General features: G+C 71.4%; 45 protein-coding genes, 1 tRNA gene and 1 rRNA gene. 26 read left to right on the forward strand and 21 right to left on the reverse strand.

Annotated features, from left to right (window positions below; all coding sequences use genetic code 11):
* From rrf to ACGFT2_RS25930, 3 genes are all read left to right on the forward strand, one after another.
* Positions 1 to 91: ribosomal RNA gene (rrf, locus tag ACGFT2_RS25920) — 5S ribosomal RNA — on the forward strand; the annotation flags it as partial.
* 113 nt (positions 92 to 204) lie between these two features.
* Positions 205 to 867 (forward strand): DegT/DnrJ/EryC1/StrS family aminotransferase, encoded by a 663-nt coding sequence (locus tag ACGFT2_RS25925; protein ID WP_393282838.1) that lies wholly within the window; start codon positions 205 to 207, stop codon positions 865 to 867.
* Positions 868 to 951: 84 nt separating this feature from the next.
* Positions 952 to 1,024, forward strand: a tRNA-Thr gene (locus ACGFT2_RS25930).
* 37 nt (positions 1,025 to 1,061) lie between these two features.
* Here the strand turns inward: ACGFT2_RS25930 and ACGFT2_RS25935 are convergent.
* The gene (locus ACGFT2_RS25935; protein ID WP_393282231.1) at positions 1,062 to 3,821 is read right to left on the reverse strand and encodes a SpoIIE family protein phosphatase; all 2,760 of its coding nucleotides are present in this window, start codon (positions 3,819 to 3,821) and stop codon (positions 1,062 to 1,064) included.
* Between the two features lie 411 nt (positions 3,822 to 4,232).
* On the opposite strand from ACGFT2_RS25935, the gene ACGFT2_RS25940 reads away from it, so the two are divergent.
* From ACGFT2_RS25940 to ACGFT2_RS25985, 10 genes are all read left to right on the forward strand, one after another.
* The gene (locus ACGFT2_RS25940) at positions 4,233 to 9,695 is read left to right on the forward strand and encodes a HAMP domain-containing protein (RefSeq protein ID WP_393282233.1); all 5,463 of its coding nucleotides are present in this window, start codon (positions 4,233 to 4,235) and stop codon (positions 9,693 to 9,695) included.
* 296 nt (positions 9,696 to 9,991) lie between these two features.
* Complete coding sequence (locus tag ACGFT2_RS25945) at positions 9,992 to 10,672, forward strand: two-component system response regulator (RefSeq protein WP_393282235.1); 681 nt, start codon at positions 9,992 to 9,994, stop codon at positions 10,670 to 10,672.
* 124 nt (positions 10,673 to 10,796) lie between these two features.
* The gene (locus tag ACGFT2_RS25950) at positions 10,797 to 13,598 is read left to right on the forward strand and encodes a DNA translocase FtsK (RefSeq protein ID WP_393282237.1); all 2,802 of its coding nucleotides are present in this window, start codon (positions 10,797 to 10,799) and stop codon (positions 13,596 to 13,598) included.
* Positions 13,599 to 13,875: 277 nt separating this feature from the next.
* A complete protein-coding gene (locus ACGFT2_RS25955; protein ID WP_393282239.1) occupies positions 13,876 to 14,721 on the forward strand; it encodes a helix-turn-helix domain-containing protein in 846 nt (281 codons plus the stop codon).
* 93 nt (positions 14,722 to 14,814) lie between these two features.
* Positions 14,815 to 16,284 carry a 30S ribosomal protein S12 methylthiotransferase RimO gene (rimO, locus tag ACGFT2_RS25960; protein WP_393282241.1) on the forward strand — a complete coding sequence of 490 codons (1,470 nt, stop codon included), beginning with the start codon at positions 14,815 to 14,817 and terminating at the stop codon, positions 16,282 to 16,284.
* On the forward strand, positions 16,281 to 17,072 hold the full coding sequence (pgsA, locus tag ACGFT2_RS25965; protein ID WP_393282242.1) for a CDP-diacylglycerol--glycerol-3-phosphate 3-phosphatidyltransferase: 792 nt from the start codon (positions 16,281 to 16,283) through the stop codon (positions 17,070 to 17,072). The genes rimO and pgsA overlap by 4 nt, the downstream gene beginning before the upstream one ends.
* Entirely contained in the window at positions 17,069 to 17,614 is a 546-nt protein-coding gene (locus tag ACGFT2_RS25970; protein ID WP_393282244.1) for a CinA family protein, read from the forward strand. The genes pgsA and ACGFT2_RS25970 overlap by 4 nt, the downstream gene beginning before the upstream one ends.
* Positions 17,615 to 17,723: 109 nt before the next feature.
* Positions 17,724 to 18,098 (forward strand): helix-turn-helix domain-containing protein, encoded by a 375-nt coding sequence (locus ACGFT2_RS25975; RefSeq protein WP_393282245.1) that lies wholly within the window; start codon positions 17,724 to 17,726, stop codon positions 18,096 to 18,098.
* Positions 18,099 to 18,256: 158 nt separating this feature from the next.
* A complete protein-coding gene (locus ACGFT2_RS25980; RefSeq protein ID WP_393282247.1) occupies positions 18,257 to 18,727 on the forward strand; it encodes a Dps family protein in 471 nt (156 codons plus the stop codon).
* A 163-nt stretch (positions 18,728 to 18,890) separates the two neighbouring features.
* Positions 18,891 to 19,193 (forward strand): hypothetical protein, encoded by a 303-nt coding sequence (locus tag ACGFT2_RS25985; RefSeq protein ID WP_393282841.1) that lies wholly within the window; start codon positions 18,891 to 18,893, stop codon positions 19,191 to 19,193.
* Here the strand turns inward: ACGFT2_RS25985 and ACGFT2_RS25990 are convergent.
* The 3 genes from ACGFT2_RS25990 to ACGFT2_RS26000 all read right to left on the reverse strand — a co-directional run bounded on the left by ACGFT2_RS25990 (position 19,141) and on the right by ACGFT2_RS26000 (position 26,360).
* Positions 19,141 to 19,905 carry an SDR family NAD(P)-dependent oxidoreductase gene (locus tag ACGFT2_RS25990; RefSeq protein ID WP_393282249.1) on the reverse strand — a complete coding sequence of 255 codons (765 nt, stop codon included), beginning with the start codon at positions 19,903 to 19,905 and terminating at the stop codon, positions 19,141 to 19,143. The genes ACGFT2_RS25985 and ACGFT2_RS25990 overlap by 53 nt on opposite strands.
* Positions 19,906 to 20,184: 279 nt before the next feature.
* On the reverse strand, positions 20,185 to 21,030 hold the full coding sequence (locus ACGFT2_RS25995) for a DNA-formamidopyrimidine glycosylase family protein (RefSeq protein ID WP_393282251.1): 846 nt from the start codon (positions 21,028 to 21,030) through the stop codon (positions 20,185 to 20,187).
* Positions 21,031 to 21,182: 152 nt separating this feature from the next.
* Complete coding sequence (locus ACGFT2_RS26000) at positions 21,183 to 26,360, reverse strand: ATP-dependent helicase (protein ID WP_393282254.1); 5,178 nt, start codon at positions 26,358 to 26,360, stop codon at positions 21,183 to 21,185.
* A 243-nt stretch (positions 26,361 to 26,603) separates the two neighbouring features.
* Here ACGFT2_RS26000 and ACGFT2_RS26005 point away from each other — a divergent pair, with 243 nt between their 5' ends.
* From ACGFT2_RS26005 to ACGFT2_RS26015, 3 genes are read left to right on the forward strand one after another with little or no spacing between them, the layout of a single operon-like run.
* Positions 26,604 to 27,533: an AraC family transcriptional regulator gene (locus ACGFT2_RS26005; RefSeq protein ID WP_393282257.1), complete on the forward strand. Its 930-nt coding sequence runs from the start codon at positions 26,604 to 26,606 to the stop codon at positions 27,531 to 27,533.
* A gap of 50 nt (positions 27,534 to 27,583) precedes the next feature.
* Entirely contained in the window at positions 27,584 to 28,444 is an 861-nt protein-coding gene (locus tag ACGFT2_RS26010) for an AzlC family ABC transporter permease (protein WP_393282844.1), read from the forward strand.
* Positions 28,441 to 28,749, forward strand: a complete 309-nt coding sequence (locus tag ACGFT2_RS26015) for an AzlD domain-containing protein (protein ID WP_393282260.1) — start codon at positions 28,441 to 28,443, stop codon at positions 28,747 to 28,749. Before ACGFT2_RS26010 ends, ACGFT2_RS26015 begins: the two co-directional genes overlap by 4 nt.
* Positions 28,750 to 28,884: 135 nt before the next feature.
* Here ACGFT2_RS26015 and ACGFT2_RS26020 read toward each other — a convergent pair whose 3' ends face one another.
* Positions 28,885 to 29,829, reverse strand: a complete 945-nt coding sequence (locus ACGFT2_RS26020) for a hypothetical protein (RefSeq protein ID WP_393282262.1) — start codon at positions 29,827 to 29,829, stop codon at positions 28,885 to 28,887.
* An 80-nt stretch (positions 29,830 to 29,909) separates the two neighbouring features.
* On the opposite strand from ACGFT2_RS26020, the gene ACGFT2_RS26025 reads away from it, so the two are divergent.
* The gene (locus ACGFT2_RS26025) at positions 29,910 to 30,104 is read left to right on the forward strand and encodes a DUF3046 domain-containing protein (RefSeq protein WP_393282265.1); all 195 of its coding nucleotides are present in this window, start codon (positions 29,910 to 29,912) and stop codon (positions 30,102 to 30,104) included.
* 130 nt (positions 30,105 to 30,234) lie between these two features.
* Positions 30,235 to 31,476, forward strand: coding sequence for an AI-2E family transporter (locus tag ACGFT2_RS26030; protein ID WP_393282267.1), 1,242 nt, complete (start codon positions 30,235 to 30,237; stop codon positions 31,474 to 31,476).
* A 211-nt stretch (positions 31,477 to 31,687) separates the two neighbouring features.
* Here ACGFT2_RS26030 and ACGFT2_RS26035 read toward each other — a convergent pair whose 3' ends face one another.
* The 4 genes from ACGFT2_RS26035 to ACGFT2_RS26050 all read right to left on the reverse strand — a co-directional run bounded on the left by ACGFT2_RS26035 (position 31,688) and on the right by ACGFT2_RS26050 (position 35,303).
* Complete coding sequence (locus tag ACGFT2_RS26035) at positions 31,688 to 32,431, reverse strand: hypothetical protein (protein ID WP_393282269.1); 744 nt, start codon at positions 32,429 to 32,431, stop codon at positions 31,688 to 31,690.
* A 123-nt stretch (positions 32,432 to 32,554) separates the two neighbouring features.
* The gene (locus ACGFT2_RS26040; protein ID WP_393282272.1) at positions 32,555 to 33,718 is read right to left on the reverse strand and encodes an oxygenase MpaB family protein; all 1,164 of its coding nucleotides are present in this window, start codon (positions 33,716 to 33,718) and stop codon (positions 32,555 to 32,557) included.
* Between the two features lie 261 nt (positions 33,719 to 33,979).
* Complete coding sequence (locus tag ACGFT2_RS26045) at positions 33,980 to 35,035, reverse strand: polyprenyl synthetase family protein (protein ID WP_393282274.1); 1,056 nt, start codon at positions 35,033 to 35,035, stop codon at positions 33,980 to 33,982.
* On the reverse strand, positions 35,025 to 35,303 hold the full coding sequence (locus tag ACGFT2_RS26050; RefSeq protein WP_393282277.1) for a polyprenyl synthetase: 279 nt from the start codon (positions 35,301 to 35,303) through the stop codon (positions 35,025 to 35,027). Before ACGFT2_RS26050 ends, ACGFT2_RS26045 begins: the two co-directional genes overlap by 11 nt.
* 572 nt (positions 35,304 to 35,875) lie before the next feature.
* On the opposite strand from ACGFT2_RS26050, the gene recA reads away from it, so the two are divergent.
* The 3 genes from recA (at position 35,876) to ACGFT2_RS26065 (ending at position 40,983) form a co-directional block, all read left to right on the forward strand.
* Positions 35,876 to 37,006: a recombinase RecA gene (recA, locus tag ACGFT2_RS26055; RefSeq protein WP_393282279.1), complete on the forward strand. Its 1,131-nt coding sequence runs from the start codon at positions 35,876 to 35,878 to the stop codon at positions 37,004 to 37,006.
* A gap of 3 nt (positions 37,007 to 37,009) precedes the next feature.
* Positions 37,010 to 37,843: a recombination regulator RecX gene (gene recX, locus ACGFT2_RS26060; RefSeq protein WP_393282282.1), complete on the forward strand. Its 834-nt coding sequence runs from the start codon at positions 37,010 to 37,012 to the stop codon at positions 37,841 to 37,843.
* A gap of 611 nt (positions 37,844 to 38,454) precedes the next feature.
* On the forward strand, positions 38,455 to 40,983 hold the full coding sequence (locus tag ACGFT2_RS26065) for an ABC transporter permease (RefSeq protein WP_393282285.1): 2,529 nt from the start codon (positions 38,455 to 38,457) through the stop codon (positions 40,981 to 40,983).
* Positions 40,984 to 41,103: 120 nt separating this feature from the next.
* Here the strand turns inward: ACGFT2_RS26065 and ACGFT2_RS26070 are convergent, their stop codons facing one another.
* From ACGFT2_RS26070 to ACGFT2_RS26105, 8 genes are all read right to left on the reverse strand, one after another.
* Positions 41,104 to 41,544: a rhodanese-like domain-containing protein gene (locus ACGFT2_RS26070; RefSeq protein WP_393282847.1), complete on the reverse strand. Its 441-nt coding sequence runs from the start codon at positions 41,542 to 41,544 to the stop codon at positions 41,104 to 41,106.
* Positions 41,545 to 41,558: 14 nt separating this feature from the next.
* The gene (locus ACGFT2_RS26075; RefSeq protein WP_393282288.1) at positions 41,559 to 42,071 is read right to left on the reverse strand and encodes a cysteine dioxygenase; all 513 of its coding nucleotides are present in this window, start codon (positions 42,069 to 42,071) and stop codon (positions 41,559 to 41,561) included.
* A gap of 92 nt (positions 42,072 to 42,163) precedes the next feature.
* Positions 42,164 to 42,211 carry a hypothetical protein gene (locus ACGFT2_RS26080; protein WP_309506048.1) on the reverse strand — a complete coding sequence of 16 codons (48 nt, stop codon included), beginning with the start codon at positions 42,209 to 42,211 and terminating at the stop codon, positions 42,164 to 42,166.
* 230 nt (positions 42,212 to 42,441) lie between these two features.
* On the reverse strand, positions 42,442 to 44,046 hold the full coding sequence (locus ACGFT2_RS26085) for an FAD-dependent monooxygenase (RefSeq protein WP_393282290.1): 1,605 nt from the start codon (positions 44,044 to 44,046) through the stop codon (positions 42,442 to 42,444).
* Positions 44,047 to 44,222: 176 nt separating this feature from the next.
* On the reverse strand, positions 44,223 to 45,158 hold the full coding sequence (locus ACGFT2_RS26090; protein ID WP_393282293.1) for an amino acid ABC transporter permease: 936 nt from the start codon (positions 45,156 to 45,158) through the stop codon (positions 44,223 to 44,225).
* Complete coding sequence (locus tag ACGFT2_RS26095; RefSeq protein WP_393282296.1) at positions 45,155 to 45,823, reverse strand: amino acid ABC transporter permease; 669 nt, start codon at positions 45,821 to 45,823, stop codon at positions 45,155 to 45,157. Before ACGFT2_RS26095 ends, ACGFT2_RS26090 begins: the two co-directional genes overlap by 4 nt.
* 75 nt (positions 45,824 to 45,898) lie before the next feature.
* Entirely contained in the window at positions 45,899 to 46,732 is an 834-nt protein-coding gene (locus tag ACGFT2_RS26100) for a glutamate ABC transporter substrate-binding protein (RefSeq protein WP_393282299.1), read from the reverse strand.
* A gap of 82 nt (positions 46,733 to 46,814) precedes the next feature.
* Positions 46,815 to 47,591: an amino acid ABC transporter ATP-binding protein gene (locus ACGFT2_RS26105; RefSeq protein WP_393282302.1), complete on the reverse strand. Its 777-nt coding sequence runs from the start codon at positions 47,589 to 47,591 to the stop codon at positions 46,815 to 46,817.
* Positions 47,592 to 47,886: 295 nt separating this feature from the next.
* On the opposite strand from ACGFT2_RS26105, the gene ACGFT2_RS26110 reads away from it, so the two are divergent.
* Both ACGFT2_RS26110 and ACGFT2_RS26115 read left to right on the forward strand, forming a co-directional pair.
* Positions 47,887 to 48,573 carry a response regulator transcription factor gene (locus tag ACGFT2_RS26110; RefSeq protein ID WP_393282850.1) on the forward strand — a complete coding sequence of 229 codons (687 nt, stop codon included), beginning with the start codon at positions 47,887 to 47,889 and terminating at the stop codon, positions 48,571 to 48,573.
* A gap of 9 nt (positions 48,574 to 48,582) precedes the next feature.
* Complete coding sequence (locus tag ACGFT2_RS26115; RefSeq protein WP_393282304.1) at positions 48,583 to 49,998, forward strand: sensor histidine kinase; 1,416 nt, start codon at positions 48,583 to 48,585, stop codon at positions 49,996 to 49,998.
* A 187-nt stretch (positions 49,999 to 50,185) separates the two neighbouring features.
* Here ACGFT2_RS26115 and ACGFT2_RS26120 read toward each other — a convergent pair whose 3' ends face one another.
* Entirely contained in the window at positions 50,186 to 51,181 is a 996-nt protein-coding gene (locus ACGFT2_RS26120; RefSeq protein ID WP_393282307.1) for a TAXI family TRAP transporter solute-binding subunit, read from the reverse strand.
* Positions 51,182 to 51,412: 231 nt separating this feature from the next.
* On the opposite strand from ACGFT2_RS26120, the gene ACGFT2_RS26125 reads away from it, so the two are divergent.
* A complete protein-coding gene (locus tag ACGFT2_RS26125; RefSeq protein ID WP_393282310.1) occupies positions 51,413 to 51,820 on the forward strand; it encodes a MazG nucleotide pyrophosphohydrolase domain-containing protein in 408 nt (135 codons plus the stop codon).
* 39 nt (positions 51,821 to 51,859) lie between these two features.
* On the opposite strand, the gene ACGFT2_RS26130 is transcribed toward ACGFT2_RS26125, so the two are convergent.
* From ACGFT2_RS26130 to ACGFT2_RS26140, 3 genes are all read right to left on the reverse strand, one after another.
* The gene (locus tag ACGFT2_RS26130) at positions 51,860 to 53,308 is read right to left on the reverse strand and encodes a hypothetical protein (RefSeq protein WP_393282312.1); all 1,449 of its coding nucleotides are present in this window, start codon (positions 53,306 to 53,308) and stop codon (positions 51,860 to 51,862) included.
* A gap of 339 nt (positions 53,309 to 53,647) precedes the next feature.
* Positions 53,648 to 54,109 carry a MarR family winged helix-turn-helix transcriptional regulator gene (locus ACGFT2_RS26135; RefSeq protein ID WP_393282315.1) on the reverse strand — a complete coding sequence of 154 codons (462 nt, stop codon included), beginning with the start codon at positions 54,107 to 54,109 and terminating at the stop codon, positions 53,648 to 53,650.
* Between the two features lie 63 nt (positions 54,110 to 54,172).
* On the reverse strand, positions 54,173 to 54,532 hold the full coding sequence (locus ACGFT2_RS26140; protein WP_393282317.1) for a DUF6204 family protein: 360 nt from the start codon (positions 54,530 to 54,532) through the stop codon (positions 54,173 to 54,175).
* A 277-nt stretch (positions 54,533 to 54,809) separates the two neighbouring features.
* On the opposite strand from ACGFT2_RS26140, the gene ACGFT2_RS26145 reads away from it, so the two are divergent.
* Positions 54,810 to 55,556 (forward strand): PP2C family protein-serine/threonine phosphatase, encoded by a 747-nt coding sequence (locus ACGFT2_RS26145; RefSeq protein WP_393282320.1) that lies wholly within the window; start codon positions 54,810 to 54,812, stop codon positions 55,554 to 55,556.
* Between the two features lie 137 nt (positions 55,557 to 55,693).
* Positions 55,694 to 57,223 carry a tRNA (N6-isopentenyl adenosine(37)-C2)-methylthiotransferase MiaB gene (miaB, locus tag ACGFT2_RS26150; RefSeq protein WP_393282323.1) on the forward strand — a complete coding sequence of 510 codons (1,530 nt, stop codon included), beginning with the start codon at positions 55,694 to 55,696 and terminating at the stop codon, positions 57,221 to 57,223.
* Positions 57,224 to 57,294 lie beyond the last annotated feature (71 nt).

A 57,294-nucleotide genomic window follows, 5' to 3' on the forward strand; every position in this document is an offset into this window, starting at 1 on the left:
GCCCGGTTACATTTCGAACCCGGAAGCTAAGCCTCACAGCGCCGATGGTACTGCAGGGGGGACCCTGTGGGAGAGTAGGACACCGCCGAACAATTCTTCAAAGGTCGGATCCTGAACTTCGGTTCAGGGTCCGGCCTTTTTTTGGTTCGCTTAACGTGTCGTTCACGTTCCGCGCCCAGCATCCAAGACATGGGAACTGCAGCAATGCTCAGGGCCGCCGGCGTCGGAGTCGGTGACGAGGTCGTCGTACCGGCCTTCGGAAACGTCGAGGTCGCCGAGGCCGTGACCCTGGCCGGAGCGCTCCCGGTCTTCGCCGACATAGATCCGCTCACCTACTGCCTCGACCCGGACGCGGTCGAGGCTGCCCTAACAGCGCGCACCGCCGCGATAGTTGTCGTGCACCGCTTCGGACGGCGGGCGGACATAGGACGGTTGCACGCGCTCGGACAGCGGCACGGACTGCTGGTGCTGGAGCAGGGCGAGTCCGAGGTGCCGTACAGCGAGATAGCGCAGCGCAGGGAACGGGCCGCGTATCTCGACGCCAAGCTCAAGGGCGTACGGACTCCGGACGGCGGCGACGGGCACTCCTACCAGCAGTACGTCGTGCGGGTCCCGGGCAACGGCCGGCCGGACCGCGACGCGTTCGCTCGAGCCGTGCGGGCCAGGGGAGTCGACTGCCGGGTGCCGGTGAAGACCCCCGTGCACCGGTTGCCGGAGTTCCGCCGGTGCGTGTCGCTGCCGCGGACCGAGCGGGCGGCCGACGAGACGCTCGCGCTGCCCGTGGACGCTTCGCTCACCAAACGGGAGATGCACCGCGTCGTGTCCGCGTGCAACGCCCTCGGTGGTTTGCTCCAACCCGCCTTCTGAACGGTCACCGAACGAATTTGGGAAGTCGGGTCTGTTCGGGGTACAGTTTCTTCGTCGCAGCGGGGGAGACCCCGAAAACGACAGGCCCCCATAGCTCAGTCGGCAGAGCGTCTCCATGGTAAGGAGAAGGTCAACGGTTCGATTCCGTTTGGGGGCTCAGACAAAAGGCCCCACCCTTTCGGGTGGGGCCTTTTTCATGCTTCCATGTGGATTCCCGGAACCCGCATCGCCAGAATGGCCATGTCGTCCGACGGTGCGTCCGACGCGAAGCGTTCCACCGCACGCATGATGCGCGCCGCCACCGCGCCCGCCGTCAGGCCCGTGCAGGTGGTGAGGACGTCGGCGAGCCCGTCGTCGCCCAGCATGCGCGTGCCCTCGCGGCGCTCGGTCACGCCGTCCGTGACGCAGAGCAGCACGTCACCCGGGTCGAGGGTGATCGTCTCCTCGTACAGCTCCAGATCCTCGATGACACCCAGCAGGGGCTGCGGTTCGGCCGCCGCCACCACCGTGCCGTCCTGGCGCAGGCGCAGCGGGAGCGGGTGGCCGGCGCACACGACCTTCAGGTCGGCGCTGCCGTCAGGCTGCGGGCGCAACTCGCCGTACAGGAGCGTCAGGAAGCGGCTGCGGTCGCCCTCGTCGAGGATCGCGGAGTTGAGGCGCTCCAGCACGGCCGGGCCGCTCAGACCCTCGCGGGCGAGGAGACGCAGGGCGTGCCGGGCGAGGCCGGTGACCGCCGCCGCGTTGGGGCCCGTACCGCAGACGTCGCCGATGGCGAAGCCGTACGCGTCGTCGCCGATGGGGAAGACGTCGTAGAAGTCGCCGCCGACCTCGTTGCCCTCGCCGGCCGCGCGGTAGATGACCTCGACCTCGATGCCTTCGATGTGCGGGGTGCCGGGCGGGAGCAGGCTGCGCTGGAGGGCCTGGCTGATGGCCGTGCGCTCGGAGTACAGGCGGGCGTTGTCCAGGGCGAGCGCCGCTCGGCGGCTCAGGTCCTCGGCGAGTTCCAGGATCTCCTGGCGGAAGTGCTCGTCCGTCGGCTTGCCGAGGGTCAGCATGCCGATGACGCGGTTGCGGGCCACGAGCGGGAGTACCACCGTCTCACCGCCGACCGCGCCGGCCGTCGCCAGGGTCGGGCCGATGCCCGAGGAGACCTGGCGGGTGGGGCCGCCGGAGAGGCCGAGGCTGCGCATGGAGGTGCGCAGGGCGGCCTGGTGGGCGACCTCGGCGGGGGCGGTCCAGACGCGGGCACCGGGGGTCGGCACCGGATCCGGCGGCGCGATCTTGGACAACAACGACTTGATGCCGTCGATGAGTTCCTCGTCCTCGTGCAGGACGTACGACAGATAGGGCTCCGAGGCCTGGTCGGCGATCGTGTACACCGCGCACCAGGTGGCCAGCGTCGGGACGGTCATCTGAGCCATCAGGGCCAGGGTCTGATCGCGGTCGAGGGTGCCGGCCAGCAGGTCGGAGGCCTCCACCAGGAAGCTGAGGGAGCCGCGGCGCAGTCGCTCCAGTTCGCCCAGCCGGGCCGACTCGACGGCCAGGGCGATCCGGTCGGCGGCGAACTGCAGGCGCAGCGCCTCCTCGTTGGAGTACCGCCCGGGGGCTTCGGCGGCGACGCCGAGGGAGCCGGTGAGCCGGCCTTCGACCTTGAGCGGGACCGTGACGACCGACCGCATACCGGTGCCGGCGAGCAGCGGGACGGCGCCGGGGACGGCGTTGAGGTCGTCGTGCACGGCGGGCATGCGGGCGGAGCCGTAGCGGCCCGGGCCGGCCTCGACGGGGACGCGGGCGAAGCGCTGGCGGGCGGAGGGCAGGCCGGTGGAGGCACGGACCTCCAGCTCGGTCTCGTCGTCCGTGGCGAGCAGCAGGAACGCGGAGTCGCCGTCGAGCATGTCGCGGGAGCGTTCCACGGTGCGCTGCAGCAGGCCGTCGAGGTCGTCCGGGGCGGGGGAGCCGATGAACACCTCGAAGGGGTCGGTGTTCTGCCCGTCGGCGGACTGCGGCTGGTCGCCGGCCGGCACGCGCGGCGGCGACTGCAGGACGGCGCGCTCGTGGTCGCGCACCAGCAGGCACACGGTGGAGGGCTCGCCTCCGGTGTCGCGGACCCTGAGGTGGGAGGCGTACACCTGGACCACGCGGCCGTCGGCGCCGCGGATGCCGTAGCTGCCCTCCCAGCGCGAGAACTGGAGTGCCTCGGCGATGCCGGTGCTGGTGCCGGGGGTGTGCGGCCAGGCGGCCAGTTCGGTGAGGGGTCTGCCGATGACCCCGGCCGCGGAGTGGCCGAAGATCTCCTCCGCGTCCTCGTTCCAGGCGCTGACGGAGCCCTTCCGGTCGATCTGGAGGACGGCGACGCGGACCCGGCCGTCGGCCAGCGGGAGGAGATCGGCGGGCAGCGAGGGGCCGGCGGTGCGCGTGCCGACCGCACGTTCGGGCAGGTTGAGCTGGAACCAGACCTTCTTGGCGGTGGGGGTGTAGTCGACGCCCCAGCGGGTGGCGAGGGCCGCGCACAACTGCAGGCCGCGGCCGCCCTCGCGGTCAGGGTTGCATGTGGTCGCGGCCGCGTTCTGGAGCGGGACCTCGCGCTCGGGGTAGCGGTCGGAGACCTCGACGCGCACGCCCTCGTCGGTACGCAGGCAGAGCACCTCCGCGTGCGTGCCCGCGTGGACGACCGCGTTGGTCACCAGTTCGCTGGTGAGGACGACCGCGTCGTCGACGATGTCGGAGAACCCCCAGCCCTGCAGGGTGTCGCGGACGAAGGAGCGGGCGGTCGCGACCGATCGCCCGACGGGCTCGAAACTGGCGGCCGCGCGCGCGGTGATCACAGAACTCCTCGGCCGGTTGTCGACATGCGGGTCCGGGGGGCCGGCCGGCTCGCGCCGCTGCTGCGGCACCGGCTCACCCGTCGGCTGTGGCTCCGGGGGCGGTCCCCCGGGGATCAGTCCGGTGGTCATGGTCTGCGGCCGCCCCTCCGATGCCCGCTCGTGCTCGTGCCACCGCCCAGGCCGGTCGGACCGGTGCGGCTGGACAGCCGCATGCAAGGTTACTTACCTTCGCCGTCCGAGCGGATGCCGGTCGCCGGTGTTTACCCCTCAGGGTGTGCGGACGATGTGCGAAGCTGCCGAACTGTTATGGCCTGGTTCGGCCGGGGTGAAACACTGGGCAAGCTTCCGATGAAGGTCGTGTCGCGCCGCTTGTGTTCCCTGCAGGGTGGGCAGCAGCCCCAGGTGCGGCCGGATCTCGTCTGGCGGAAATACGCAGCAGTAACCGGTACGCAGCAGTAACCGGTATGCCGATGACCGGCACGCCGGGGCCGCACGCGGCCGAGCACAGCAGTAACGGTCTACCCCTCCGGGAGGGACACAGTGGAGTCTGGCGCGGCGACGCGGAGTTCGAAGACGCGCGCGAAAGGCGGACAGTCCCTGGGCAGGAACGGTGGCACCACCACCGTGGACACAGCCGCCCTGAACCGGCTGCTGACCGCTCTGGTGGCGATGCGCGACGGGAACTTCCGCAAACGGCTCACGGTGTCCGGCGACGGCGTGATGTCGGAGATCATGGCCGTCTTCAACGAGGTGGCCGACCGGAATCTGCATCTGACCGGTGAGCTGTCGCGGGTGCGGCGCATGGTGGGGCGTGAGGGAAAACTCACGGAACGGCTGGAGACGGGGGCCAGCGAGGGTTCCTGGGCGACGGCCATCGACAACTCCAACGCGCTGGTGGACGATCTCGTCTGGCCGGTCTCGGAGGTCAGCCGGGTCCTCACGGCGGTCGCCGACGGTGATCTGTCACCGCGCATGGAGCTGCGGACGCAGGCACAGGACGGTGGTACGGGACACCCGCTGCGCGGTGAGTTCCTGAAGGTCGGCCGCACCGTCAACAACCTGGTCGACCAGTTGTCGACGTTCACCGACGAGGTCACGCGCGTGGCCAGCGAGGTGGGCACCGAGGGCAAGCTCGGCGGCCAGGCCCAGGTTCGCGGTATGTCGGGTTCGTGGAAGGACCTGACCGACTCCGTCAACACCATGGCGTACCGGCTGACGGCTCAGGTGCGGGACATCGCCCTGGTGACGACGGCGGTCGCCAAGGGTGACCTGTCGCGCAAGGTGACCGTGCACGTCGCCGGCGAGATGCTGGAGCTGAAGAACACCGTCAACACGATGGTGGACCAGCTGTCGTCCTTCTCCTCCGAGGTCACCCGGGTGGCCCGTGAGGTGGGCACCGAGGGCATCCTGGGTGGTCAGGCGCGGGTGCCCGGGGTCGCCGGTGTGTGGAAGGAGCTGACCGACTCCGTCAACACGATGGCGGGCAACCTGACCGCGCAGGTGCGGGGGATCTCGCAGGTCACGACGGCCGTCGCCAGCGGTGACCTGTCGCAGAAGGTGACCGTTCCGGCGCGTGGCGAGGTGGCGCAGCTCGCCGAGACGATCAACCAGATGACCGAGACGCTGCGGATCTTCGCCGACGAGGTCACGCGGGTGGCGAACGAGGTCGGTGCCGAGGGACGGCTCGGCGGCCAGGCGAACGTGCCGGGTGCGGCCGGTACGTGGAAGGACCTGACGGACTCCGTCAACACGGTCTTCCGGAACCTGACCACGCAGGTGCGCGACATCGCCGCGGTGACGACGGCCGTGGCCAGCGGTGATCTGTCGCAGAAGGTCACGGTGGACGTGGCCGGCGAGATGCTGGAGCTGAAGAACACCGTCAACGGCATGGTGGACCAGCTGTCCTCGTTCGGCGCCGAGGTGACGCGGGTCGCGCGCGAGATCGGTGTCGAGGGCGAGCTGGGCGGCCAGGCGCAGGTGCCGGGGGCGGCCGGTACGTGGAAGGACCTGACGGACTCCGTCAACACCGCGTTCCGCAACCTGACCGGGCAGGTGCGCAACATCGCCCAGGTGACCACGGCGGTGGCCAACGGCGACCTCTCGCAGAAGGTCACCGTCGACGTCTCCGGCGAGATGCTGCAGCTGAAGAACACCGTGAACACGATGGTGGACCAGCTGTCCTCGTTCGCCGACCAGGTGACGCGGATGGCGCGGGACGTGGGCACCGAGGGCCGGCTGGGCGGGCAGGCCCGGGTGGACGGGGTCTCGGGCACGTGGAAGGAGTTGACGGACTCCGTCAACTTCATGGCCGGGAACCTCACCTCCCAGGTGCGGCAGATCGCCCAGGTGACCACGGCCGTGGCGCGCGGTGACCTGTCGCAGAAGATCGACGTCGACGCGCGCGGCGAGATCCTCGAACTGAAGAACACGATCAACACGATGGTGGACCAGCTGTCCGCCTTCGCCGATCAGGTGACCCGGGTGGCCCGGGACGTGGGCACCGAGGGCCGCCTCGGCGGGCAGGCGCAGGTGCCCGGGGTCGCCGGCGTCTGGCGGGACCTCACCGATTCGGTGAACGGAATGGCCGGCAACCTCACCGCCCAGGTGCGCAACATCGCGCAGGTCGCCACCGCCGTGGCCCGCGGTGACCTCTCCCAGAAGATCACCGTGGACGCGCGCGGGGAGATCCTGGAGCTGAAGAACACCCTGAACACGATGGTCGACCAGCTGTCGTCGTTCGCCCAGGAGGTCACGCGGGTGGCCCGTGAGGTGGGCACCGAGGGCATGCTCGGCGGCCAGGCCGAGGTCCAGGGTGTCTCGGGCACCTGGAAGGACCTCACCCAGTCGGTGAACTTCATGGCGAACAACCTGACCATCCAGGTCCGCAACATCGCCGAGGTCACGACGGCGGTCGCCAAGGGCGACCTGTCGAAGAAGATCACCGTCGACGCGAAGGGCGAGATCCTCGAACTCGTCACGACGGTCAACACGATGGTCGACCAGCTGTCCAGCTTCGCCGAGCAGGTGACCCGGGTGGCCCGTGAGGTGGGTACCGAGGGCATCCTGGGCGGTCAGGCGCACGTGCCGGGTGTCACCGGTATCTGGAAGGACCTCAGCAACAACGTCAACCTGATGGCCAACAACCTGACCATGCAGGTGCGGAACATCTCGCAGGTGGCGGCGGCGGTCGCCAACGGCGATCTGACCCGGCAGGTGACGATCGAGGCGAGCGGTGAGGTCGCGCAGCTCGCCGACACCATCAACACCATGGTGAAGACGCTGAGTTCGTTCGCCGACCAGGTCACCAAGGTGGCCCGTGAGGTGGGTACGGACGGCATCCTGGGCGGTCAGGCGCACGTACCGGGTGTGGCCGGTACCTGGAAGGACCTCACCGAGTCCGTGAACCAGATGGCGTCCAACCTGACCGGTCAGGTGCGCAACATCGCCATGGTCACCACGGCCATCGCCAAGGGCGACCTGACCAAGAAGATCGACATCGACGCGCGCGGCGAGATCCTCGAGCTGAAGACGACGATCAACACGATGGTCGATCAGCTGTCCAGCTTCGCCGAGGAGGTCACGCGGGTGGCCCGCGAGGTGGGCACCGAAGGGCAGCTCGGCGGTCAGGCACGCGTGCGTGACGTCGACGGCACCTGGCGGGACCTGACCGAGTCGGTGAACGAGATGGCCGGGAACCTCACCCGGCAGGTGCGTGCCATCGCGCGTGTGGCGACCGCGGTGACCCGCGGAGACCTGAACCTGAAGATCGACGTCGACGCCTCCGGCGAGATCCAGGAACTGCAGGACTACATCAACAAGATGATCGCCAACCTGCGCGACACCACGATCGCCAACGAGGAGCAGGACTGGCTCAAGGGCAACCTCGCCCGCATCTCCGCACTGATGCAGGGCCGCCGGGACCTGGCGGACGTCGCCTCGCTGATCATGAGCGAGCTGACGCCGGTGGTGTCCGCGCAGCACGGCGCGTTCTTCGTGGCGATGCCCCTCATGGAGGGCCAGGAGCTCAGCGGCGACGCCGAGGACAAGTACGAGCTGCGCATGCTCGGTTCGTACGGCTACTCGATGGGCTCCATGCCGACGTCGTTCCGGCCCGGTGAGGCGCTGATCGGCACGGCCGCCCAGGAGCGGCGCACGGTGCTGGTGGAGAACGCCCCCAGCGGCTATCTGAAGATCTCCTCCGGGCTCGGCGAGGCCCCGCCCGCGCAGGTGATCGTGCTGCCGGTCCTGTTCGAGGGCACGGTGCTGGGTGTGATCGAGCTGGCCTCGTTCACGCCGTTCACGCAGATCCAGCGTGACTTCCTGAACCAGATCGCCGAGATGATCGCGACCAGCGTCAACACCATCTCGGTGAACACCAAGACCGAGTTGCTGCTGAAGCAGTCGCAGGAGCTGACCGAGCAGCTGCGGGAGCGGTCGGCCGAGCTGGAGAACCGGCAGAAGGCGCTGCAGGCCTCCAACGCCGAACTGGAGGAGAAGGCCGAGCTGCTGGCCCGGCAGAACCGGGACATCGAGGTGAAGAACACCGAGATCGAGGATGCCCGGCAGGTCCTGGAGGAGCGTGCCGAGCAACTCGCGGTGTCGATGCGCTACAAGAGCGAGTTCCTCGCCAACATGTCGCACGAGCTGCGCACGCCGCTCAACTCGCTGCTGATCCTGGCCAAGCTGCTCGCCGACAACGCCGAGGGCAACCTCTCCCCGAAGCAGGTCGAGTTCGCCGAGACCATCCACGGTGCCGGCTCCGACCTGCTGCAGCTGATCAACGACATCCTCGACCTGTCCAAGGTCGAGGCGGGCAAGATGGACGTCTCCCCGACGCGGATCGCGCTCGTCCAGCTCGTGGACTACGTGGAGGCCACCTTCCGGCCGCTGACCGCGGAGAAGGGCCTGGACCTGTCCGTACGGGTGTCCCCGGAGCTGCCGGCGACCCTGCACACCGACGAGCAGCGGCTGCTTCAGGTGCTGCGCAACCTGCTGTCCAACGCGGTGAAGTTCACCGACTCCGGGTCGGTGGAGCTGGTGATCCGGCCCGCCGGTTCGAATGTGCCGCAGAAGATCCGCGAGCAGCTGCTGGAGACCGGTTCGCTGACGGATCCGGACGGCGAGCTGATCGCGTTCTCGGTCACCGACACCGGTATCGGCATCGCGGCGAGCAAGATGCGGGTGATCTTCGAGGCGTTCAAGCAGGCGGACGGCACGACCAGCCGCAAGTACGGAGGCACCGGCCTCGGGCTGTCGATCTCGCGGGAGATCGCGCAGCTGCTCGGTGGTGAGATCCACGCGCAGAGCGAGCCGGGCCGCGGCTCGACGTTCACGCTGTACCTGCCGCTGCACCCGAGCGAGCTGCCGCCGCAGGGCTACCAGCAGTCCGTGCCCCAGCTGGAGGCCGGCGAGCTGCTCGCCTCGGAGGCGGAGCAGTCCTCGGAGCTGTCGGCGGTGGAGGTCGAGACCCCGGCCGAGGTGGAGTCGTACCGCGAGACGCAGCACGGTCCGGCGGCGCTCTTCCGGCGCCGCCGCCGGAGTCTGCCGCGGGGCGAGCACCGGACCGAGCAGTGGACGGTGGCTCCCGAGCAGGAGCGCAGGCCGCAGCCGGTGCGTTCGGTGCGGTTCGGCGGCGAGAAGGTGCTGATCGTCGACGACGACATCCGCAACGTGTTCGCGCTGACCAGCGTCCTGGAGCAGCACGGCCTCTCGGTGCTGTACGCCGAGAACGGCCGCGAGGGCATCGAGGTGCTGGAGCAGCACGACGACGTGGCGGTCGTCCTGATGGACATCATGATGCCGGAGATGGACGGCTACGCGACGACCACGGCGATCCGCCGGATGCCGCAGTTCGCGGGGCTGCCGATCATCGCGCTGACCGCCAAGGCGATGAAGGGCGACCGGGAGAAGGCGATCGAGTCGGGCGCCTCCGACTACGTCACCAAGCCGGTCGACCCCGATCACCTGCTGGCGGTGATGCAGCAGTGGATGGGCGGTCACTGATCCCGGGCCGGGCGCCGAGCGGACGGGGCCCGGCGAGCGGACGTGAACGTCGTGGGAACCTGGGGTGTGCGTGAGGAGTTGTCGGAACGAGGGGCCCGCGGACGTGTGGGAATTCCGGATTCCGGGAACTATCCGGGCTCCCGCCGCGTTTCCGTTGCGTGCACAGTGACATCGCGGTGACAGGGTGTGGCGACGGGCGGGGTGCGGCTACGATGACCGGCACAAGGACGGGCGGCGAAAGGGAGTCGTCCCCTGGGGCGGCGCCCGGTGTACCGCCGGGACGAGGAGGGCGGGCCATGGTGCAGAAGGCCAAGATCCTCCTGGTCGATGACCGGCCGGAGAATCTGCTGGCGCTGGAGGCCATCCTCTCTGCGCTCGATCAGACCCTGGTACGGGCATCGTCCGGGGAGGAAGCGCTCAAGGCACTGCTCACGGACGATTTCGCGGTCATTCTGCTGGACGTCCAGATGCCGGGCATGGACGGTTTCGAGACAGCGGCGCACATCAAGCGGCGGGAGCGGACCCGGGACATCCCGATCATCTTCCTCACGGCGATCAATCACGGCCCGCACCACACCTTCCGGGGGTACGCGGCGGGTGCGGTGGACTACATCTCCAAGCCGTTCGACCCGTGGGTGCTGCGCGCGAAGGTCTCGGTCTTCGTCGAGCTGTACATGAAGAACTGCCAGCTGCGCGAGCAGGCGGCGCTGCTGCGGCTGCAGTTGGAGGGCGGCGGCAAGGGCGCGGTCGGCGGCAAGGAGTCCGCGGGGCTGCTCGCCGAGCTGTCCGCACGGCTCGCGGCCGTCGAGGAGCAGGCAGAGGCGCTGTCCAAGCAACTGGACGACGACTCGGCGGACGCGGCCGCGGTGGCCACGGCGGCCCATCTGGAGCGCAAGCTCACCGGGTTGCGGCGCGCTCTCGACGCCCTGGAGCCGGGCACGGGCGCCGGCGGCGCCTCCCTGCCGGTGCAGAACTGACGCGAGCGCGGAGCGCAGTTGTCCATGACCGTGCGTCAGTTCCGCGCCCCGGCAGGGGCGACACGAACGGGTGAAGCAGTGGGCACACGTGTCCGCCGTCGTCTCCCCCGGTAACCTCACACCCATGGCCTCACGTCCGTCCGCAGCCAAGAAGCCGCCCGCCAAGAAGGCGGCCGCTCCCGCGAAGGCTCCGGCGCGGGGGGCCGCCGCGAAAAGGGTTCCGGCGAAGAAGGCGCCCGCCAGGAAGGCACCGGCCAGGAAGGCGGCGAAGAAGTCCGCGCCGCCCAGGCCGGCCCCCACTCCCACCGGGGGCGTGTACCGGCTCGTGCGCGCGGTCTGGCTGGGCCTCGCGCACGCCGTCGGCGCCGTCTTCCGGGGCATAGGGCAGGGAGCCAGGAATCTCGACCCGGCCCACCGCAAGGACGGCGTGGCGCTGCTCCTGTTCGGCATCGCGCTGATCGTCGCCGCCGGCACCTGGGCCGACCTCAGGGGTCCGGTCGGCGACCTGGTGGAGATCCTGGTCACCGGCGCCTTCGGCCGGCTCGACCTGCTGGTGCCGATACTGCTCGCGGTGATCGCCGTACGGTTCATCCGGCACCCCGAGAAGCCCGAGGCCAACGGCCGGATCGTGATCGGCCTGTCCGCGCTGGTCGTCGGTGTGCTGGGCCAGGTGCACGTCGCCTGCGGCTCGCCGGCCCGCAGCAACGGCATGCAGGCCATAAGGGACGCCGGCGGCCTCATCGGCTGGGCGGCGGCCACCCCGCTGACGTACACGATGACCGAGGTGCTCGCCGTACCCCTGCTGGTACTGCTGACGATCTTCGGTCTGCTCGTGGTGACCGCCACCCCGGTCAACGCGGTCCCGCAGCGGCTGCGCGGGCTCGGCGTGAGCCTGGGCGTGCTGCGCGACCACCGCGACTACGAGGAGGGCGACCTCACCGAGGACGAGGAGCGCTACGACGAGCAGTGGCGCGAAGCGCTGCCCGCGCGCCCCCGTAAGCGCTCGAGCGCCCCTCGGGACTACGACCCCGACAGCGCGGAGGAGGAGGCGCTCTCGCGGCGCCGTGGCCGCCCCCGGCGCTCCGCGGTGCCCCAGCCCGATCCACGGCGGCGGATGGACGCCGTGGACATCGCGGCCGCCGCCGCAGCGGCGCTCGACGGTGCCGTCCAGCACGGCATGCCGCCGTCGTCGCTCGTCGCCGACCTCACCCAGGGCGTCAGCGTCGGCGACCGCGAGGGCACCACACCCGTGCCCACGCCCACACCCGCGTCGGAGTCCGCGCCCGTGCCGCAGGCCGAGCCCGTGGCGGAGGCCGCGCCCGCGCCGGTGCCCGCCGCGCGCCCCAGGCGGGAGAAGCTGGACAGCGGAGCCGTCCCCGACCTCACCAAGAAGGCCCCCGAGACGCATCGGGAACTGCCGTCGCGCGCCGAGCAGCTCCAGCTCTCCGGCGACATCACCTACGCCCTGCCGTCGCTGGACCTGCTCACCCGCGGCGGTCCGGGCAAGTCGCGCAGCGCCGCCAACGACGCGGTCGTCGCCTCGCTCACCCAGGTCTTCACCGAGTTCAAGGTCGACGCGGCCGTCACCGGCTTCACCCGCGGCCCGACGGTCACCCGCTACGAGGTCGAGCTGGGCCCCGCGGTGAAGGTCGAGCGGATCACCGCGCTGACCAAGAACATCGCCTACGCCGTGGCCAGCCCCGACGTGCGGATCATCAGCCCGATCCCCGGCAAGTCCGCGGTGGGCATCGAGATCCCGAACACCGATCGGGAGATGGTCAACCTCGGCGACGTGCTGCGCCTCGCGGAGTCCGCCGAGGACGACGACCCGATGCTGGTGGCCTTCGGTAAGGACGTCGAGGGCGGGTACGTGATGCACTCGCTGGCGAAGATGCCGCACATGCTGGTCGCCGGCGCGACCGGCTCCGGCAAGTCGTCCTGCATCAACTGCCTGATCACCTCGGTCATGATGCGGGCGACCCCGGAGGACGTCCGCATGATCCTCGTCGACCCCAAGCGGGTCGAGCTGACCGCCTACGAGGGCATCCCGCACCTGATCACGCCGATCATCACCAACCCCAAGCGGGCCGCCGAGGCGCTGCAGTGGGTCGTACGCGAGATGGACCTGCGCTACGACGACCTCGCGGCCTACGGCTACCGGCACATCGACGACTTCAACCGCGCGGTGCGCGAGGGCAAGGCGAAGCCGCCCGAGGGCAGCGAGCGCGAGCTGCACCCGTACCCGTACCTGCTGGTCATCGTGGACGAGCTGGCCGACCTGATGATGGTCGCCCCGCGCGACGTCGAGGACGCCATCGTGCGCATCACACAGCTCGCGCGCGCGGCCGGCATCCACCTGGTGCTGGCCACCCAGCGCCCGTCGGTCGACGTGGTCACCGGCCTGATCAAGGCCAACGTGCCCTCCCGGCTGGCCTTCGCCACCTCCTCGCTGGCCGACTCCCGGGTCATCCTCGACCAGCCTGGCGCCGAGAAGCTGATCGGCAAGGGTGACGGTCTGTTCCTGCCGATGGGCGCGAACAAGCCGACCCGTATGCAGGGCGCGTTCGTGACCGAGGAGGAGGTCGCGGTCGTCGTCCAGCACTGCAAGGACCAGATGGCGCCGGTCTTCCGGGACGACGTCACCGTGGGCACCAAGCAGAAGAAGGAGATCGACGAGGACATCGGCGACGACCTCGACCTGCTGTGCCAGGCGGCCGAGCTGGTCGTCTCCACCCAGTTCGGCTCCACGTCCATGCTCCAGCGCAAGCTGCGGGTGGGCTTCGCGAAGGCCGGCAGGCTCATGGATCTCATGGAGTCCCGCAACATCGTGGGGCCAAGTGAGGGATCCAAGGCGCGTGACGTTCTGGTGAAGCCGGACGAGCTGGACGGGGTGCTCGCGGTGATCCGCGGGGAGTCGGAAGAGTGAGCTGAAGGACCGTTCGGCGCAGTGGGTACGCCCGAACGGCGGTACAACCGTGACGCACCTGTTAGAGACGGGCGGGCAACCGTTTCCCTTTGTCATACGTCCAGTTGAGCGAGAGGACAGGTAGGCGCCCCGTCCCGGGGTATCTGCTTGTCCAACGATCGGAATTTCGGGCGTTCCGATGACGTGCAAAGTTGGACCGCCCGGTTGCCCCACCCTTTCGTACCCCCCCTAGACTGAGCTTCCAGCACAGGTGGCTACACGCTCGAAAGGCGCCCCCGTGTCCATCGGCAACTCCCCTGAAGACGAGCGTCCGTCCCGAGACGAGTCCCAGGAAGCCCGTGTCTCCGTGGGCCGCGCCCTGCAGCAGGCGCGGATCGCGGCCGGGCTCACCGTGGACGAAGTCAGTAGCGCCACTCGTGTCCGCATCGCCATCGTGCACGCCATCGAGGCCGACGACTTCGCCCCCTGCGGTGGCGACGTGTACGCCCGCGGGCACCTCCGCACACTGGCCAGGGCCGTCCATCTCGACCCCGAGCCGCTGATCGCCCGGTACGACGCGGAGCACGGCGGCCGCCCCGCGCCCACGCCCGCCGCGCCCCTGTTCGAGGCGGAGCGGATCCGTCCCGAGCGGCGTGGGCCGAACTGGACCGCGGCGATGGTGGCCGCGATCGTCGTCGTGATCGGCTTCGTCGGGTTCACCGCGTTCAAGGGCGGCGGCGACGACAGCGACGCGAAGTCGCAGCTCGCCGACGGCGGTGCCGCCCCCGCCGCCAGCAGGTCCGCCTCGCCCACGACCAAGAAGGACAAGCCCGCCGCGCCGTCCGGCGAGCCGACCGACAGCGCCATCGCCGCCGCACCCCAGGACAAGGTCACCGTCCAGGTCGGCGCGCCGAACGGGCGCAGCTGGATCTCGGCCAAGGACCACAACGGCCGGATGCTCTTCGACGGGCTGCTGAAGAAGGGCGAGTCCAAGACCTTCCAGGACAGCTCCAAGATCAATCTGATCCTCGGTGACGCGGGCGCGATCCAGCTCTACGTCAACGGCAAGAAGATCGAGGACAACTTCCGGCAGGGCTCGGTGGAGCGCCTCACGTACACCAAGGGCGACCCCGAGGCCGGCTGAGGGCACCTCGGCGGAGCGGATGTGACGGGGTCGGCCACGATCGGCCAACCCCGTCGACGTGGGGTGTCGGCGAGACGAAGTAGTCTTGAGCCCATGCCTGAACGCCGTACCGTCGCACTCGTCACTCTCGGCTGCGCCCGTAACGAGGTGGATTCCGAGGAGCTCGCAGGCCGTTTGGAGGCGGACGGCTGGCAGCTCGTCGAGGACGCCGCGGACGCCGACGTCGCCGTGGTCAACACCTGTGGCTTCGTCGAAGCCGCCAAGAAGGACTCCGTCGACGCCCTGCTGGAGGCCAACGACCTCAAGGACCATGGAAGAACCCAGGCCGTCGTGGCGGTGGGCTGCATGGCCGAGCGGTACGGCAAGGAGCTGGCCGAGGCGCTGCCCGAGGCCGACGGCGTGCTCGGCTTCGACGACTACTCGGACATCTCCGACCGTCTGCAGACCATCCTGTCCGGCGGCGTCCACGCCGCCCACACCCCGCGCGACCGCCGCAAGCTCCTGCCGATCAGCCCGGCCGAGCGGCAGGAGTCGGCCGCCTCCGTCGCGCTGCCCGGCCACGGCCCGGTCGACCTCCCCGAGGGCCTGGCGCCCGCCTCCGGCCCCCGCGCGCCCCTGCGCCGGCGCCTGGGCGGCTCCCCGGTCGCCTCGGTCAAGCTCGCCTCCGGCTGCGACCGGCGCTGCTCCTTCTGCGCCATCCCGTCCTTCCGCGGCTCCTTCATCTCCCGCCGCCCCAGCGACGTGCTGAACGAGACCCGCTGGCTGGCCGAGCAGGGCGTGAAGGAGGTCATGCTGGTCTCGGAGAACAACACCTCCTACGGCAAGGACCTGGGCGACATCCGCCTGCTGGAGTCCCTGCTGCCGGAGCTGGCCGAGGTCGACGGCATCGAGCGGGTGCGGGTGAGCTACCTGCAGCCGGCCGAGATGCGCCCCGGCCTCATCGACGTACTGACCTCCACCCCGAAGGTCACCCCCTACTTCGACCTCTCCTTCCAGCACTCCGCGCCGGACGTGCTGCGCTCCATGCGCCGCTTCGGCGACACCGACCGCTTCCTGGAGCTGCTCGACACGATCCGCGGCAAGGCCCCCGAGGCCGGCGTGCGCTCCAACTTCATCGTCGGCTTCCCCGGCGAGAGCGAGTCGGACCTCGCCGAGCTGGAGCGCTTCCTGAACGGCGCCCGCCTGGACGCCATCGGTGTCTTCGGCTACTCCGACGAGGAGGGCACGGAGGCGGCGACGTACGACGGCAAGCTGGACGAGGACGTCGTCGCCGAGCGCCTGGCCCACATCTCCCGGCTGGCCGAGGAGCTGGTCTCGCAGCGCGCCGAGGAGCGCGTCGGCGAGACCGTGCACGTCCTGGTGGAGTCCGTGGACGAGGAGGGCGTGCACGGTCGCGCCGCGCACCAGGCGCCGGAGACGGACGGCCAAGTGCTGCTCACGAGCGGCGAGGCCCTGAGCGTCGGACGTATGGTCGAGGCGAAGGTGGTCGGTACGGAAGGTGTCGACCTGGTGGCCGAGCCGGTGACCGGCTCGCTCGGGTGTGGTGAGGAGGCGGGCAGATGACCGGAGTCCCGGCATCCGCCGCGGGCGGCTCACCCGGCGCGCACGGCGCCCGGAGTTCCACCGCCGCTGCCGACGGCGCCGCCTCCGAGGTCTCCGCTTCTGCTTCAGGTCCTGCCGGCCCGCTCCAGGCCTCCGCCACCGATCCCGGTGACGGGTCCAGGCCCCCCCGCGGCGCGAAGATCGCGGCCGCGGCCGTCAACCAGGCGAGCGTCTGGAACGTAGCCAATCTGCTGACCATGCTCCGGCTCCTGCTGGTGCCCGGCTTCGTCGCGCTGATGCTGGCCGACGGCGGCTACGACCCGGCCTGGCGCTCGCTGGCCTGGGCGGCCTTCGCCGTCGCCATGATCACCGACCTGTTCGACGGGCATCTGGCACGCACCTACAACCTGGTCACCGACTTCGGGAAGATCGCCGACCCCATCGCCGACAAGGCCATCATGGGGGCGGCGCTCATCTGTCTGTCCGCCCTTGGTGATCTGCCGTGGTGGGTGACGGCCGTGATCCTCGGCCGGGAACTCGGCATCACGCTGCTGCGTTTCCTGGTCATCCGCTACGGCGTGATTCCCGCCAGCCGCGGTGGCAAGCTCAAGACCCTCACCCAGGGCGTGGCCGTCGGGATGTACGTCCTGGCACTGACCGGGTGGCTGGCCACCCTGAGGTTCTGGGTGATGGCCGCGGCGGTCGTCCTCACCGTCGTCACCGGCCTCGACTACGTGCGACAGGCCGTCGTGCTGCGCAGGCGGGGAATCGCCGAGCGCGCGGCGGCGTTGGAGGAGAAGGAAGCGTGAGTTCCGTGGCCACCGAACTGGTGCGACTACTGACCGTGAGGGATCAGACCCTCGCCGTCGCCGAGTCGCTCACCGGTGGCCTGGTGGCGGCGGAGATCACGTCCGTGCCCGGTGCGTCCAAGGTGTTCCGGGGCTCGGTCACCGCCTACGCCACCGATCTCAAGTACGAGCTGCTGGGCGTCGACGCCGCCCTGCTGGCCCGGAGCGGCGCGGTGGACCCGCAGGTCGCAGCCCAGATGGCGGCCGGAGTCCGCAAGAACCTCGGAGCCGACTGGGGCATCGCCACCACCGGGGTGGCGGGCCCCGATCCGCAGGACGGCAAGCCCGTCGGGACGGTGTTCGTGGCCGTCGACGGGCCGCTCGCCGGCCTCCCCGGTTCTGCCGGTGGAGGAAAAGTCGAGGCCCTGCGGTTGAACGGCAGCCGCGCGGAAATTCGTATGGAGAGTGTACGGAGCGTACTCGCAGTGCTCCTGGAGCGGCTTGCGGGCGAACAGACCGGGAATGAGCGGGCACAGGATACGGAACGGAACGGGGGGTTTTGATGTTTGCAGCCCTGAGTGAACACGACATCGCTCCCCGCACGGCCGCGGCGCAAGGCGGTACGGTGGGGCGAGAAGGATGCGGCTACGCGGTCCGAGGAGGGAGCCACCGATGATTCTGCTCCGTCGCCTGCTGGGTGACGTGCTGCGTCGGCAGCGCCAACGCCAGGGCCGTACTCTGCGCGAAGTCTCCTCGTCCGCCCGAGTCTCACTCGGCTATCTCTCCGAGGTGGAGCGGGGGCAGAAGGAGGCTTCCTCCGAGCTGCTCTCCGCCATCTGCGACGCGCTGGACGTACGGATGTCGGAACTCATGCGTGAAGTGAGCGACGAGCTGGCGCTCGCCGAACTGGCCCAGTCCGCCGCGGCCACCGAGCCCGTGCCCACGCCGGTCCGTCCGATGCTGGGTACCGTGTCGGTGACCGGTGTGCCACCGGAACGGGTGACCATCAAGGCGCCCGCGGAGGCGGTGGACGTCGTCGCCGCGTGAGACACGCGTGCGCGGCCTAGCAACCCGATACGAATGAGGCCCCGGCCGGCTTCCCCAGGAAACGCCCTGGGAAGCCGGCCGGGGCTTCGCGTTGCCGCGGTCCGGTGGTGCGGTCATGGTGGAGGGACGTGGCGGGGCCCGAGCACCGGAGGAAGCGGATGTACGTCGTGAAGAGCCCGTTGGCCGACGTGGACCTGAAGACCGTGTCCGAGGCGCTGCAGGGCGCCCTCGTCGACCTCGTCGACCTGTCACTGGTCGCCAAGCAGATCCACTGGAACGTCGTGGGCCCCCGGTTCCGGTCCATCCACCTCCAGCTCGACGAGGTCGTCGCCTCCGCCCGCGCCCACTCCGACACCGTCGCCGAGCGGGCCTCGGCCCTGGGCGTGCCGCCCGACGGACGCGCCGCCACGGTGGCCTCGGGCAGCGGCCTCAAGACCGCTCCGGCCGGCTGGATCAAGGACACGGACGCCGTCGGGGCCATGGTGGACGCCCTCGGCGCGGTGATCACCCGGATGCGAGAGCGGGTGAACGGGACCGGAGCGGCGGACCCCGTGTCGCAGGACCTCCTGATCGGGATCACGGCGGATCTGGAGAAGCACCACTGGATGTTCCAGGCCGAGCACGCCTGACACCGCGACCGCCCCGGTGCACGCCTCATCCTCGGGACCGGCGCGTCTGCGTCCGTGTGCCCTCGATGCGCCCTCTCGGTGACCGAGGGCACCGCATAGCGTTCGGCAGGAGGTGGTGGCGCGCATGGTGGGGCGAATAGTGCGGACGGGACCGGCGACGGCCATGGTGGGGCGAATAGCGAGGACGGGACCGGCGACGGCGGTGCGCTGGGGAGCCGCCCTCGGGCTGGGCGCGGCGTGGTGGTGGGCCGTGCTGCGACTCACGCTGGGGGAGGGGGCGGGCGTGCTGGAGGGGGCCGTCGTGGCCGGCGGCTGGGGGCTGAGCCTGCTTCCCGTGCACTGCGCGCCCAAGGGGAACGCGACCGGGGACCTGCCGGCCGGGCGCTGGACCGGCCTGCGGCGCGCGGTGGACGTCACCAGGGCATCGCCACACCCCCGTTCGGGCGAAGGATCTGCCCCGTCGTGAACGCCGAAGCGTCCGACGCCAGGTGCAGCACCATGTGCGCGACGTCCTCCGGCTCACCGACCCGCCCCAGAGGTGTCATCCGCACCATCGCCGCCTCGGTGTGCTCCTGCGCCCTGCGGTCGTGGCGTTCGGTCATGGGGGTACGCACCCAGCCGGGCGCGATCGCGTTGACCCGGACACCGTGCCGGCCGATCTCCGTCGCCAGGGTCCTGGTCAGCTGCACCACGGCCGCCTTCGCCGCGCCGTAGCAGAGCAGTCCGGCCCCGCCGGTGTCGACCGCGCCGGAGGCCATGGTGACGATGCTGCCCCGGACCTCGTGGGCGATCATCAGCCGCGCCGCTTCCTGGCATGCGTACAGCACGCCCTTGAAATTGACGTCCAGCACCCGGTCGAGGTCCTCGTCCCGGGTCTCCAGCACGGGGCTGCTGTGCATGATCCCGGCGATCGCCGCCATTACGTCCAATCGCCCGCAGGACCGGACGGCCTCGGCGAGCCGGGCCCGGTCGGTGACGTCGAGAACGTGCACACGGGCCGTGCCGCCGCGGTCCTCGACCAGCGACGCCGTGCCGTACAGGCCGTCCGCGTCCCGGTCCGCGCAGTGCACCGTGGCACCCGCTTCGGCGAGCAGCACGGCCGAGGCCCGGCCGATACCACCCGCCGCCCCGGTGACGAACGCGGTGCGCCCGGTGAGGTCGTACGCCGTGAGGGCCATGAAGCGACCGTACGAGCACATCTGACGGCCCGTCAATTGTGCTGCCACCGCCGATCGTAGGGTGGCCGTCGAACGTCGGCTGGTCGCCGGTCGGTACGTCGTCGCCGATTGCCGTGCGGGGGACCGCCGTCGAGGAGAAGGTGGTCGGACCGGGGTGGTCGGACCGGTGAGGGTGGGGTGGCGGCACGCGCAGAGCGGCCCGGGGCGAGGTGGCCGGCCGGGTGGGACGGCGGTGCAGCCGGTGCAGCCGATGGGGTCGGGGCGCGCCCTGGAGGCGGGTCAGCCGGTGCGGCGGGGGTAGCGGTCTCGCCACCGCTGGGGGGCTCCCGGTCCGGGGGCGGGGCCCGTCTGGCAGGTGGGGCACCAGTACGTGGGCCGGTCCTGGGAGCCGTCGCCCTGGTCGGCCACCCGGACCGAGGTGCGACAGCGCAGGCAGGGGCGGGGCGCGCGGCCGTAGACGAACAGGTCGGGTCCGTGCAGTCCCGTGGTCTGCCGGACCGGGCGGTCGCGGTTGACCTCCAGCAGCCTCTGCGCCACGGCGGGCAGCTTCTCGGCGCGGTCCGCCGGGAGCGCACCGACCGGCAGCCAGGGCGTCACGCCGAGCAGGAAGCACAGCTCGCTCTTGTAGACGTTGCCGATCCCGGCCAGATTGCGCTGGTCGAGCAGGGCCTCGCCGAGCGGGCGGGCGGGGTCCGCGAGGAGGTTGGCCAGGGCGCGCCCGGGGTTCCAGTCCGGGCCGAGCAGGTCGGGACCGAGGTGGCCGACGACGCGCTCCTCCTCGCCCGTGCGCAGCAACTCCAGGACCTGCAGGCGGTAGCCGACGGCCGTGCGGTCGGCGGTGCCGAGAAGCACGCGGATCTGGTGCGCCGGTCCGCCACGCCAGCGCTCACCGCTGCCGTACACCTTCCACGCCCCCTCCATGCGCAGATGAGTATGCAGGGTCAGGCCGCCCTCGAACCGGGTGAGCAGGTGCTTTCCACGCGGAATCGTGCTGAGGACCTCGCGGCCCGTGAGATCGACCGTGGCGTACTTCGGCACCCGGAAGTCGCTGCGCGTCAGCGCCTTCCCCGCGAGGGCCCCGTGCAGCCGTTTCGCCGCCTGCCAGACCGTGTCACCTTCGGGCATGTGTCAAGGGTGCCAAACGACGGCACGGCTCGCCGAGGTGGTACCTCGCGCCGGTGGGGGCAGGCGGTGGCGGGGCGCAGGCGGTGGCGGGGCGGTCCGGCTCGCCCGGGTGGGCCGGCGCAGCGGTGGGGTGACGGCGGGCAGGCTCCGGGTCATGCTCTCAGCCGCAGGCCGCGCGGTGTGGCGACGAACCCCGCCGCCTCCAGCAGGGCGCCCACGGGGGACGTCAGGGCCTGGGCGCCGTTGATCCGCTCGACCGTGACCGTGCCGATGGAACCCGCGCGTGCGGCCGAGGCCAGGGCCTCGGCGGCCGTGCGGAGGCGCGGATCGTCGTCAGCGGCGGTGTCCGGGCTCGTGGGCCAGGCCAGCAGCGTCTTGCCGCCGCGTTCCATGTACAGCGTCAGCTCGCCCGCCACCAGGACGACCAGCGAGCCGGCCTTCCGGCCGGGTTTGTGACCGGCGCCGGTCGGTGGCTCCGGCCAGGGCAGGGCCGCGCCGTAGGCGTTCGCCGGGTCGGCCGCGGCGAGGACCGCGGCACCGGGGTCGGGCGAGGTCGCACGGCTGTTGCCGTAGCTCCGGTACCCGGCCGGGCCGTGACCGGTGGCTCCACCTCCCCGGGGGCCGCCGTATCCGGGGGAGGCGAAGGGGTCGGCGAGTTCGCGCGGGGAGACATGGTCACCGGGGGCGGGGGTGGTGGGGTCGTCCGTCGGTGGCCAGGTGAAGTCGTCGTCCAGGCCGGGGTGGGCGAATCCGTCGCCGTCGGCTCCGTCGATGGCGCCCGGGGGTGTGCGGCCGTGCGGGGCGCCGTCGCTCCCGGTGCCGCTTCGTGGGGTGACGCGGTTCGGGGAATCCGGCTCGGCGAAGCCGGTCGTCAGGTCTGCGCCGGGGAAGCCGTTCGGCCGAGCGGGATCGGAGAGGCCGTTGGGCTGAGCCGGGCCGTCGAAGCCCTGAGGCCGAACCGTGTCGTAGAAGTCGTGGCGCTGAGCCGTGCCGTAGAAGTCGTCGGGTTGAGCCGGGCCCATGAGGCCGTTCGGAAGGCCTGGGGCGGCGAAGCCGTTTCCGGGGGCCGGGGTGGGCAGGGACTCGCCCCGTTCGCGAGCGTTGGACACGGCGCGCAGCCGGTCCACCGCGCCGTCCATGGCGAACTGGGCCGCGCCCAGCCCCTCCACCACGTAACCGCGCCTCGCCTGCCCGCTGTCCTCGAAGGCGGACAGCACGCGGTACACCGCGGAGAAGCCGCCCTCGACCCCCTCCGCCGCCACCGCTCCCCGGGTGACCACGCCGTGCCGGTCGAGCAGGGTGCGGGCCAGCGCGTGGGCGCGCACGGTGGCGTCCGGTTCGATCACGGGCAGCAGCGACCAGCGTCCGGCGACCGTCGGCGGCCCCGTGCGGGAAGCGGTACGGGCGGCTGCCGTCAGCGAGCCATAACGGCCGCGCGGGACATTGCGCTTGGCCCGGTGGGCCGTCGAACCCGCCGTACGGCCCGAACCCAGCAGGGAACGCATCGGCGTGAGGGTGTCGTTGGTGAGCCTGCCCGACCAGGCCAGGTCCCAGAGCGCGTCCGCGAGTTGGGGATCGGTGGCCTCGGGGTGAGTGGTGGCACGGACCTGGTCGGCGATCTGCCGGAAGAACAGGCCGTAACCGCCGGCGAGGGCGTCGAGGACCGACTGGTGGAGTGCGGTCAGCTCCAGCGGATGGGGTGGCGGCAGCAGCAGCGGGGCCGCGTCGGCCAGATAGAGCGAGACCCAGCCGTCCTTCCCGGGCAGGGCGCCCGCGCCGGCCCACACCACCTCGCCCGCGGCGGTCAGCTCGTCGAGCATCGACGGCGTGTAGCTCGCCACGCGGGAGGGCAGGACCAGCTTCTCGAGCGCGGACGCGGGCACGGATGCGCCCTGCAACTGCTCCACGGCGCGCACCAGTCCGTCGACGCCCCGCAGCCCGTGGCCCTTGCCGATGTGCTGCCACTGCGGCAGGAACTGGGCGAGCGCGGCCGGTGCCACAGGCTCCAGTTCGTGCCGGAGCGCCGCGAGGGACCGGCGGCGCAGGCGGCGCAGGACGGTCGCGTCGCACCACTCCTGCCCGATGCCGGCGGGGTGGAACTCGCCCTGGACCACCCGGCCGTTCGCCGCGAGCCGGTGCAGGGCGCCCTCGGTGACCGCGACGCCCAGGCCGAAACGTGCCGCGGCGGTGGCCGAGGTGAACGGGCCGTGAGTACGGGCGTACCGGGCGAGGAGGTCGCCCAGCGGGTCCTTGACCGGCTCGGTGAAGGCCTCGGGGACACCCACCGGCAGCGCTGTGCCGAGCGCGTCGCGCAGTCGCCCCGCGTCCTCGATCGCCGCCCAGTGGTCGGTGCCGGCGATGCGGACCTTGATCGCCCGCCGGGCGGCGGCCAGGTCCCGTGCCCACTGCGCGTCCGCGCCCCGCTCGGTCAGTTCGGCCTCGGTCAGCGGACCGAGCAGCCGCAGGACGTCGGCGACCGACTCCACGTCCTTGACCCGGCGGTCCTCGGACAGCCACTGCAGCTCGCGCTCCAGCTCGGTCAGCACCTCCGCGTCGAGCAGTTCGCGCAGCTCCGCCTGGCCCAGCAGCTCGGCCAGCAGCCGGGAGTCCAGGGAGAGCGCGGCGGCGCGGCGCTCTGCGAGCGGGGAGTCGCCCTCGTACAGGAACTGGGCGACGTACCCGAACAGCAGGGAACGGGCGAACGGGGACGGCTCCGGCGTCGTGACCTCGACCAGGCGCACCTTGCGGGACTCGATGTCACCCATCAGCTCGACGAGGCCGGGGACGTCGAACACGTCCTGGAGGCACTCGCGGACCGCTTCCAGCACGATCGGGAACGAACCGAACTCGCTCGCCACCTGAAGCAGTTGAGCCGCCCGCTGACGCTGCTGCCACAGCGGGGTGCGCTTGCCGGGATTGCGGCGCGGCAGCAGCAGCGCGCGGGCCGCGCACTCGCGGAACCGGGAGGCGAACAGGGCTGAGCCGCCGACCTGGTCGGTGACTACCTGGTCGACCTCGCCCTTGTCGAAGACGACGTCGCCCGCACCCACCGGCGCCTGCTCGCCGTCGAACTCGGTGCCGGTCCTCGCCGGCTCCTGGTCGAGCAGGTCGAGACCCATCAGATCGGCGTCCGGCAGGCGCAGCACGATGCCGTCGTCGGCGTGCATGACCTGCGCGTCCATGCCGTACCGCTCGGACAGGCGGGCACCGAGCGCGAGGGCCCAGGGGGCGTGGACCTGGGCGCCGAACGGTGAGTGGACGACGACCCGCCAGTCGCCCAGTTCGTCCCGGAAGCGCTCCACGACGATCGTGCGGTCGTCCGGTACATGGCCGCAGGCCTCGCGCTGCTCGTCCAGGTACGCCAGCACGTTGTCCGAAGCCCACGTGTCCAGGCCCGCGGCGAGCAGGCGCAGCCGGGCGTCGTCCTTGGACAGCGAGCCGACCTCGCGCAGGAACGCCCCCACCGCGCGGCCCAGTTCCAGCGGGCGGCCCAGCTGGTCGCCCTTCCAGAACGGCAGCCGGCCGGGCACGCCCGGCGCGGGGGAGACCAGCACCCGGTCGCGGGTGATGTCCTCGATACGCCAGGAACTCGTGCCCAGTGTGAAGACGTCTCCCACCCGGGACTCGTAGACCATCTCCTCGTCCAGCTCGCCGACCCGGCCGCCGCCCTTCTTGGGGTCGGAACCGGCGAGGAAGACCCCGAACAGGCCGCGGTCCGGGATCGTGCCGCCGGAAGTGACCGCGAGTCGCTGGGCGCCCGGGCGGCCGGTGACGTTACCGGTCACGCGGTCCCACACCACGCGCGGGCGCAGCTCCGCGAACGCGTCGGACGGGTAGCGTCCCGCGAGCATGTCGAGGACCGCCGTGAAGGCCGACTCGGGCAGCGAGGCGAAAGGGGCCGCACGGCGGACCACGGCGAGCAGATCGTCGAACTGCCAGGTGTCCAGCGCGGTCATGGCGACCACTTGCTGCGCCAGCACGTCCAGCGGGTTCGCCGGCACCTTCAGTGACTCGATCGAGCCGGTGCGCATCCGCTCGGTGACGACGGCCGCCTGTACGAGGTCGCCCCGGTACTTGGGGAAGACCACACCGGTGGAGACGGCACCCACCTGGTGCCCCGCGCGGCCGACGCGCTGGAGCCCGGAGGCCACCGACGGTGGGGACTCGACCTGGACCACGAGGTCCACGGCGCCCATGTCGATGCCCAGCTCCAGGCTGGACGTGGCGACCACGGCCGGCAGCCTGCCCGCTTTCAGGTCCTCCTCCACCAGGGCGCGCTGCTCCTTGGAGACCGACCCGTGGTGCGCGCGGGCGATCACCGGTGGCGCACCCTGGGCCGCGCCCGAGCCGCCCATCAGCTCGGCGGGGGAATGGTGCTCGTCCAGGGTCTCGCCGGTCGCGCGCTCGTACGCGATCTCATTGAGCCGGTTGCACAGTCGCTCCGCCAGCCGCCGGGAGTTGGCGAACACGATCGTGGAGCGGTGGGACTGGACCAGATCGGCGATCCGCTCCTCCACATGCGGCCAGATCGACGGCCGCTCCCCGCCGTCGGCGGCCTCGGCCGCCGGGGAGCCACCCAGCTCGCCCATGTCCTCGACCGGGACGACCACGGAGAGGTCGAACTCCTTGCCGGACTCCGGCTGGACGATCTCCACCTTGCGGCGCGGGGACAGATACCGGGCGATCTCGTCCACCGGGCGCACGGTCGCCGACAGGCCGATCCGGCGGGCCGGCTTCGGCAGCAACTCGTCCAGCCGCTCCAGGGAGAGCGCGAGGTGGGCGCCGCGCTTGGTGCCGGCGACCGCGTGCACCTCGTCCAGGATCACCGTCTCCACGCCCGTCAGCGCGTCGCGCGTGGCCGAGGTCAGCATCAGGAACAGCGACTCGGGGGTGGTGATGAGGATGTCCGGTGGCCGCGTGGACAGGGCGCGCCGCTCGGCCGCCGGGGTGTCGCCGGACCGGATGCCGACCCGGATCTCGGGCTCCGGCTGACCCAGCCGGACGGACTCCTGGCGGATGCCGGTGAGCGGGCTGCGCAGGTTGCGCTCGACATCGACCGCCAGGGCCTTCAGCGGAGACACGTACAGCACCCGGCAGCGCTTCTTCGGGTCTGCCGGGGGCGGGGTGGAGGCCAGCTGATCGAGTGCGGCCAGGAACGCGGCCAGCGTCTTGCCGGAGCCGGTGGGGGCGACCACCAGCACGTCCGAGCCCTGTCCGATGGCCTGCCAGGCGCCCGCCTGGGCCGCGGTGGGCGCGTGGAACGCCCCCGTGAACCAGCCGCGGGTCGCGGGCGAGAAGCCGTCGAGGGCTCGATGTGCTGGGCTGACCATGCGTCCATCCTGCACCCGCCCACTGACAATCGCCCTGACCTGGGCAGACGCCGTGCGTCGGGTTCGGGTGGACGCTGCGTGCGACCGGGTGGGCAAAGGCTGATGCCGTGGGCGGAGGAAGATGCCGTGCGGCGGGGCAGACGCCGTGAGGCGGGCGCGGCGGACGCGATGTGTTCCCGGGGGCCGGTGGTCCGTCGTGGGGCCGGACGGCGGTCGCGGAGCAGGACGGCGGACAATGGGCCCATGCCGGGTGCAGCGGGGCGGCGCGAGGACCGGCCGAGCCGGGACCGGACCACTGAGGACCGGACCACTGGGGACCGGACCACCGGGGACCGGGACCGGCCGGTGGAGCGCGCACGGCACTGGCGGTACGAGGAACTGCCCGGTGTCGACCTGCTGCGGGCCCGGTACGTCAGCAAGACCTTCGTCCGTCACACCCATGAGCACTTCGTGATCGCGGCCATCGCCGACGGCGTCGAGGTCTTCCACCACCGAGGCTCCGACGTGTCCGCCGGCGCGGGTGCCCTCGCGCTGGTCAACCCGGACACTCCGCACACCGGCCGGGCCGGCGTCCCGGAGGGCTGGCGGTACGGCGCGCTCTACCCGTCACCCGAGGTCGTCGCCGCGATCGCCGCCGAGACCGGCACCGCCCGCGGCACCCCGGGCTTCGTCAGCCCGGTGCTCGACGATCCCCGCACCGTCCGCCTGGTCCACCAGGTGCTGCGCGCAGCCGAGGAGGGCAACGCGCTGGCCGCCGACACCCTGCTGAGGGTCGCCGTGACCCGGCTGCTGCGGCTGAACGGCGGACCGCTGCCGCAGCGGCGCACGCTGTCGGCCGGAGCCCGGACCGCCGCACGCGCGCGTGCGGTGCTCGAAGACCGGATGACCGGGCCGCCGACGCTGGAACGGCTGGCCACCGACCTCGGGACCAGTCCCTTCGCACTGCTGCGGGCGTTCCGCGACACCTACGGCATGCCGCCGCACGCCTGGCTGACCGACGCCCGCGTGCGCCGCGCACGGCTCCTGCTGGACGCCGGGACGGCACCCGCCGAGGCGGCCGTGGCCGTCGGCTTCACCGACCAGCCCCACCTCAACCGGCACTTCGCCCGCATCGTCGGCGTACCCCCGGGTGCCTACCAGCGCGAGCGCAAGAACGTACAAGACCTGGACTGAGACCCGCCCGTACGGTCCGAGGCGTGGCACAGCGGACAGCATGCACGGACATGACCGCCGGCGGCAGGGACAAACCCGACGCGGCCGTAGTACGGGACGCCCTCGCGGTGGGTGTCGCCGTCGGCCTGTCGGGTTTCGCCTTCGGTGTGACCTCGGCCGGCAGTGGACTCGGCCTGCTCCAGACCTGCGCGCTCAGCCTCCTGGTCTTCACGGGTGCTTCCCAGTTCGCCCTGGTCGGCGCGCTCGCCGCCGGCGGGAGCCCGTTCACCGCCGCGGCCGGAGCCCTCTTCCTAGGTGTGCGCAACGCCTTCTACGGGCTGCGGCTGTCCCAGATGCTCGCCCTTCCGCGCGCGGTGCGGCCCTTCGCCGCCCAGTGGGTGATCGACGAGACCACCGCCGTCACCCTGGCGCAGCCGGACCGCCGCGCCGCCCGGATCGGCTTCACCGTCACCGGGCTCAGCCTCTACCTGCTGTGGAACCTCACCACGCTGCTCGGCGCTCTGGGTGCCAAGGCCATCGGTGACACACGCGCGTGGGGTCTGGACGCCGCCGGGCCCGCCGTCTTCCTGGCCCTGCTCGCGCCGATGCTGAAGACGGCCACCGAGCGCGCGGTGGCCGGTCTCGCGGTCCTGCTGGGCCTCGTCCTGCTGCCCGTCCTGCCCGCCGGGGTGCCCGTCCTGGTGGCGGCGCTGGCCGCACCCGCCGCCCTGCTCGCCGAGGGCCGCCGCGACGGCCGTACCGGAGGGTCCGTGAAGGACGTGCCCGAGGTATCGGGCGGAGCGGACGAACTGGACGGGTCAGGTGGATCAAGTGGACCAAGTAGACCAAGTGGATCAACTGGATCAGGTGGACGGACTGGACCGGACCGACCGGACGTGGTGAAGCCGGACGTGGTGAAGGAGGACAGGTGAACATCTGGATCGCGATCGGCGTGACCGCTGTCGGCTGCTATGCCGTCAAGCTCGCCGGGCTTCTCGTGCCCGCGGGGGCGATGGAACGGCCGTTCGTCCGGCGGCTGGCCGCCCTGTTGCCGGTCGCCCTCCTCGCCGCGCTCACGGCCCAGCAGACGTTCGCCGACGGGCACGCACTCGTGCTGGATGCCAGGGCCGCGGGGCTGGGTGCGGCCGCCGTGGCGTTGCTGCTGCGTGCGCCGTTTCTGCTGGTCGTCGCGGCGGCCGTGGTCGTGACGGCGGGAGTGCGTGCCGTGAGCGGGTGAGGAGGGGCCGGTTCGGCCGGCGAGGAATCCGGTCGAGGTCGGGTCGCGGCCGGGCTCGTGGCCGGCTCGGATGCGAGCGGAGTCGCCGCGCCGGCTCCGGACAAGGTGCGGCTCGGCCGGGCCGGCGGGATCGGCTCAATCCACGAAGCGGCCGTACGCCCTCAGCGTGCGCAACGCCTCGATCGTCACCAGGGGGCGGGCCTCCAGCGCGGGTGCCGCGGCCCACTGGCGCCAGCGGACGGGCCAGCCTCCGTCCTCCTGCTGCTCGGCGGCCAGACCGTCGAGCGAGCGGTCCATCTCGTCGTCCGTGAACCACGCGCGTGCGAGCGATTCCGGGCTCCTGGCGAAGTCGTGCGGAAAGTGATGTTCCTCCGGGGCGTAGCCCGGGGCGACCGGGTAGGCGCCGAGATCGTCCGGGTCCAGCGCGGCGAGTCGCTGTTCCCGTACCAGGCGGCCGAGCCGGTCGGCGGCGGCCTGCGCGCGTGGCCGGTCGGGAACGGAGTCCAGGAAGGCCACGGCGGCCTCCACCTCGTAGGGGTGCGACTTCTCCAGGGACTCCACGGCCTGCCAGCAGAAGTCGGTGGCCCGGAAGAGCCAGGCATGCCACACCTCGTTGCGGTGCAGCAGTCCGACGACCGGGCCGGTGGCCAGCAGCTCGCTGGGCGGATCGTCGACGACCGGGACGAACGGCGCCGTCGGATACCCGCGCCGGCCGGGACGGAACGCCGGCAGCGCACCGTCGGCGGTGGAGGCGGCGGTCAGATAACGGCACACGCGCTCCACCCGCTGCCCGCCGCAGCGCCCGATGGCGTCCAGTACGCGCAGCGCGTGGGCGGTGTGCAGGGGCTGGCTCAGGGGGCCGCGCAGATCGGGCTCCAGCGCGAGCCCGTAGCCGCCGTCCTCGTTGCGATAGGCGTCCAGCGCCGCCTCCACCGCGTCCGGGGTGCCGTGCAGGAAGTGGTACGCGAAAAGGCGCTGCTCCAGCACGCGCGCGGTGAGCCACACGAACTGTTCCGCGCGGAGGATCGGGGAGCGCGCCGGGGGCGCAGGGGGGAGCGGGGAGACTCCTGATTCGGACATGCGTCAGACCGTAGGGCGGAAAGCGGTCTCGGTAAGCGGCCCCGGGCGGGTCCCACCCCCAGGGGCGGGATACTGAAGTCATGCGGTTGACGGTCTTCTGGCAGCGAATGACGGAACACTTCGGTCCTGGGTACGCGGAAACCTTCGCGCGTGATCACGTCATGGCGGAGCTGGGTGGGCACACGGTGAACGAGGCACTGGACGCGGGCTGGGCGGCCAAGGACGTCTGGCGTGTGGTCTGCACGGTCATGGACGTGCCGGGTGAGCGGCGCTGACACCGACGGTGTCGATGCGTTGATCGAAACGCCCCGGTCGATCCGTGAAGATGTTGACGGTACGGCACCGATCGGTCACGAAGACCGCTGGTGGGCGCAGGTTGCCGGCGGAGTCGGCGAGACTTGCTCCGTGGCACCCACTGACGAGGACGACCAGCACCCCATCCGGCACACCGCACCGACCGGCGCGACGCCGCCCGACCGGCCCCCAGCCTTCGGCGGCGTCGCTCCGGGCGGCCGCATGCCCCGCTGGCTGCCGCGGGCCATGGTGCTCGCGCTCGCACTGGTCGCCTCGTTCCAGCTCGGCAGCTGGGCCTTCCATCAGCTGACCGCGCTGTTGATCAACATCTTGATCGCGTTCTTCCTGGCCCTCGCCATAGAGCCCGCGGTGAGCCGGATGGCCGCCCGCGGCATGCGCAGAGGACTCGCCACCTTCCTGGTCTTCCTCGGGTTGACGGTCGTCGTCGCCGGGTTCGTCACGTTGCTCGGCTCCATGCTGGCCGGCCAGATCATCAAGATGGTCGAGGGTTTCCCCGGCTACCTTGACTCGTTGATCAACTGGATCAATGCGAGCTTCCACACAGAGCTGAGGCGGGTGGACGTACAGGAAGGCCTGCTCCACTCCGACTGGCTACGCAAGTACGCGCAGAACAGCGCTGCCGGCGTCCTCGACGTCTCCGCGCAGGTGCTTGGCGGCCTCTTCCGGCTGCTGACCATCGGGCTGTTCTCGTTCTACTTCGCCGCCGACGGTCCCCGGCTGCGGCGTGCCCTGTGCTCGGTGCTGCCGCCCGCGCGCCAGGCGGAGGTGTTGCGCGCCTGGGAGATCGCCGTCGACAAGACGGGCGGCTACCTCTACTCGCGCGGTCTCATGGCGCTCATCTCCGGAGTCGCGCACTACATCCTGCTGCAGGCCCTCGGCGTGCCCTACGCGCCCGTGCTCGGTGTCTGGGTGGGGCTGGTCTCGCAGTTCATCCCCACCATCGGCACGTATCTCGCCGGGGCGCTGCCGATGCTGATCGCGTTCACCGTCGACCCCTGGTACGCGGTGTGGGTGCTGGCCTTCGTCCTGGTCTACCAGCAGTTCGAGAACTACGTGCTTCAGCCCAAGCTGACCGCGAAGACGGTCGACATCCACCCGGCCGTCGCCTTCGGCTCGGTCATCGCGGGCACCGCGCTGCTGGGTGCCGTGGGCGCGCTGATCGCCATCCCCGCGGTGGCCACTCTGCAGGCTTTCCTGGGGGCGTACGTGAAGCGGTACGCGGTCACGGACGACCCCCGGGTGCAGGGACACCGCGCCAGGGCGAACGGCCCCGGTCTGCTCGCCCGAATGCGACGGCCCCGCACCGCGCAGTCGGACCCGGAGGCGCCGTAGCAGCGAAGGCTCCGCGGCCCGCGGTGCCTCTCGGCGTAGCAGCGAGGGGCACCGTGGGCCCCTGCCTCGCGTCACCCTGGGCGAAGGGCACAGGCGGAAGCGCACGCACCCGGCAGTCCGGCAGCAAGCGCACGCATCCGGCAGTCCGGCAGCAAGCGCACGCACCCGGCAGTCCGGCAGCGTTCGCGTGCCGAAGGGCGGGGCGCACTGCTCAGTACGTCAGTGCCGCCCATACCCCCGCCGCCGCGACGGCCGCCGCATAGCAGGCGGCTGCCACGGCCACGATCCGACGCCGCCGTCCCGGGCTCCAGGACGTGACCGACAGCACCCGGGCGAGCAGGGGCAGGACCAGGACGGCATGCAGGCTCAGGCCGTGCAGCGGCTTGAGCGGGGCGGTCGAGTGATAGGCGGCCTCCTGGTGGCCGGCCCGGGTCAGCACGACCCCGCGCGCGATCATCGCCGCCCCCGAGGCCAGCGCCACCATGAGCAGCGCGAACCCCGAGCGGACCGCGAGCGGCATGCCTGGTGGACCCGCCGGGCGGCGCTGGAAGGACGCGACGGCGAAGACGGAGAGCAGCGCGACCAGCACGCCACCGCCCACCGCGAGTGTCATGGACACCGCTGTGTCGAAACGGGTCTCCATGTTCAGGTGCGAGGGCACCCGGCGCCAGGCCTGGAGCGTGATGCCGCCCACCTCCACCACGCAGTCGGCGGCGAGGACGAGCAGCAGGGCCGAACGCAGCCGCGCGTCCGTCCGCAGGTACGACGTGACCCAGGTGATCGCGATCAGGGTCACCCCGAACGAGAGCCCGAACGTGACTGGCTTGCGCCAGGAGACGGGGCCGTCCCAGGGGCCGCCGTCGACGGCGAACACCACCAGGTGCGCCAGGCCGGACAGGACGAGGAACAGTCCCGTCGCATGACAGAGGCGGTCGACGGCACGCGGGGTCTTCATGGCCCCGATGCTTCCGGGAGCGGCCGGCGAGGTCGTCGTCCGGCCGAAGGCACCCGCGCTACGCCCTGGGGAGCAGCGCGGCCCCGGCTAGGCCTGGCGGCGGTGTCCGGTGCTGCTCGGGGCTCATGGGGAGACCGTGGCGGCGGGTGGGGTCCAGCGCTTCCCCGGCGGCACCGAGTCGGTGACGCCGTAGTCCTTCTTGAGCTGCTCCGGGATGGCGTAGTGCATCACGCGCCCCCGGGTGAGCGACGACAGCTCGAAGACGGTCGTGAGGTGGCCGAGACGGTCCAGGGCCCAGGCGCCGAGCGGGGAGCGGTCCTCGATGGTCTCCAGCACGCCGAGCAGGCGGGGGACCGCCTTGACGAGGGTGTCCCAGCGGGTGCGGGGCACCTGCAGCCAGTCCGCGCAGGTGTCGCCGACGAGGTGGCGGACGAGTGCGGAGACGATCGGGTCGAAGAAGGTGCCGGGTACGACCTCCTCGTAGAGGTCGATGAGCTGTCGGGTCAGGTGCGCGCCCTCCTGGGAGGGGCCCATGTGGCGGATCATGTACCGGTCCATGAAGCGGCGCGCCTCGTCGAGGGACTTGGGCACGGCCTCCTGGTCCACGCCGAGCATCGCCCCGACCACGCGCCAGGCGTAGTAGTAGGCCTCCGCTCCCTCCGTGGACATGTGGACGCCCAGCCGGTGCAGGCTGTCGAGGACCGTCAGGGAGAAGAACATCTGCCCGCCGATCATGTCCTCCTGGCAGATCGGCGTCCCGAGCGTCTGTGTGTCCCAGCGGTTGTCGCGCTGGAGGTGATGCCGGATCGAGGCGTGCAGCAGCCGGACCTTCTGGGCGGCGGGAATGAACCGGCTGCCGGCCTCGAAGGCGTCGGGCTGCATCAGGTAGACGGTGAACTGGCCGGTCTCCGCCATCCGCTTGGAGGGATACTTCAGCGAATGGGTGGCCGAGAGCAGTTTCGCCACATGCGGTACGACGTAACAGGCGGGCATGGCGGCGAAGGACAGCGCCGTGGAGATGTGCACGTTGTTGTCGATGAAGAACAGCCGCGCCCTCTCCATCTCCGCCCAGTCGACCCAGGCCGGCGGGGCGCTCGTGGCCTGGAGGTACTCACGCGCCACGTAGGGCAGGCCGTCCGGCAGGGGCGCTCCCGCGGTGGAGACGTGACGCATCAGGGTGTTGAACGTGCCGACCTCTCCGCGGTCGAACAGAGCGGCGACGGTGGCATCGGCGAGTTCGTCGCCGGCCTGCCGCAGAGGGTCCATCGACGCCTGGCTGGAGGTCATGACAGGGCTCCTTGTCTCTGGGGGGCGACACCGGGACCCGGACTCGTCTCAGGAGGACGGGACGAAACCGCTTCCGGTGCGGATCGGGAGAGGCGGACCAGGTACGGGCGGGCCGTGGATCGGGACGGGCGGGTCGTCGATGAGGGACGGTCCGGATCGTGCGGATCCTCGACGAGGGACGGGCGGGGCGTCGATGAGGGACGGGCGGGTCGTCGATGAGGGACAGGCTGGATCGTCGAAGAGGGGCGGGCGGATCGTCGATCAGCAGGGGCGGACCGTGGCCGCATGGGCCAGCTCGGTCAGGGCGCCGGCGGCGGACGCGGGCATGTCCAGCTCGTGCAGGGCGTCGAGCGCCTCCTCCACGCGCGCGTGGATCATGTTCTCGACCTGGTCGGGCGCTCCGAGCCCGCTCATCACCTCGCGGATCGCGTCCAGACCCTCCCGGTCCGGCTCCGCCCGGCCCAGCAGACTTCGCAGCCGCTCCCGATCGGCCGCGCCGGCGATGCGCCAGGCCTCCGCCCACAGAGCGGTCGGGCGGCGGCCCCGTACGTCGTCGCTGTCTGCCTTTCCGGTGCGCTCCGGGTCACCGAACAGCCCCAGCAGATCGTCCCGCAGCTGGAACGCCTCCCCCAGCGGCAACCCGTACGCGGAGTAACCCGCCCTGAGTCTTTCGCCGGCCCCGGCCAGCGTGCCGCCGATCAGCAGCGGCTGCTCGACCGTGTACTTGGCGGTCTTGTACCGGATCACCTTCAGGGACGCCGTGGTGTCCGGTACCGCCCCGGTGCGCAGGATCTCCAGGCATTCGCCCGCGATCAGTTCCCGGGCCAGCAGCGACCACAGCGGGCGGGCCCGGACGAGGTACGCGGCGGGCAGGCCGCTGCCGGTGAACAGCTGACCGGCCAGCGCCATCAGCAGGTTCCCGACGAGCATCGCCAGCGACCTCGCCGCGGCGACCGGAAGCGGATGCCCGGACACGGCATCGCGGAGAGCCAGATGAGCCGTGGGCCGGCCGTGCCGCAGGGGACTGTCGTCGATCAGGTCGTCGTGCACGACCGCGGCGGCGTGCACCAGCTCCATGGAGGACGCGGCTCGCACCAGCGCATCACTGTCCGGCTGGCCGGCCGCGCGCCAGCCCCAGTAGCAGAAGGCGGCTCGCAGCCGCTTGCCGTCCGCGACCGCCGCCTCCAGCTGATCGGCCACCGGCCCCAGGGCGGGGTCGACGGTGGCCAGCAGATCCGCCTCCCGGGCGACGAAGTGGTGCAGCACGCCGTCGACGCGGGACTTGAAGGCGGTCGTGTCCCACCGCTCAGTTCCCATCGGATCCCCGGCGGACCAGCGCGTGCTGGGCGAGGATCTCCAGGTGGGCCGGTGGCACGGCGGCACACCGGTCCAGTGCAAGACGACCACGCGCCAGCAGCTCGTGCTCGGCCTGGGCGGCCAGCTCCGCCGTGTCGGAGCGGCGCAGCAGCCCCCGTACGGTCGACAGGGCCGAGCCCAGCGTGCTCACGGCCAGGTCGGCCGCCCCTGCCACCAGCAGCACGGCCTGTTCGTCCAAGCCCCCACGGCGTCGCGCTTCCTGTGTCATGACCTCTCCTCGGCGGCAGCCTCAGGGGCGCCCTCGGTGGCACACGAAGACGGCAACGCTCACGCGGCCGCCCTACGAGCATCGCGCCCGGCCGCCGCGGGAAGGGCGGAACCCGTCATCGGGCGCACCATCGGGTGATCGGTTCGCACGGCCGTGCGGATCGCCGACGGCTTGACGCCGGCGACGTGGGGCGATGGACTCCACCGGCACGCGCTGATGGCGCCGCAGGCACGCGCCGGGACGAGCCCGCGTACGCCGCATCCGCCGACGGCCGACGGCCGCCGGGTCACGGACCACGGCCCCATGGCCGCCGGGTCGTGGTACGCGGTCCGTGACGCCGGTGTGCCGCGCATGGCGCCTCCCGGGCGCGGCGTGGTGCGCTTGACACCAAAATCGAACATCCATTCTTATGGAGGCTCAGGCAAGGCTTTCGGTAGGGGGTTTCGGCCCGGTTTGCCGGGAAAAGTCCCTCGGTTATCCACAGGCTGGGCCTGCGTCGGGGCGCATTGTCAGTGGCAGGCGTTAGCGTCTTTGACGTGAAGCGATCGACTCAAGCAAACCGGGTGGAACCCATGGCAGGAACCGACCGCGAGAAGGCGCTCGACGCCGCGCTCGCACAGATTGAACGGCAGTTCGGCAAGGGCGCCGTCATGCGCCTCGGCGAGCGGCCGAACGAGCCCATCGAGGTCATCCCCACCGGGTCGACCGCCCTGGACGTCGCCCTCGGTGTCGGCGGCCTCCCGCGCGGCCGCGTCGTGGAGGTCTACGGTCCGGAGTCCTCCGGCAAGACGACCCTGACCCTGCACGCGGTGGCGAACGCGCAGAAGGCCGGTGGCCAGGTCGCCTTCGTCGACGCGGAGCACGCCCTCGACCCCGAGTACGCCAAGAAGCTCGGCGTCGACATCGACAACCTGATCCTCTCGCAGCCGGACAACGGCGAGCAGGCCCTGGAGATCGTGGACATGCTGGTCCGCTCCGGTGCCCTCGACCTCATCGTCATCGACTCCGTCGCCGCGCTCGTCCCGCGTGCGGAGATCGAGGGCGAGATGGGCGACAGCCACGTCGGTCTGCAGGCCCGGCTGATGAGCCAGGCGCTGCGCAAGATCACCAGCGCGCTCAACCAGTCCAAGACCACCGCGATCTTCATCAACCAGCTCCGCGAGAAGATCGGCGTGATGTTCGGCTCCCCGGAGACCACGACCGGTGGCCGGGCGCTGAAGTTCTACGCCTCGGTGCGCATCGACATCCGCCGTATCGAGACCCTGAAGGACGGCACGGAGGCGGTCGGTAACCGCACCCGCTGCAAGGTCGTCAAGAACAAGGTCGCGCCGCCCTTCAAGCAGGCCGAGTTCGACATCCTCTACGGCCAGGGCATCAGCCGCGAGGGCGGTCTGATCGACATGGGCGTGGAGCACGGCTTCGTCCGCAAGGCCGGCGCCTGGTACACGTACGAGGGCGACCAGCTCGGCCAGGGCAAGGAGAACGCGCGCAACTTCCTCAAGGACAACCCCGACCTGGCCAACGAGATCGAGAAGAAGATCAAGGAGAAGCTGGGCGTGGGGGTCCGGCCGGAGGAGCCCGCCGCCGAGCCGGCCGCGGACACGGCCACCACGACGGCCGACGACGCCAAGACGGTGCCCGCTCCGGCCACGGCCACTGCCGCCAAGGCCACCAAGCCCAAGGCCGCCGCCGCCAAGAGCTGACCCGTGACACGACGAACCGACTGGGCCGCATACGAGTACGCCACCCCCGGTGCCCCACGGGGGAGGGGCACCGGGGACCACCCGGACTCCGCCCCGGACGGGAACGACGGACACCGGGACGACGGGTACAGCGGGTACGACGGTGACGGCGGCACGTACCCGCATGGCACGGCCGACGACTCGTACGCTGGCGGCTCGCCCGGCCATGTCTCCGAAGGCACCGGCGGACCCCGGAGCGGCCGGGCGCGCGGCAGGCGACGGCGCGGCCTCGGGGACGCGCCCGGTGAGGACGAAGGCGCCCCCTCCTCGTCGAGGGCCGAGCGGGGGGAGTCTTCAGGGGACCCGGCTGAGCGGGCACGGGCGATCTGCCTGCGCCTGCTCACCGGGACCCCGCGCACCCGCAAGCAACTCGCGGACGCCTTGCGTAAGCGGGAGATCCCGGAAGAGGTGGCCGATGAGGTGCTGTCGCGGTTCGAGGAGGTCGGACTGATCAACGACGGAGCGTTCGCCGACGCCTGGGTGGAGTCCCGGCACCATGGCCGCGGGCTCGCGCGGCGCGCACTCGCCCGGGAACTGCGCACCAAGGGTGTCGACTCCACGCTGATCGACGAGGCTGTCGGCCAGCTCGACTCCGAGCAGGAGGAGACGACCGCCCGCGAACTGGTCGCCCGCAAACTCCGCGCCACCCGCGGCCTCGACCGCGACAAGCGGCTGCGCCGCCTCGCCGGCATGCTCGCCCGCAAGGGCTATCCCGAGGGCATGGCCCTCCGCGTCGTCCGCCAGGCCCTGGAGGAAGAGGGCGAGGACACGGAGTTCCTCGGGGACGCAGACCTCTGACGGTGCCCCACCTCCCGGACCCCGTCCGGCCATCGCCCTCGCACTGATCACGGGCACCCGCCGGACTTCGTCCGGGCGCGTCGGCCCTCGTGCGGGTCGCAGGCGCCCCCGCCCCCCTGCTCCGGCCTGGGTCGCACACTCGCGCCCAAGCGCCCAAGCGCCCAAGCGCCAAGCGCCCGAATGCCCAAGCGCCTGAGCGCCTGAGCGCCCGAGTGTGCCTGAGTGTCCCTTCACCGTCGCCGGCCCGGCGAGACGGCCGGCGTGACCGAGCGCTGTCCTGGGCGCGGGCACCGGCACGGGTACAGCCGCCGCGTGCTGGACGCCGGGTGCCGGTCGATGCTGTCGGCCCGGTTCGCCACCTCGCAGACCAGGGAGCGGATCCGGCATGCCCGTGGACCGCGGCCCGGCGCGTCTCCAGACGGCGGCCGGGGCTCACCGCCGACGGAGGAGGGTGGGGTTAGCCCCCGCAGCAGACGCCGGGCCACCGCAGTGCTCCAGCACCCCCACGCGGGCGAGTCTGTACGCACGCCCCGGGCTCACGGCACACATCGCCGAGCCGGCCGCGTACGACACAACCGACGCGCACAACAGAACAGAAGAGAGCCCGCCTGATGCTGCTGCGCTACGCCCTCCAGACCGTCCGTGCCCGCAAGGCGGGATTTCTCGGCGCCTTCCTCGCGCTGATGTGCGCCGCGGCTCTGATCACCGCATGCGGCACCCTTCTCGACACCGGCCTGCGCGGCAGCATCCGCACCGAACGCTACGCCGCCGCTCCCATCGTCGTATCCGGCGATCAGTACGTCCACCGGACCACCGTCAAGCACAAGAAGGGCAAGACCAAGCTCAAACACAAGGCGAAGCCCATCGCCGAACGCGCCTGGATCCCCGAACAGTTGCGCACCAGACTCGTACACACCTCAGGCGTGGCCCGGGTCGTGCCCGAACTCACCTTCCTCGCCGAGCCGTTGACGCCGACCGGCACCGGCGGCCGTACCGCCTACGGGCATTCCTGGGACTCCGCCGCGCTGACGCCGTACCGGCTGACCGCGGGCGGTGCGCCCAGGGCCGCCGATGACCTGGTCGTCGACAGCGACCTCGCCGCCCGGGCCCACCTGCGGCCCGGCGACCGTCTCACCGTGCAGTCCACGCGGGCCCCACGCGCCTACCGGATCACCGGTATCGCCACCCCGGCCGCCGCCGTACGCCACCAGACTTCCCTCTTCCTCACCGCCGCCGAGGCCCGACGGCTCGCCGCCCACCCGGGGCAGGTCAGCGCGTTCGGTGTGCTGCCGGCCGAGGGTGCGGACCCGGAGCGGGTGCGGGAGGCGGTGGTGAAGACGCTGCACGGCACCACCGCCCAGGTCAGCACCGGTGACGCGCGTGGCCCCGTCGAGTTCCTGGACGCGGCCGCCGCCCGCACCCGGCTGGTCAGCATGGGCGGCGCCATGGGCGGCACCTCGCTGCTCGTGGCCGTGCTCGTCGTCGTCGGCACCTTCGCGCTCACCGTCCAGCAGCGCCACCGCGAACTCGCCCTGCTCCGGGCCATCGCCGCCACGCCCGGACAGATCCGCAAGCTGCTCGGCCGGGAAGCGCTGATCGTCGGCGCGGCGGCGGGCACGGCAGGCGCGCTGCTCGGGCTGCCGCTGGGCGCGTGGTTGCATTCCCGGTTCGTCGCCCTGGGCGCCGTACCCGCCACGCTCGAGCACACCGTCAGTGCCTTCCCACCGCTCGCCGCCTTCGCCGCCACTCTGCTGGGCGCCTGGGCCGCGGCCCGGATCGCCTCCCGCAGGGTCGCCACGATCCGTCCGGCCGAGGCCCTCGCCGAGGCCAGGGCCGAGCGGACGCGCCCGGCCTGGGGGCGTGTCGTCGCCGGACTGCTGCTCCTCGCCGGCGGAGTCGTCCTCGTCGTCGTCCTCACCTCCCTGCGCACCGAACCCGCCTCGACACCCGTCACATATCTCGCCGTCGTCGTGCTGGCCACCTCCGTCGCCCTGCTCGGCCCCCTCCTGGTCAAGGCGGCCGCGCTGCTGCTCGCCGGACCGCTCCGGCTCACCGGGAACGGCGGCCGCCTGGCCGCCGCCAACCTGCGCGGCAACGCCGCCCGCATGGCCTCCGTCGTCACCCCCCTCACCCTGCTCGTCGGTATGACCTGCACCGTCCTGTTCGTCCAGTCCACGCTCGGCGACGCCGCCCGCGCCCAGGCCCGCGAGGGCGTCCGCGCCGACTGGGTCGTCGCCGCCCAGGGGCCCGGCATCCCCGAAGAGGCCGCACAGCGGCTGCGCGCACGGCACGACACGGTCACCGAGGTGGTGCGCACGACCGTCCGCATCGGCCTCGACAAGTACCCGGCACAGGGCGTCACCCCGGCCGGTCTCACCCGCACCTGGGACCCCGAGGTCACCGCCGGCTCCCTGGACCGGCTCGCTCCCGGCACCGTCGCCGTCAGTGAACTAGCCGCCGACCAGCACCATTTGCAGCCCGGAAGCACCCTGAAGCTCACACTCGGCGATGGCACGCCCGCCACGCTCACCGTCGCCGCCGTCTATGCCCGCGGTCTCGGCTTCGGCGACCTCACCTTCGCCCACGACCTCCTGGCCCGGCACGTCGACAACCCGCTCGCCTCCTCCGTCCTCGTCGGCACGACCCGTACACAGAAAGAACTCGCGACTACCCTCCGTGAGTTCCCGGGGTTGCGTGTTCTCTCGCCGGCCGCCGCCGACAACCTCCAGGCCGATCGGCAGCAGACGAATGCCGAGGTCAACTACCTCGCCATGGGCCTCATCCTGGCCTTCACCGCGATCGCCGTGGTCAACACGCTCGCCATGTCGGTGGCGGAACGTGTCCGGGAGTTCGCCCTGCTCCGTCTCGCCGGGGCGACCCGTCGCCAGGTGCTGCGCATGCTGCGCACCGAGGTGCTGTCCGTGCTGCTGCTCGCCACCTCGCTCGGCAGCGGTATCGCTCTCGCCGTGCTCACCGCGTTCAGCCTCGGCATGACGGGCCACGCGGCGCCCGTGGTCGCACCGCTGCTCTATGCCACCGTGGTCGCGGTCGCCGGCCTCCTCGCGCTGACGGCCAGTGGGGTTCAGGGGCGTGCGGTGCTGCGCGTGCGGGCGGTGACGGTGGCCACGGCGAAGGAGTGACACCGGCGGAGCCCGTACGCATACGCATCCTGACGTGTGGCGCGCGCCAGACCGCGGGGGCGTCACCCGCGGGCGGATGGCGCCGCTCAGGACGAGGCGGGTTCCAGCGGATGGCGCCGCTCAGGACGAGGCGGGTTCCACCGGCAGGCCGGCCGTGCGCCACGCCTGGAAGCCGCCCACGAGATCCGTCGCCCGGTGCAGGCCGAGCCGGTGCAGGGAGGCCGCGGCGAGGCTGGAGGCGTAGCCCTCGTTGCAGATGACCACGACGCGCAGGTCGTGCCCGGTGGCCTGGGGTGCACGGTGGCTGCCCTGCGGGTCGAGACGCCACTCCAGTTCGTTGCGCTCCACCACGAGGGCACCGGGGATCAGCCCGTCCCGCTCGCGCAGGGCCGCGTACCGGATGTCGACCAGGAGCGCCTCACCGGACCGCGCCGCCTCGTGCGCCTCTCGCGCTTCGATGCGCCGATAGCCGGCGCGTACCCGCTCCAGCAATTCGTCGATCCCGGCGGGCCGTTCGCCTGTCCCGCTCGCTTCCGTCCCGGCGGGGTGCGCCGGTCGCACGTCCTTGTCGCCGCTCACTGCCAGTCCTCCGGGCGTTCGACCTGCTCCAGGCGCAGTACCGGGCCCGTGCGGCTGTAGCGGCGGATCCTCGGCAGCGGCGGGTAGTAGGCGTGGACGGAGATCGCGTGCCGGTCGGGGGACTCGTTGAGTACCTCGTGCACATGGTGGTGTCCGAAGGCGCGGCCCTTCCCGGCGGACAGCCGGCGTTCGCGGTCGACGCCCTCGGTGAGTTCCAGGGTCTTCCAGCCGTCGGTGGGCAGCCGGGCGGCGAGGGAGTACTCCTTGAGCTCGCCCGCGGCGGTGAAGAAGGCACCGACCGAGTCCGCGTGGTCGTGCCAGCCGGTGCCGGTGCCGGGAGGCCAGCCGATCAGCCAGGCCTCGCTGCCGCCCGGCCCCTTCAGCCGTACCCAGGTGCGGCCTTCCGGGTCGAGCGGGAGAGATGCGATCAGCTCCGAGTCGGCCGCAGTGCGCCGTACGAAGTCGAGGAGGTCCGCCTGGGTGGGCGCCGAGCCGACGGCAGGGGACACGGAGGGTGAGGAGACAGGCACGTGCACCGTCCTGAAGAGGGTTCGCGGAACGGGCGCATGGCGGCGCCCGGAAAGAAGAGGGGGATGCGAATTCAGCAGGACGGACGACACACGCAGCCCGCGTAGCGGACGAGGTCCATATGGACCCTCCGCCACAGGCGCACACAGGTGTCGGTCACGATCCGGAGTACAGCACGCTGTCGGACTCCGGTCAACCGACTGTCACCATGTGGACAGAGGGTGACGGCGCCAGCGGCCTGCCGGCCGGCGTCCGCCACAGCCCGGCTCTCCGTCCTTCAGTCACCGCGCCCGGGAACCGGCCTTCGTTCCTTCCCGCACCGCGCCCCGGAACCGGCCTTCGTTCCTTTGCTCACCGCGCGCCGGAACCGGCCTTCGCCTCCTCCTGCACCGGGCCGCCCACCGCTGCCTCCGCCGCCGAGTACAGGTCCGCGGGGCGGACTCCGCTCAGCGCGGTGACCAGGTGGCCGTCGGGACGCACCAGCAGCACGCTGTGAGCCGGCGCCCCCGGGTAGCTCTCCGCGACCAGCAGCTCGGCGGGGTGCGGCAGCGCGGTCACGGCGGCCGCGAGCCGAGGCATCACCCCGGCGGAGACCCAGTGTTTGCGGTCCCAGACGCCTGTGCCCGGTGCGATCAGGACCACCAGCAGCGCACCCCGGCCGAGCCGGTCGCGCAGCTGTACGAAGGAACCGTCCTCCGCGGTGACGCGCACGTCCGTGATCAGTGAGCCCGGCTGGGTGCCGACCGGAATCTCGCCCTCGAGGCGCTGGGCGGCGAGCGGCGAGTCGGCGTACGCCCCCGGCGCGCCGAGTGGCCCGTGCCCCAGATGACCGTCGGTGAGCAGCGCGTCGTGGCCGCGGGCCGCGCCCGGCACGATCTGGCGCAGGCCGCCCCCGCCACGGAGCAGGGGCAGTGCCTGGTCGGCGGCGCGCAGCCGGGCGGCGACCACCCCCCGCCGCTCGGCCTGGTAGCTGTCCAGCAGCGTCTCGTGCGGTCCCCGGTGCCAGGACACGGCCAGCTTCCAGGCGAGGTTGTCGGCATCGCGCAGACCCTCGTCGAGTCCCTGGGTGCCGAGGGCGCCGAGCAGATGGGCCGCGTCCCCGGCGAGGAAGATCCGGCCGGCCCGCCAGCGGCGGGCCAGCCGGTGGTGCACGGTGTGGACGCCGGTGTCGAGCAGCTCGTACACCGGGGTGGAGCTGTCCGTCCAGGCCGCGAGGGTCTCGCGGATCCTGGCCACCAGGATCTCGGGCGTGACGAGGTCCTTCCCCGGTGGCAGCAGCCAGTCCAGGCGCCACACGCCGTCCGGGAGGGGGCGGGCGGTCACCTCCCCGGCCGAGGGCCCGGACTGCCGCCACGGCGGCATCCGATGGAGCAACGCCTGACCCTCCCACGGAAGTTCCGCGCGCAGCGCCGCGATCGCGTGCCGTTCCACCGCCGTACGGCCCGGGAACCGGATGTCCTGCAGTTTGCGCACCGTCGAGCGGGGTCCGTCGCAGCCGACCAGGTAGCTGCCGCGCCACCACGTGGCGCTGGGGCCCCGGGTGTGCGCCGTCACGCCGGAACGCTCCTGCTCGATCGAGTCCAGGCGGCTGTCCACGGCCACCTTCACCAGCGGTTCGTCGGTGACGGCGGCGCGCAGGGCGTTGGTGAGCACGTGCTGGGCGAGGTGCAGCGGGGCTCCGGGGCCGGCCTCCTCGAAAGCGACCTCGTTCATCACCTGCTTGCGCCGCAGGGACCGCCATCCGGCCCAGCGCACGCCGTGCTCACCGAGCGCCACTCCGGTCAGCCGCTCCAGCAGGGCGGCCGTGTCCTCGCGCAGTACGACCGTGCGCGCCGGGCGGGGTTCGTCCTTGCCGGGGCCCTCGTCCAGGACCACGGTCGGCACCTCTTGCCGGGCCAGGGCGAGGGCGAGAGCAAGCCCCACGGGCCCCGCGCCGACGATGATCACCGGGTCCATGACGCGGCGCCCCCTGCCCGTGACGATGCCCTGACGGAGACAAGTGAACAGGAAGGTGGAGCGGGGTGCACGATCACAGAACGTATGCAACCCATTGGCAGAGTTTGCGTCAAGCGACCGGAGGCAGTGGCGATCACGCCACTGCCTCCGGACTATTCATACGATGTGAGCGAGCGTCACTTCCTGGTGCCGCCGAAATCGCCGATGCCTGCGATGGCGCCCGCCGGATCCGCGCCGGTCGCCGCCGTCCCTGCGATGTGCGCCACGTCCTGCGCTCCGAGCACCGCGCCGGTCGACTTCTTCCGTCGCCGCAGCCGGCCCTCCAGCCAGCTCGCGAAGGAGGTCAGCGAGAAGTTGATGAGCACGTAGATCACGGCGATCACCGTGTAGGACGCGATGGTGTTGGCGCCGTAGTAGCCGCTCATCGTGTTCGCCGACGCGAGCAGTTCGGGGAAGGTGAGAACGGCGCCGCCGAGCGCGGTGTCCTTCACGATGACCACCAGCTGGCTGACGATCGCCGGGAGCATCGCGGTGACCGCCTGCGGCAGCAGGATGAGCCGCATGACCTGGCCCTTGCGCAGACCGATCGCCTTCGCCGCCTCGGCCTGGCCCTTCGGCAGGGAGAGGATGCCCGCGCGGACGATCTCGGCGAGCACCGAGGCGTTGTACAGCACCAGACCGGTGACGACCGCGTACAGCGGTCGGTCGTCGGAGCTGACGTCGGTGTACTGGCTGTACAGCTCGTTACCGAAGATCATGAGGACGAGCACGGGGATCGCGCGGAAGAACTCGATCACGATCGTGGCGGGTACGCGCACCCAAGCGTGGTCCGAGAGCCGGGCGATACCGAAGAAGGCACCCAGGGGCAACGCGATGACCATCGCAAGTGCCGCTGCCTTCAGGGTGTTCTGCAGACCGGGCCAGATGTACGTCGTGTACGCCTCGGAGCTGACGAACGGCTTCCACAGGATCCAGTCCAGCTGGTGCTTCTCGTCGAGTGCGGTGTACAGCCACCAGACGACGGCCGCGAGCGCGGCTATGAAGAGAATCGTGTAGAGGACGTTGCGCTGTTTCGCGCGCGGCCCCTGGGCGTCGTACAGGACCGAACTCATCGCTTCACCGCCACCTTCTTGCCCACCCAACCCAGGATCAGACCGGTCGGCAGCGTCAGGCAGCAGAATCCGAAGGCGAAGATCCCGGAGATCAGCAGCAGCTGCGCCTCCTTCTCGATCATGTCCTTCATCAGCAGTGCCGCCTCGGCCACGCCGATCGCCGCCGCCACCGTCGTGTTCTTCGTCAACGCGATCAGCACGTTGGTCAGCGGACCGACGGCGGCGCGGAAGGCCTGCGGCAGGACGACGAGGAACAGGACCTGTGTGAAGCTCAGACCGATGGCGCGCGCGGCCTCCGCCTGCCCGACCGGCACGGTGTTGATACCGGAACGGATCGCCTCGCACACGAAGGCCGACGTGTAGGCGATCAGCCCCAGCACGGCCAGCCGGAAGTTGGCCGTGTCCACGTTTCCGCCGGCACCGAGGCTGATGGTCAGCGTCTGGTAGAGACCGAGCGAGGAGAACAGGATGATCACCGTGAGCGGGATGTTCCGCACGATGTTCACGTAGGTGGTGCCGAAACCGCGCATCAGCGGCACGGGCCCCACCCGCATGGCAGCCAGCAGGGTGCCCCAGACCAGGGAGCCCACGGCGGACAGCAGCGTCAGCTGCACCGTCGTCCAGAAGGCGCCCAGCACGTCGTAACCTTCAAGAAAGTCGAACACGATCTCCCGCGCTTCCGCGTGTAGGGATGCCCGGATGCGCCGCCCTCACGGACGGCGCATCCGCCGGGCGTTGCCTCAGCTCTTGACGTCGCCGATCTTCGGGGCGGGCTCGTTCTTGTAGTTGGCCGGGCCGAAGTTCTTCTCGACGGCCTTGTCCCAGGACTTGTCGGCGACCATGTCCTCCAGAGCCTTGTTGATCTTGGCCTTGAGGTCGCTGCCCTTCTTGACGCCGATGCCGTAGTTCTCGTTGGTCATCTTCAGGCCGCCGAGCTTGAACTTGCCCCTGAACTGGGACTGGCTGGCGTAGCCGGCGAGGATCGAGTCGTCCGTGGTGAGGGCGTCGATCGCCTTGTTCTGCAGACCGCCGAGGCAGGCGGAGTACGTCGGGTACTTCTGGAGCTGCGCCTTCGGGGCGAGCCTGTCCTTGACGTTCTGGGCCGAGGTCGAGCCGGTGACCGAGCAGAGCCTCGCCTTGTTCAGGTCCGCCGCCGTCTTGATGGAGTGGTCGTCCGCGCGGACCAGCACGTCCTGGTGGGCCAGCAGGTACGGGCCGGCGAAGTCGACCAGCTTCTGGCGCTCCGGGGTGATCGAGTAGGAGGCGGCGATGAAGTCGACGTCACCGCGCTTGAGCATGGTCTCGCGGTCGGCGCTCTTCGACTCCTTCCACTCGATCTGGTCGGCGCTGTAACCGAGCTTCTTGGCCACGTAGGTGGCCACGTCGACGTCGAAACCGGCGTAGCCCTGCGGGGTCTTCTGGCCGATGCCCGGCTGGTCGAACTTGATGCCGATGGTGATCTTCTTGCCGCCACCCGAGGAGTCGTCGTCCTTCTTGTCGCCACCGCACGCGGTGGCCGCCACGGAGAGGGCGACGAGGACGGCCGAGGCGGCGGTGACCTTGCGGAGCTTCATGCTGAACATCCTTTGAGTGGTGAAGGAACGAGGTCCGTTGAGTGAGGGGCGACCCGGGCGTGCGGGTACCGGGCGTGCGCCGTCAGTGGTGCAGGATCTTGGACAGGAAGTCCTTGGCCCGGTCGCTGCGCGGGTTGCTGAAGAACTGGTCGGGCGCAGCCTCTTCGACGATCCGGCCGTCCGCCATGAAAACCACACGATTTGCAGCCGAACGTGCGAAGCCCATCTCGTGGGTGACGACGATCATCGTCATGCCCTCACGGGCGAGCTGCTGCATCACCTCGAGGACCTCGTTGATCATCTCGGGGTCGAGGGCGGAGGTCGGCTCGTCGAAGAGCATGACCTTCGGGTCCATCGCCAGCGCCCGTGCGATGGCGACACGCTGCTGCTGGCCGCCGGACAGCTGGGCGGGGTACTTGTCGGCCTGGGTGCCCACGCCGACCCGGTCGAGCAGGGCCCGCGCCTTCTCCTCGGCCTGCTTCTTGTCCGCCTTGCGGACCTTGACCTGGCCCAGCATCACGTTCTCGAGCACGGTCTTGTGCGCGAAGAGGTTGAAGGACTGGAAGACCATCCCGACGTCCGCGCGCAGCCGGGCCAGCTCGCGGCCCTCGTGCGGCAGCGGCTTGCCGTCGATCGTGATGGCGCCCGAATCGATCGTCTCCAGGCGGTTGATGGTGCGGCACAGCGTCGACTTGCCGGACCCGGAGGGCCCGATGACCACGACGACCTCGCCGCGGGCGATCGTCAGGTCGATGTCCTGGAGCACGTGCAACGCGCCGAAATGCTTGTTGACGCTCTTCAGGACGACCAGTTCGTCGGACGCGGCCACGTCTTCCTTGGCCACCGATACATTGGTCATCGCTCTCAGGCTCCGTCCTCCTCGGGTATCCGAGGACAGTAATGAGGGGCTGTGACCTGCGTCATCACATCTGAGGGAGATCTGAGCATCACGATCCGATAGCAATCGGACACGTGTCGTAGCACTTACCGGCTGTACGTATATCGGCCGGGTAACGGAAGCGGTCGGCAACCGGAACGCTCTTGACGCCGTCCTTGTCCATCGGCGTCACTGCCTGGGTGCACGCGCGCGTGAACGCGATGGACGGATGCACGAGAACCGAGACCGTACGAACGCCGAACCGGAGGGGGCCGGGATGAGACTGCTGCTCGTCGAGGACGACAACCACGTCGCCGCGGCCCTGTCCGCCGTCCTCGCGCGGCACGGCTTCGACGTCACCCACGCGCGGAGCGGCGAGGAGGCCCTGCAGGCGCTCGTCCCCGAGAGCGCCGGTTTCGACGTGGTCCTGCTCGACCTGGGCCTGCCCGACCAGGACGGCTACGAGGTCTGCGGCAAGATCCGTAAGCGCACCAGCATCCCGGTGATCATGGTCACCGCCCGCTCCGACGTCCGCTCCCGCATACACGGGCTCAACCTGGGCGCCGACGACTACGTGGTGAAGCCGTACGACACCGGCGAACTGCTCGCCCGGATCCACGCCGTCAGCCGGCGCACCGTCCATGAGGACCCGGCCGCGGGCGGGGAGAGCGCCCTGCTCCTCGGCCGCGTGCGCATCGAACTGCTGACCCGCCAGGTCAGCGTGGACGGTTCGGTTGTCCAACTGACCCGCAAGGAGTTCGATCTGCTCGCGCTGCTCGCCCAGCGCCCTGGCGTGGTCTTCCGCCGGGAACAGATCATCAGCGAGGTCTGGCGCACCAGCTGGGAGGGCACCGGCCGCACCCTGGAGGTGCACGTCGCCTCCCTGCGCGCCAAACTGCACATGCCCGCGCTGATCGAGACCGTACGCGGCGTCGGCTACCGGCTCGTCGCCCCGGCCGCCTAGCGGGGACGGGTGCGCACACGCCTCCTGCCGCTGCTCACCGTCCTCCTGGCGGCCGTCCTGCTCGCGCTCGGCATCCCGCTCGCCGTGAGCGTGGCCGCCGGCCAGCAGCAGCCGGTCGTCGTGGACCGTATCGACGACACCGCACGCTTCGCCGCGCTCGCCCAGTTCGTCACCGACGGACCCAGCGGACCGCGCCGCACCACCGTCGACGGGCGCTGGGAGACCCTGCGCAGCGAACTGGAGAGCTACTACGGCGTCTACGGCATCCGCGCGGGCGTCTTCTACCGCAACGGTTCGGCGATGGCCAACGCGCCCGGCGACTGGTTCGTACCGCGCGCGGGGGAGGTGCGGGAGGCGTTCGACGAAGCGCTGCTCAGCCGCCGCAGCCACGACCCCCGGCAGGTGTGGCCCTGGCAGCGCAGCCGGCTGGTCGTCGCCTCGCCGGTCATCCGGGACGGCGACGTCGTGGCGGTCGTGGTCACCGACTCGCCCACCGGGCAGATGAGGTCGCGGATCCTGCGCGGCTGGCTGTTCATCGGGGCCGGCGAGATCGCCGCGATGCTGCTCGCCGTCGGCGCCGCGCTGCGCCTGACCGGCTGGGTGCTCAAGCCGGTGCGGGTCCTGGACGCCACCACCCACGACATCGCCACCGGTCGCCTGAAGTCCCGGGTCGCGGCCGCCGGCGGTCCGCCGGAACTCAGACGGCTGGCCCGCTCGTTCAACGAGATGGCCGACAACGTCGAGGAAGTGCTGGAGCAGCAGCGCGCCTTCGTCGCCGACGCCTCGCACCAACTACGCAACCCGCTCTCCGCACTGCTGCTGCGCATCGAGCTGCTCGCCCTCGAGCTGCCCGAGGGCAACGAGGAGATCGCCTCGGTCCGCACCGAGGGCAAGCGCCTCGCGCGGGTCCTGGACGACCTGCTCGACCTGGCCCTGGCCGAGCACGCCGACGCCGATCTCCGGCTGACCGACATCGGAGCCCTGGCCGAGGAGCGGGTGGCCGCCTGGTCACCGGCCGCCGCGGCCGGCGGCGTCCGGCTGACCGGCGACTGCCCGCCGACCACCGCCTGGGCGGACCCGATCGCGCTGTCCAGTGCGCTGGACGCGGTGATCGACAACGCCGTGAAGTTCACTCCCGAGGACGGCACCGTCGAGGTCGCCGTCTCCGCCGACGGCGACACCGTCATGGTCGTCGTCACCGACACCGGGCCCGGCCTCACCGACGAGGAACTCGCGCGCGTGGGCGACCGTTTCTGGCGCAGCGGCCGCCACCAGAACGTCAAGGGATCGGGTCTCGGGCTGTCCATCACCCGTGCTCTGCTCGCGGCCGGCGGCGGCTCCCTCGCCTACGCCCACCACGAGCCGCACGGGCTGCGGGCGACGGTCTCGGTTCCCCGGCACGCGGAGAGCGGGCAGGGGGCGTGACACCGCCTTCCGGCCGGTACGGCCTCGCCACTCCGTCCTACGGATCACGCGCGGGTCCCAGGCCTTCCCCGCGGCCCGGTCGCCTCGGGTCGGCTCGGGCGTCACCGGTGCGGGCCGGTCGCCGTGCGGGCCGGCCACCGTCTCACCACGCGGTCGGTCGGCTTCGGCGGCAGCGGCGGGAACGGTGTTACGGCTTCACCGACCGGTAGTAGCGCCGGGCGCCGGCCTGCAGGGGCAGCGGGTCGGTGTAGATGGCGGTGCGCAGGTCGACCAGTTGCGCGGAGTGGACGTGGGCGCCGATGTCGTCGCGGCTCTTGATCACCGTGCGGGTCACCCACTCGGTCAGCCGGGGGTCCATGTCCGTGCGGGTCATCAGCACGTTGGACACGGCGATCGTCGGCACCTGGGTGCCCTGCTGTACGGCCGGGTAGGCGGACTCCGGGATGTTGGTGGCCCGGTAGTAGCGCGCTCCCGGCCCCTCGCCGTGCAACTTGGTGATGAGATCGCCGTCGATCGGCACGAACGTGAAGGCGGCCTCCTTCGCCAGCTTGTCCAGGCCCTTCGTGGGCAGCCCGCCCGACCAGAAGAAGGCGTCGATCTTCCCCTGCCGCAGGCTGTCGGGCCCGGTGTCGATGCCGTCCGCGACCGGTGTGATGTCCTTCTGGTCGATTCCGGCCGCCCTCAGCACCCGGTCGGCGATCAGCCGTACGCCGGAGTCGGGCAGCCCCGTCGCCACCCGTTTGTGGCGAAGATCCGATACCTTTCGGATGTCCGAACCGCGGCGCACGATGAGATGCACATAGTCGTCGTAGAGCCGGGCCACACCGCGCAGCCGGCCGGCGCCGGTGCCGTGCCGCAGCGCGTACGTCTCCACCGCGTCGGCCGCCGCGATGGTGAAGTCGGCCTGCCCGGTCGCGACCCGCTGCACGTTCTCCTGCGATCCGGCGCTGTTGAGCAGCTTCACCTCCAGGCCGGGCATGTCCCTGGCCAGCTCGGTGCGCAGCCGCTCCCCGTACTCCTGGTAGACGCCCCGGGGCGTACCGGTGCTGAAGACGATCGTCCCGCTCGGCGGCTTCTCGCCCAGGGGCAGCAGCCACCACAGCAGCAGCCCCAGGGCCACGGCACCGACCGCTGCGGTCTGCAGCGTCCGGCGTCTGCTGATTCGGGGGAGCACCTTGGACATGCGGCGATCCTGCCAGCCGACACACGCGCCTGACCAGGGCCGGGGTCACTCTGGGAGAGGGAGGGTGCCGCTCGTGACCCCCAGGGACCCTGTTGCCGGGGGCCGGGGCGGTGCGGCGGGGAAGGCCGCGGCAAGTGCGGCGGGGAAGGCCGCGGCAAGTGCGGCGGCCCGTGTCCGACGCCTGTGGCCGGTGGGGCGAGCAGTGTCGGTGGGGGCCGTTAGAGTCGCGGCATGACCACATCGCCCGCCGGCCTCGTCCGTGAGTTCCACAGCGCCTTCGGCCTCGGCGCCCGCAGCACTCCGGGCCAGGTCGCCCCCGAACTGGCCGCGCACCGCGGGGAGTTGCTCGCCGAGGAGGCCGCGGAGGTCGCCGAGGTCGCGGTGGCGGGACCGCTCGACCGGCTCGCGCACGAGCTGGCGGACGTGGTCTACGTGGCGTACGGCACCGCTCTGGTCCACGGCATCGACCTCGACGAAGTGATCGCCGAGATCCACCGGGCCAACATGAGCAAGCTCGGCCCGGACGGGCAGGTCGCCCGCCGGGCCGACGGCAAAGTCCTCAAGGGGGAGCACTACCGGACGCCGGACGTGTCGGCCGTGCTGCGCCGGCAGGGGTGGATACCGGGCGGCACGGCCTGATTGGTGGTGGCGCTGCCACATCACGACTTCGAAGAGGTCTCAGGGCGATACCTGGGAAGACAGGGAGCCGTCCGCCAGCTTCCACTCGCGGTGCAGGGCGCCCAACGGGATGGTCCGCCGGACGACCGGCGTACCGAAGATGGACAGCTGGAGCCGCAGCGTCCCGGACAGATCGACCCCGCCGTACACGCTCCAGGTGCCCTCCGCCTTCGGCGCGCCCGCGTCGGTGGCGGCGGTGACCGTCCCGGACGCCCTGCCGCGCAGGTACGGGGCCAGGTCGGCGGTGACGCCGACGGTGCCGTAGAGGCCGACGGAGGCCTCGGCGCCGAGTGCCGTCTTCATGTCGCCGGCGGTGGCGAGGGAGGCGTGCACCGGGGTGCTCGTCATGTTCGAGGAGCTGACCGGCGTCCAGCCCCTGGCCGGGCCGAAGGTGCCGCCCGCCCTGAAGTCGCCCTTGAGGCTCTGCTCGACGTCGACGGTGACGTGTCCGTCGCCGCTGCTCTGCACGTAGCAGGTCAGGTCCAGGTTGACGACGACGGGGACGGGGCCGACCTGCAGAACGGGATCGGCGTGCAGCTTGGCGAAGGGGATGCGCAGCGGCGTTCCGGTGGCCGCGGCGGCACGGCCCTTGACGGCCCACCCGGAGGTCCAGTCGCCGGACACGCCGAGGTACGCCGAACCGGGCGTCGTGCCGGTCCCGGCGCCGCCATAGGCGAAGTCGACCTGCGGCGCGACCTGGACGAAACCGTGTACCGAGGCGGTGGCCGAAGCCGGAGCCTCCTTGGCCGTCGGCACCGCGGCGCTCACGTCGAGCCGGAGGCTGCCGAGCGGCACCGCCGCTCCCTCGGGACCGGCATGCACGGCACCGGACTTGGACCAGGACACCTTCACATCCGGCAGCAGCTTGTCGACGGTGAACGACGACGGGTCGACCGGCACGTCGCCTTTCGCCGTGTCGTCGCCCAGCAGTGCGTCGAGCGTGGCCGGTTCGGTCTGCACCTCGGTCCCGCGGTCCGACTCACCGATCACCTTGGTGACCTTGGCGAGCAGTCCGTGCGGTGCCCCCGGCGCTGGCGCACTGGCGACCACGTCGCCCACGGCCGCTTCATGCGGGGCGGCGGAGGCGCCGCCGGAAGCGGGGGCACTCGGTGAACCGCCGGCCCGCTTCGGCTCGTCGGAGATGACGGCACGCCGAGTGTGGCTGTCGTACGAGCTGACGGTGAGCGTGGTCCTGTGAGCTCGCCGCCCGGAGCCGCGGGGGCTCCCGGTGGCGGTCGCGGCTGCTGCGGGTGCTGGTGCTGCGGCGACGGTGAGCGGGTGGTCCGTGCCGTCGGCGGGGCCGTCGTCGGCCTTGGTCTGCTGTCCGTGCTCGCCGGCCGCGGGGCGCTCGGTGTGTGGCGACGGTGAGGAGCAGGCCGCGGCGAGGAAGAGAGTGGTCACGGCGAAGGCGGGCAGCAGGGCATGCCTGTGCCTCGTGCGTCTGCGCAAGGTTGGTCCCGAGTGAAGTGGGGGGTGCAGAGAGGTACCGACGCTCGGTCTGCTCATGGGCGGTACCAGTCGGTAACTTGGTGACGAGCCATGAGCATGCCACGGCACGCGCATGGGGCTCTCACGAACCGGTCACAACTCAAGGTGACGTCGGCCACGACGAGTTCACGTCACGCATGGCCGAAGTGCGGTGACGTCAGGGATGGGTGAGCCCCGTTCACCCTCGCGAACCGCGCCGCCCCGGACGTCGGAGCACGGACTCGGCCGCGGCGATTGCCGAGCCGCCGGCCACGTCCCGCCTTCCCGGAAGGGCGGGACGCGACGGCGTCCGTGGGGGGCTCAGCGAAGGCCGGGGCCGGTTGTTCCGGCGAGCCCGGTGCCGCCGAGGCCGGTCAGCAGGTTCGAGAGCTGTGCGAGGTCCTCCTCGGCCCATGCCGGGCCGGTGAAGATCTCTGCGGCGGTCTCCTCGGCCGTGGCCAGCATCTCCACCAGTCGCTGTCGGCCCGTCCCGGTGAGCGAGGCGTACGCCACGCGCGCGTCCCGGGCGTCCGGCTCGCGACTCACCAGTCCGATCCGCTCCAGCGGAGCCAGCCCGCGCGTCACCCCGGACGCCGTCAGCCCCAGCGCCTCGGCCAGGTCGACCCGGCGCATCCGGCCGCCCGCCGCCTGCCCGAGGCGCAGCAGCAGGGTGAAGTCGGCGAGGCTGACCCCGTGGAGCCCGCTCAGCCGGGCGTCGAACCGCCGTACGAGCGCCGCCTGCGCCCGCACCAGTCGCAACGCCGTGTCCAGCGCCTCACTCATGGCCCCTGCTTCCGTCATGGCCGCCGCTCACACATTCGTTGCTGTCTCCTTGACTACTCAAGTTTATGAGCCGAGCGAACGCGCCGCGCGGCGCTGCCGCTTGCTCAGCGGTGCCTGGGAAAGGTCTTCGGCGCTGGACCTGAGGTTCTTGAAGCCGTAGCCGCGCTCCGCCAGCCAGGACTTCGCCGTCTCCTCCGCCCGCTCGGTCGCCTCCAGGATGTCCTCCTCTTCCTCCCCGGTGGCGGAGAAGCGGAAGACGAAGGCCGGCCGCGCGGCGATGTCGTAGGTGAGGCTGCCCTCGGGGGTGAACGCGGCACGCAGCACGTCGTGTTGGGCGGCGTCGGCCAGCAGCGCGGCCCGCTGTGCTTCGGTGAGGTCGTCGAAGGCGCCGCGTACGGTGATGCGGAAGGTGCGAGTACTCATTGCGCGACCTTAGGCACAGCGGGGGCGCGGCCTCCACCGGGTTTCGCGCGCCGGCGCTCTCGTGCGGGAGAACGACCGCGCTCTGCTGCGTCGGGCCTCCGTGAGCGCCTACCCTTGACTCATGGCGGCCGCGGCCAGGGGCCTGCCGGGAGGAGCGGTCGAACCGTCTCCGCGCCGGAGCCGGCCGCCGTGTCCCGCGCGTCGGCGACGCCCGGGTCCGGCCGGCCCGTCCCGGCGCTGCTGCGGTGCTTTCCGTACGGGAAGGCGGTGACGTTCCATGGGATACGTGGCGGTGAGTGCGCTCAGCCACCCCGGACTGCTCCGCGAACGGAACGAGGACAGTCTCGTGATCGGTCCGTGGACCTTGTGCGCCACGGTGACCGAGAGCCCGCAGACCCTGGTCTTCCCGGTCGGTCCGCCGCTCGTCGTCGCCGTCGCCGACGGGCTCGGCGGGCATCCGGGCGGCGAGGTGGCGAGCGCCCTGGTCGCACGCAGGATCGCCTCGCTCGGCCCGGCCCTGAGCGGCGAGGACGCCGTCCGCGACGCGTTGACCGCCTGCAACCGCGCGGTGTACGAGGCCGCCGGCGGTGACGCGGGAGGCGGGCTCGCGGCGATGGGGACGACGATCGCCGGAATCGTCGTGCAGCCGGACGCGCTGCTGGCGTTCAACGTGGGCGACAGCCGTGTCTTCGCGGCCTCCGGCGCCGGGCTGCGCCAGATGAGCGTCGACGACAGCCCTCCACTCGAACCCGGACGGCGCACCACGTCCGTCGTCACCCAGTGCCTGGGCGGCACGCGCATGTACCGGGCCGTCCACGCCCACGTGACGGCCGAGACCCTGTCCCCGGGCGACCGCTACCTGATCTGCACGGACGGCCTGACCGACCCGCTGCCGACGGACGTGCTCGACGAGGCGATGCGGGGACACGACGACAGCCGCGCCGCCTTCGAACTGTGGAAGGCCGCCATCGAGGCCGGCGGCCCCGACAACATCACGCTCGCGGTCGTACGCGTGGCGGAGTAGCAGGGCGCCCGGCTTCCCCGGTGCGGCAGGCCCCGTACGCGCGGTTGCCGGGTGCGCGGACGGCACGGTGTCCCGAAGCGGTGGCGCTGCCGCGGCCGCCGTGGAGAGGCGTTCTCGGAAGCACCTACCCTTGACGCATGACCAGCAGCAGCGACCGGAGCCCCGCAGTGGACGTTCAAGCCCCCAAGAGCTACGAGATCCGCACCTACGGGTGCCAGATGAACGTCCACGATTCCGAGCGATTGGCCGGCCTGCTCGAGGACGCCGGGTACGTGCGGGCGCCCGAGGGGTCCGACGGGGACGCCGACGTCGTGGTCTTCAACACCTGCGCGGTCCGTGAGAACGCCGACAACAGGCTCTACGGCAACCTCGGCCGGCTCGCGCCGAGGAAGACCTCGCGGCCCGGGATGCAGATCGCGGTCGGCGGATGTCTCGCCCAGAAGGACCGCGACACCATCGTGAAGAAGGCTCCCTGGGTGGACGTCGTCTTCGGCACGCACAACATCGGCAAGCTGCCCGTCCTGCTGGAGCGCGCCCGCGTCCAGGAGGAGGCACAGGTCGAGATCGCCGAGTCGCTGGAGGCCTTCCCGTCCACCCTGCCGACCCGCCGCGAGAGCGCCTACGCGGCCTGGGTGTCGATCTCCGTCGGCTGCAACAACACCTGCACCTTCTGCATCGTCCCCGCCCTGCGCGGCAAGGAGAAGGACCGCCGCCCCGGCGACATCCTCGCGGAGGTCGAGGCGCTGGTCGCCGAGGGCGTCTCGGAGATCACGCTGCTCGGCCAGAACGTCAACGCCTACGGCTCCGACATCGGCGACCGCGAGGCCTTCAGCAAGCTGCTGCGCGCCTGCGGCAGGATCGAGGGGCTGGAGCGGGTGCGGTTCACGTCCCCGCACCCCCGTGACTTCACCGACGACGTCATCGCCGCCATGGCCGAGACGCCGAACGCGATGCCGCAGCTGCACATGCCGCTGCAGTCCGGCTCCGACACCGTCCTGAAGGCCATGCGCCGCTCCTACCGGCAGGAGCGCTACCTCGGAATCATCGAGAAGGTCCGGGACGCCATCCCGCACGCCGCCATCACCACCGACATCATCGTGGGCTTCCCCGGCGAGACCGAGGAGGACTTCGAGCAGACGCTGCACGTGGTGCGCGAGGCACGCTTCGCGCAGGCCTTCACCTTCCAGTACTCCAAGCGCCCCGGCACCCCTGCCGCCACCATGGAGAACCAGATCCCCAAGGAGGTCGTCCAGGCGCGCTACGAGCGGCTCGTGGCCCTCCAGGAGGAGATCTCCTGGGAGGAGAACAAGAAGCAGGTCGGCCGCACCCTGGAGCTGATGGTGGCCGAGGGGGAGGGCCGCAAGGACGGCGCCACCCACCGGCTCTCGGGCCGCGCCGCCGACAACCGCCTGGTCCACTTCACCAAGCCGGCGCAGGAGGTGCGCCCGGGCGACGTGGTCACCGTCGAGGTGACCTACGCCGCCCCGCATCACCTGCTCGCCGAGGGCCCGGTCCTCGACGTGCGCCGCACGCGCGCGGGGGACGCCTGGGAGAAGCGCAACGCCGCGGAGGCCGCCAAGCCGGCCGGCGTCATGCTCGGCCTGCCGAAGATCGGTGTCCCGGCGCCGCTGCCGGTCGCGGCGGGAAGCGGCTGCGGCTGCGACTGACCGGCCACGACCGGAGCACGTTTCCGGCGATCGCCGGCGGCCGTCACACCTGCCGGCGATCGGAACACGGG

The sequence above is a fragment of the Streptomyces sp. NPDC048514 genome (genome assembly GCF_043199955.1).
Taxonomy (GTDB): Bacteria; Actinomycetota; Actinomycetes; order Streptomycetales; family Streptomycetaceae; genus Streptomyces.

Bases quoted from the DNA above. Each gene is read 5' to 3' on its own strand.
- ACGFT2_RS25990 (WP_393282249.1), bottom strand. From the start codon at position 19,905: ATGGCCCTCACGGCGTACGACCTCACCGGGCGCACCGCGTTCGTCACC.
- ACGFT2_RS26050 (WP_393282277.1), bottom strand. From the start codon at position 35,303: ATGACACAGGAAGCGCGACGCCGTGGGGGCTTGGACGAACAGGCCGTG.
- ACGFT2_RS25975 (WP_393282245.1), top strand. From the start codon at position 17,724: ATGATTCTGCTCCGTCGCCTGCTGGGTGACGTGCTGCGTCGGCAGCGC.
- ACGFT2_RS26125 (WP_393282310.1), top strand. From the start codon at position 51,413: ATGACCACATCGCCCGCCGGCCTCGTCCGTGAGTTCCACAGCGCCTTC.
- rimO (WP_393282241.1), top strand. From the start codon at position 14,815: ATGCCTGAACGCCGTACCGTCGCACTCGTCACTCTCGGCTGCGCCCGT.
- ACGFT2_RS26110 (WP_393282850.1), top strand. From the start codon at position 47,887: ATGAGACTGCTGCTCGTCGAGGACGACAACCACGTCGCCGCGGCCCTG.
- ACGFT2_RS25945 (WP_393282235.1), top strand. From the start codon at position 9,992: ATGGTGCAGAAGGCCAAGATCCTCCTGGTCGATGACCGGCCGGAGAAT.
- ACGFT2_RS25985 (WP_393282841.1), top strand. From the start codon at position 18,891: ATGGTGGGGCGAATAGCGAGGACGGGACCGGCGACGGCGGTGCGCTGG.
- ACGFT2_RS25925 (WP_393282838.1), top strand. From the start codon at position 205: ATGCTCAGGGCCGCCGGCGTCGGAGTCGGTGACGAGGTCGTCGTACCG.
- ACGFT2_RS26010 (WP_393282844.1), top strand. From the start codon at position 27,584: ATGACCGCCGGCGGCAGGGACAAACCCGACGCGGCCGTAGTACGGGAC.
- ACGFT2_RS26135 (WP_393282315.1), bottom strand. From the start codon at position 54,109: ATGAGTGAGGCGCTGGACACGGCGTTGCGACTGGTGCGGGCGCAGGCG.
- miaB (WP_393282323.1), top strand. From the start codon at position 55,694: ATGACCAGCAGCAGCGACCGGAGCCCCGCAGTGGACGTTCAAGCCCCC.
- ACGFT2_RS26090 (WP_393282293.1), bottom strand. From the start codon at position 45,158: ATGAGTTCGGTCCTGTACGACGCCCAGGGGCCGCGCGCGAAACAGCGC.
- ACGFT2_RS25995 (WP_393282251.1), bottom strand. From the start codon at position 21,030: ATGCCCGAAGGTGACACGGTCTGGCAGGCGGCGAAACGGCTGCACGGG.
- ACGFT2_RS26140 (WP_393282317.1), bottom strand. From the start codon at position 54,532: ATGAGTACTCGCACCTTCCGCATCACCGTACGCGGCGCCTTCGACGAC.
- ACGFT2_RS26100 (WP_393282299.1), bottom strand. From the start codon at position 46,732: ATGAAGCTCCGCAAGGTCACCGCCGCCTCGGCCGTCCTCGTCGCCCTC.
- ACGFT2_RS25980 (WP_393282247.1), top strand. From the start codon at position 18,257: ATGTACGTCGTGAAGAGCCCGTTGGCCGACGTGGACCTGAAGACCGTG.
- ACGFT2_RS26045 (WP_393282274.1), bottom strand. From the start codon at position 35,035: ATGGGAACTGAGCGGTGGGACACGACCGCCTTCAAGTCCCGCGTCGAC.
- ACGFT2_RS26035 (WP_393282269.1), bottom strand. From the start codon at position 32,431: ATGAAGACCCCGCGTGCCGTCGACCGCCTCTGTCATGCGACGGGACTG.
- ACGFT2_RS26025 (WP_393282265.1), top strand. From the start codon at position 29,910: ATGCGGTTGACGGTCTTCTGGCAGCGAATGACGGAACACTTCGGTCCT.
- ACGFT2_RS26005 (WP_393282257.1), top strand. From the start codon at position 26,604: ATGCCGGGTGCAGCGGGGCGGCGCGAGGACCGGCCGAGCCGGGACCGG.
- ACGFT2_RS25950 (WP_393282237.1), top strand. From the start codon at position 10,797: ATGGCCTCACGTCCGTCCGCAGCCAAGAAGCCGCCCGCCAAGAAGGCG.
- ACGFT2_RS26000 (WP_393282254.1), bottom strand. From the start codon at position 26,360: ATGGTCAGCCCAGCACATCGAGCCCTCGACGGCTTCTCGCCCGCGACC.
- ACGFT2_RS26120 (WP_393282307.1), bottom strand. From the start codon at position 51,181: ATGTCCAAGGTGCTCCCCCGAATCAGCAGACGCCGGACGCTGCAGACC.
- ACGFT2_RS25935 (WP_393282231.1), bottom strand. From the start codon at position 3,821: ATGACCACCGGACTGATCCCCGGGGGACCGCCCCCGGAGCCACAGCCG.
- recA (WP_393282279.1), top strand. From the start codon at position 35,876: ATGGCAGGAACCGACCGCGAGAAGGCGCTCGACGCCGCGCTCGCACAG.
- ACGFT2_RS26145 (WP_393282320.1), top strand. From the start codon at position 54,810: ATGGGATACGTGGCGGTGAGTGCGCTCAGCCACCCCGGACTGCTCCGC.
- ACGFT2_RS26105 (WP_393282302.1), bottom strand. From the start codon at position 47,591: ATGACCAATGTATCGGTGGCCAAGGAAGACGTGGCCGCGTCCGACGAA.
- ACGFT2_RS26065 (WP_393282285.1), top strand. From the start codon at position 38,455: ATGCTGCTGCGCTACGCCCTCCAGACCGTCCGTGCCCGCAAGGCGGGA.
- ACGFT2_RS26040 (WP_393282272.1), bottom strand. From the start codon at position 33,718: ATGACCTCCAGCCAGGCGTCGATGGACCCTCTGCGGCAGGCCGGCGAC.
- ACGFT2_RS26020 (WP_393282262.1), bottom strand. From the start codon at position 29,829: ATGTCCGAATCAGGAGTCTCCCCGCTCCCCCCTGCGCCCCCGGCGCGC.
- ACGFT2_RS26085 (WP_393282290.1), bottom strand. From the start codon at position 44,046: ATGGACCCGGTGATCATCGTCGGCGCGGGGCCCGTGGGGCTTGCTCTC.
- pgsA (WP_393282242.1), top strand. From the start codon at position 16,281: ATGACCGGAGTCCCGGCATCCGCCGCGGGCGGCTCACCCGGCGCGCAC.